This is a genomic window from Pirellulaceae bacterium (assembly GCA_029243025.1).
Taxonomy (GTDB): Bacteria; Planctomycetota; Planctomycetia; order Pirellulales; family Pirellulaceae.
This window is the reverse complement of sequence record JAQWSU010000018.1, coordinates 115343-173013: the sequence shown is the minus strand read 5'-3', so window position 1 is coordinate 173013 and position 57671 is coordinate 115343. Positions and strand designations below refer to the sequence as shown.

General features: G+C 54.0%; 43 protein-coding genes (2 of these 43 running past the window's edge). 24 read left to right on the top strand and 19 right to left on the bottom strand.

All coding sequences use genetic code 11. The features are described 5' to 3' along the window. From P8N76_08290 to P8N76_08280, 3 genes are all read left to right on the top strand, one after another. Positions 1–29, top strand: the 3' portion of a protein-coding gene (locus P8N76_08290; GenBank protein MDG2381660.1) for a HEAT repeat domain-containing protein. Its footprint begins 1579 nt before the window's first position; only the last 29 of its 1608 coding nucleotides appear in the window; its start codon lies off the left edge, out of view; its stop codon occupies positions 27–29. A 671-nt stretch (positions 30–700) separates the two neighbouring features. After that, positions 701–1885, top strand: coding sequence for a tyrosine-type recombinase/integrase (locus tag P8N76_08285; protein ID MDG2381659.1), 1185 nt, complete (start codon positions 701–703; stop codon positions 1883–1885). A gap of 358 nt (positions 1886–2243) precedes the next feature. After that, positions 2244–2621: a hypothetical protein gene (locus tag P8N76_08280; protein ID MDG2381658.1), complete on the top strand. Its 378-nt coding sequence runs from the start codon at positions 2244–2246 to the stop codon at positions 2619–2621. Between the two features lie 31 nt (positions 2622–2652). On the opposite strand, the gene P8N76_08275 is transcribed toward P8N76_08280, so the two are convergent. The 3 genes from P8N76_08275 to P8N76_08265 form a co-directional block, all read right to left on the bottom strand. Beyond that, a complete protein-coding gene (locus tag P8N76_08275; GenBank protein ID MDG2381657.1) occupies positions 2653–3642 on the bottom strand; it encodes an NAD-dependent epimerase/dehydratase family protein in 990 nt (329 codons plus the stop codon). A gap of 128 nt (positions 3643–3770) precedes the next feature. Continuing rightward, a complete protein-coding gene (locus P8N76_08270) occupies positions 3771–5234 on the bottom strand; it encodes a DUF1501 domain-containing protein (GenBank protein ID MDG2381656.1) in 1464 nt (487 codons plus the stop codon). A 78-nt stretch (positions 5235–5312) separates the two neighbouring features. Further along, positions 5313–10856, bottom strand: a complete 5544-nt coding sequence (locus P8N76_08265; GenBank protein ID MDG2381655.1) for a DUF1549 domain-containing protein — start codon at positions 10854–10856, stop codon at positions 5313–5315. 409 nt (positions 10857–11265) lie between these two features. Between P8N76_08265 and P8N76_08260 the strand changes: the two genes are divergently transcribed. From P8N76_08260 to P8N76_08240, 5 genes are all read left to right on the top strand, one after another. Continuing rightward, positions 11266–12096, top strand: coding sequence for a hypothetical protein (locus P8N76_08260; GenBank protein ID MDG2381654.1), 831 nt, complete (start codon positions 11266–11268; stop codon positions 12094–12096). A gap of 174 nt (positions 12097–12270) precedes the next feature. Further along, a complete protein-coding gene (locus tag P8N76_08255; protein MDG2381653.1) occupies positions 12271–12648 on the top strand; it encodes a BlaI/MecI/CopY family transcriptional regulator in 378 nt (125 codons plus the stop codon). A gap of 13 nt (positions 12649–12661) precedes the next feature. Next, the gene (locus P8N76_08250; GenBank protein ID MDG2381652.1) at positions 12662–14320 is read left to right on the top strand and encodes a M56 family metallopeptidase; all 1659 of its coding nucleotides are present in this window, start codon (positions 12662–12664) and stop codon (positions 14318–14320) included. 140 nt (positions 14321–14460) lie between these two features. Next, complete coding sequence (locus P8N76_08245; GenBank protein ID MDG2381651.1) at positions 14461–17058, top strand: hypothetical protein; 2598 nt, start codon at positions 14461–14463, stop codon at positions 17056–17058. 97 nt (positions 17059–17155) lie between these two features. Continuing rightward, positions 17156–17287: a hypothetical protein gene (locus P8N76_08240; GenBank protein MDG2381650.1), complete on the top strand. Its 132-nt coding sequence runs from the start codon at positions 17156–17158 to the stop codon at positions 17285–17287. A 451-nt stretch (positions 17288–17738) separates the two neighbouring features. On the opposite strand, the gene P8N76_08235 is transcribed toward P8N76_08240, so the two are convergent. Then, positions 17739–21440: a glycoside hydrolase family 32 protein gene (locus P8N76_08235; protein MDG2381649.1), complete on the bottom strand. Its 3702-nt coding sequence runs from the start codon at positions 21438–21440 to the stop codon at positions 17739–17741. Between the two features lie 1153 nt (positions 21441–22593). Here P8N76_08235 and P8N76_08230 point away from each other — a divergent pair. The 5 genes from P8N76_08230 to P8N76_08210 all read left to right on the top strand — a co-directional run bounded on the left by P8N76_08230 (position 22594) and on the right by P8N76_08210 (position 27856). Further along, positions 22594–24156, top strand: a complete 1563-nt coding sequence (locus P8N76_08230) for a sulfatase (GenBank protein MDG2381648.1) — start codon at positions 22594–22596, stop codon at positions 24154–24156. A 786-nt stretch (positions 24157–24942) separates the two neighbouring features. Beyond that, positions 24943–25680 carry a hypothetical protein gene (locus P8N76_08225; GenBank protein ID MDG2381647.1) on the top strand — a complete coding sequence of 246 codons (738 nt, stop codon included), beginning with the start codon at positions 24943–24945 and terminating at the stop codon, positions 25678–25680. A 500-nt stretch (positions 25681–26180) separates the two neighbouring features. Further along, positions 26181–27008, top strand: coding sequence for a PEP-CTERM sorting domain-containing protein (locus P8N76_08220; GenBank protein MDG2381646.1), 828 nt, complete (start codon positions 26181–26183; stop codon positions 27006–27008). Positions 27009–27104: 96 nt separating this feature from the next. Further along, positions 27105–27302 (top strand): hypothetical protein, encoded by a 198-nt coding sequence (locus tag P8N76_08215; GenBank protein ID MDG2381645.1) that lies wholly within the window; start codon positions 27105–27107, stop codon positions 27300–27302. Continuing rightward, entirely contained in the window at positions 27299–27856 is a 558-nt protein-coding gene (locus P8N76_08210; protein MDG2381644.1) for a hypothetical protein, read from the top strand. The genes P8N76_08215 and P8N76_08210 overlap by 4 nt, the downstream gene beginning before the upstream one ends. Positions 27857–27923: 67 nt before the next feature. Here P8N76_08210 and P8N76_08205 read toward each other — a convergent pair whose 3' ends face one another. After that, on the bottom strand, positions 27924–29885 hold the full coding sequence (locus tag P8N76_08205) for a leucine-rich repeat protein (protein MDG2381643.1): 1962 nt from the start codon (positions 29883–29885) through the stop codon (positions 27924–27926). Between the two features lie 369 nt (positions 29886–30254). Here P8N76_08205 and P8N76_08200 point away from each other — a divergent pair, with 369 nt between their 5' ends. Next, on the top strand, positions 30255–31430 hold the full coding sequence (locus P8N76_08200) for a hypothetical protein (GenBank protein ID MDG2381642.1): 1176 nt from the start codon (positions 30255–30257) through the stop codon (positions 31428–31430). A 95-nt stretch (positions 31431–31525) separates the two neighbouring features. Here P8N76_08200 and P8N76_08195 read toward each other — a convergent pair whose 3' ends face one another. The 4 genes from P8N76_08195 to P8N76_08180 form a co-directional block, all read right to left on the bottom strand. Further along, entirely contained in the window at positions 31526–31891 is a 366-nt protein-coding gene (locus P8N76_08195; GenBank protein MDG2381641.1) for a hypothetical protein, read from the bottom strand. Positions 31892–32231: 340 nt separating this feature from the next. Next, complete coding sequence (locus P8N76_08190; GenBank protein MDG2381640.1) at positions 32232–33671, bottom strand: alanine/glycine:cation symporter family protein; 1440 nt, start codon at positions 33669–33671, stop codon at positions 32232–32234. 155 nt (positions 33672–33826) lie between these two features. After that, positions 33827–34150, bottom strand: coding sequence for a hypothetical protein (locus P8N76_08185; GenBank protein ID MDG2381639.1), 324 nt, complete (start codon positions 34148–34150; stop codon positions 33827–33829). A 286-nt stretch (positions 34151–34436) separates the two neighbouring features. Beyond that, positions 34437–35957 carry a calcineurin-like phosphoesterase family protein gene (locus tag P8N76_08180; GenBank protein ID MDG2381638.1) on the bottom strand — a complete coding sequence of 507 codons (1521 nt, stop codon included), beginning with the start codon at positions 35955–35957 and terminating at the stop codon, positions 34437–34439. Between the two features lie 266 nt (positions 35958–36223). Here P8N76_08180 and P8N76_08175 point away from each other — a divergent pair, with 266 nt between their 5' ends. Continuing rightward, entirely contained in the window at positions 36224–36517 is a 294-nt protein-coding gene (locus tag P8N76_08175) for a transposase (GenBank protein ID MDG2381637.1), read from the top strand. Positions 36518–36837: 320 nt separating this feature from the next. Here P8N76_08175 and P8N76_08170 read toward each other — a convergent pair whose 3' ends face one another. The 4 genes from P8N76_08170 to P8N76_08155 form a co-directional block, all read right to left on the bottom strand. Then, positions 36838–37368 carry a PEP-CTERM sorting domain-containing protein gene (locus P8N76_08170; protein ID MDG2381636.1) on the bottom strand — a complete coding sequence of 177 codons (531 nt, stop codon included), beginning with the start codon at positions 37366–37368 and terminating at the stop codon, positions 36838–36840. After that, the gene (locus P8N76_08165; GenBank protein MDG2381635.1) at positions 37358–37690 is read right to left on the bottom strand and encodes a hypothetical protein; all 333 of its coding nucleotides are present in this window, start codon (positions 37688–37690) and stop codon (positions 37358–37360) included. Before P8N76_08165 ends, P8N76_08170 begins: the two co-directional genes overlap by 11 nt. 94 nt (positions 37691–37784) lie before the next feature. Next, positions 37785–39647: a metallophosphoesterase gene (locus tag P8N76_08160; GenBank protein MDG2381634.1), complete on the bottom strand. Its 1863-nt coding sequence runs from the start codon at positions 39645–39647 to the stop codon at positions 37785–37787. A 49-nt stretch (positions 39648–39696) separates the two neighbouring features. After that, entirely contained in the window at positions 39697–40911 is a 1215-nt protein-coding gene (locus P8N76_08155; GenBank protein ID MDG2381633.1) for a hypothetical protein, read from the bottom strand. Positions 40912–42216: 1305 nt separating this feature from the next. On the opposite strand from P8N76_08155, the gene P8N76_08150 reads away from it, so the two are divergent. Then, the gene (locus tag P8N76_08150) at positions 42217–42447 is read left to right on the top strand and encodes a hypothetical protein (protein ID MDG2381632.1); all 231 of its coding nucleotides are present in this window, start codon (positions 42217–42219) and stop codon (positions 42445–42447) included. A gap of 36 nt (positions 42448–42483) precedes the next feature. Continuing rightward, positions 42484–43428 (top strand): metallophosphoesterase, encoded by a 945-nt coding sequence (locus P8N76_08145; protein ID MDG2381631.1) that lies wholly within the window; start codon positions 42484–42486, stop codon positions 43426–43428. A 197-nt stretch (positions 43429–43625) separates the two neighbouring features. Here P8N76_08145 and P8N76_08140 read toward each other — a convergent pair whose 3' ends face one another. The 3 genes from P8N76_08140 to P8N76_08130 form a co-directional block, all read right to left on the bottom strand. Next, the gene (locus P8N76_08140; GenBank protein ID MDG2381630.1) at positions 43626–44447 is read right to left on the bottom strand and encodes a hypothetical protein; all 822 of its coding nucleotides are present in this window, start codon (positions 44445–44447) and stop codon (positions 43626–43628) included. 989 nt (positions 44448–45436) lie between these two features. Beyond that, entirely contained in the window at positions 45437–45763 is a 327-nt protein-coding gene (locus tag P8N76_08135) for a cupin-like domain-containing protein (protein ID MDG2381629.1), read from the bottom strand. 897 nt (positions 45764–46660) lie between these two features. Next, entirely contained in the window at positions 46661–46879 is a 219-nt protein-coding gene (locus tag P8N76_08130) for a hypothetical protein (GenBank protein ID MDG2381628.1), read from the bottom strand. Positions 46880–47217: 338 nt separating this feature from the next. Between P8N76_08130 and P8N76_08125 the strand changes: the two genes are divergently transcribed. Further along, on the top strand, positions 47218–47364 hold the full coding sequence (locus P8N76_08125) for a hypothetical protein (GenBank protein ID MDG2381627.1): 147 nt from the start codon (positions 47218–47220) through the stop codon (positions 47362–47364). Positions 47365–47468: 104 nt separating this feature from the next. On the opposite strand, the gene P8N76_08120 is transcribed toward P8N76_08125, so the two are convergent. Then, complete coding sequence (locus tag P8N76_08120; protein ID MDG2381626.1) at positions 47469–47648, bottom strand: hypothetical protein; 180 nt, start codon at positions 47646–47648, stop codon at positions 47469–47471. Positions 47649–48179: 531 nt separating this feature from the next. Between P8N76_08120 and P8N76_08115 the strand changes: the two genes are divergently transcribed. Genes P8N76_08115 through P8N76_08095 form a run of 5 tightly spaced genes read left to right on the top strand, consistent with a single transcriptional unit; the run spans position 48180 to position 53659 of the window. Then, positions 48180–49355: a hypothetical protein gene (locus tag P8N76_08115; GenBank protein ID MDG2381625.1), complete on the top strand. Its 1176-nt coding sequence runs from the start codon at positions 48180–48182 to the stop codon at positions 49353–49355. A gap of 36 nt (positions 49356–49391) precedes the next feature. Further along, positions 49392–49835, top strand: a complete 444-nt coding sequence (locus tag P8N76_08110; GenBank protein MDG2381624.1) for a hypothetical protein — start codon at positions 49392–49394, stop codon at positions 49833–49835. A gap of 2 nt (positions 49836–49837) precedes the next feature. Further along, positions 49838–50551 (top strand): cysteine peptidase family C39 domain-containing protein, encoded by a 714-nt coding sequence (locus tag P8N76_08105; protein MDG2381623.1) that lies wholly within the window; start codon positions 49838–49840, stop codon positions 50549–50551. Beyond that, positions 50535–52466: a hypothetical protein gene (locus P8N76_08100; protein MDG2381622.1), complete on the top strand. Its 1932-nt coding sequence runs from the start codon at positions 50535–50537 to the stop codon at positions 52464–52466. Before P8N76_08105 ends, P8N76_08100 begins: the two co-directional genes overlap by 17 nt. A 23-nt stretch (positions 52467–52489) precedes the next feature. Next, positions 52490–53659, top strand: a complete 1170-nt coding sequence (locus P8N76_08095; GenBank protein MDG2381621.1) for a hypothetical protein — start codon at positions 52490–52492, stop codon at positions 53657–53659. Positions 53660–54021: 362 nt separating this feature from the next. Here P8N76_08095 and P8N76_08090 read toward each other — a convergent pair whose 3' ends face one another. Next, positions 54022–55974, bottom strand: a complete 1953-nt coding sequence (locus tag P8N76_08090; GenBank protein MDG2381620.1) for an alpha-galactosidase — start codon at positions 55972–55974, stop codon at positions 54022–54024. Positions 55975–56257: 283 nt separating this feature from the next. Further along, on the bottom strand, positions 56258–56815 hold the full coding sequence (locus tag P8N76_08085) for a helix-turn-helix transcriptional regulator (protein ID MDG2381619.1): 558 nt from the start codon (positions 56813–56815) through the stop codon (positions 56258–56260). Between the two features lie 778 nt (positions 56816–57593). Here P8N76_08085 and P8N76_08080 point away from each other — a divergent pair. Continuing rightward, on the top strand, positions 57594–57671 hold the 5' portion of the coding sequence (locus P8N76_08080; GenBank protein MDG2381618.1) for a DUF2238 domain-containing protein. Its footprint extends 471 nt past the window's final position; 78 of the gene's 549 nt are visible here — the first part of the coding sequence; it begins with the start codon at positions 57594–57596; its stop codon lies off the right edge, out of view.

The following is a 57671-nucleotide window of genomic DNA, read 5'->3' as shown; positions in this document are numbered from 1 at the left end:
TGGAATCCCTCAAGAGGATTTCCCCTTGAGTCCATTCCCAATTAATCAGTAGGCGATGCGGCAAGCAATCTGATCGCAAGTTCTTTCACCTAGTACATCACATCGTGACCGGTCGGCTTACTCCGTCGCTTCCAGGCGATTCCTCACACGTCGCTGAGGCAGCCGCTCAGCCACCTTCGCCTACCAAGCGGCTAACCAAGCAGCAGTATTCAACGATTGACCGAGCGACGCTCAGAGGCAACGCAGACTTACGATTTATGGACTGATTCGTGCTACAGTTCTCACCACGATGACAGCATTCAACTTTGGGATTGCTGAGTAAATCCGCGCTGCTAGGACGCAAGTGTTGTGCCATTACTCGGCAGGGGCCCCAAGTCAGTGCTTGCTCCAAAACGGTATTACTGTTTTGGCTTCTGTGGCTAGTGAGTAATACCGCTAATTACCGCACAAGCATGCGTACACTTGCAACGGATTTACAAGGCCGTTCATCACCGTGAGATGCTATATAGACAGAGGAAAACGTAGTTTTCGCTGCACAAGAGCGCTGCGTTCGGGACGCAGAGGTCGCTGGTTCAAATCCAGTCGCCCCGACTTAACCTAAATCCTGTCTGGCACATTCTTTGTGCAACCTGCCCGCTGCCGGGCAGTGCGACTCTGGAGCTCGTAAATTCCGTAGCACTACGGAAAAGGAGTCGCATTTATGTCCGGCAAGTCTCGAAAAGTTCCGTCTTATTGCAAGCATTCTGCAACGGGCCAGGCATACGTCACGATCGACGGCCGCGAAAAATATCTCGGTAAGTACGGCACGCCCGAGAGCCGCGAAAAGTACGCTCGGATTATCGCGGAGAAGTACCAAGGACCTCGTCAAGTCTCTGGCGTAGCCGTTCCAAAGAACAACGCGCTGACGATTGACGAATTGGTCCTTCGTTATTGGACCGAACGCGTTGATAAATATTACGTCGATAAGGAAGGAAATCCTTCCGAGCGACAATACCACATTCGAATCGCGTTGCGGCCGCTCCGAAAACTCTATGGAAGTACGTGTGCCGTGGGCTTTGGACCAAAGAAGCTCAAGATAGTTCGAGACGAGATGATTTTGGCTCGAGTGGCCGACGGTAGGCGTCCTAATCGTCGTTACATCAACGACCACATCGGTATCATTAAGCGGATGTTTCGTTGGGCCGTGTCCGAGGAACTCGTAAACGTAGAAGTTCATCAGGCGCTTCTCACGGTGGAAAGCGTTCACAAGGGAAGAGATGCTCGCCTCAAAGAAGCGGTAAAAGTCCGTCCGGTTTCTGACGAGCGCGTGAAAGCCGTCATCGATGCGGCATCGCCCCAAATAGCAGCCATGGTATCGCTGCAGTCCCTTACGGGCATGCGTCCAGACGAAGTTACCATCATGCGGCCCTCCGATATCGACAAAACCGGAATCGATTCAGGCCTCAAGCTCAATGGGACGTGGGTATACCTACCATATCATCACAAGACTGAGATTCTTGGGATTGTCCGGTTGATTCCCCTTGGTCCAAAGTGCCAATCGATTCTGTCGCCATGGCTTGATCGCCCAGAAGATTGCTACCTCTTCTCTCCAAGAGAGGTCGTCGCTGCTCGACGACGAGACGAAAAATCCGTGAGCCGAACGCAGATTCGCGCACACTACGACGACGAAAGCTATTGCCAGGCTGTTCAACGAGTATGTGACCGACTCGGAATTCCCCGCTGGACTCCCAACCAGCTCCGCCATTCAGCTGCCACGCGAATTCGAGCACAATTCGGAATTGAAACGGCTCGAATCCTGTTGGGGCACAATTCAAGCGTGACAACCGAGATTTATGCCGAGCAGGACCTCAACTCGGCTCTAAAGGTGATGAAGCAAGTGGGCTGACGCATTCGTCCGCTCGCTGACTTCTGGCATGTTCGGAGCGAGTTTCGTGCACAAATGGACGGCCCGCTCTATACTTCGATGAAAAATGCGCCGCACTGGGCGCGCGATTCGACGATGCAAGACGGCCACCTCCTCGCCAACCGAGGATCTCCCCACCACCGGTACAGCTTGTTTGCGTCCTCAGTGTGTTGCGACGTGCGTACTCACACGAGACAATTCGTTGATGCGCCATGATCGCAGTATGGACGGCAAAATGCGTTGCGGGCTACCGGTTGCGGGCCCAAGTTCACCTCCCAATAGGCGCTCTCGCACTGCACGTGACGACGTAAGTTGACTTTTGATTTCTAAGGAGAGTCGAATGTCCAAAGAAGAATCACCAAAGCCGGACACCGATGGCCAATCGGATAATGACGGTAACCCAAGTCTGGTCGATGAAGTCCGTTGTCACCTCTATCGCCTCGCAGCAACTACGGCCCGCCGGGAACGACTTAATATAGAGAAGCTAGCGGGCAAGTTCACCGTCGGTAGACCCAAGATTGACGCTGTCTTAATTGAGCTTGCCGCGCAGGGTGTTGGACTGATCGAAAAGAGAGTTGGAGGTGGTTATTACCTTCGCGAACCCCAATTGTCACCAGTCTTTGAGAGCCGTCTGATTCTCGAAAACCTCAGTGGAGTCGGCGCAACAGGTCGCTGCGGAAACAAAGAACACGATAGCGAGAATTCGCAACCTTGCTAGATGCACAAGTTCGGTCCCTTGCGGTAGACGGTTATCTAAGAGTCTGCTTCATGTCGCCCCGTTGCGATGCCGATCCGTGGGGTCGATTGACACTCGTTGCATGCGCGGCGTCAACTTGGCCTACAACGATTCCGTCAACCGGATCGTATCCCAGCCAGTCACGAGCCTCTTCTAAGCTCCACGGCATCTCCTTGTTGTCACTCATACCGTTCACGACGACGCACAGCTCGGGCCAGAGGGCGCTGTCTGCGAAGATTGCCTTCTCGTGTAGCTGATTGAAGTCACTGTTTGACAACCACATCATTTTGAACCAGCGGTCGCTCTTTGCCAAATCCAGGTCGGACGTGGCTTCGTTCGACGATTCCTTCGTCGGTGTTCCGGCGCCCGAGAGCGTGGTTGGAGAGTTCTCTCCTGGCTGACACCAACCGATGCGCGTGCAGACAAACGTCGTTTTTCCTTTCGAGCGGATCGCGAGGGAACGACACAGTCGTTCGCCGGCGCTTTTAACTGCCGCGTAGACGGTCGAGTCCAGGGGCGTTATGCCTGTATGCCAAACCGTACCGACACCGTGCTCTAACCGCGTTGTCAGCTGGCCCGGTCCAATCGTGTCAGCTAACGGTGCATCCTTGTACCGACCCATCACATGATTCGACGATGTAAACACGAATCGTCTCACACCTGCATCAACGGCTGCAAGGGCAACGTTCAGTGTCATGTCAAATGATTGGGTTGCGTCATCCCAAGTCGCCTCCGGAAAGGGATTTTGCGCGGCCAAGTGGACGACCGCGTCGGACTGCTCGATCGCCTGCCGCCAGCGAACGTCGTCGAAGTCGGTCAAGTCACACTGGCCGAACTCGGCTTTATCGCTGCCTTTGAGTGAGCGCAATTCGCTGAGTTGTGCATCAGTCGGCAGTCCTCGGCTAAGGCCAAATACTTTTGTCACGTCGGGGAGTTCCACGAAATGACATAGCAGCTTCCAACCAAGATTGCCGCGCGCACCCGTGATGGTTATGCAAGCCATTGAGTTCCTCTTTCTGTGGAGAGTGATTACCTGAATCACTTGTCTTTGCGTTGTACTTGGTCAAATGCTTGAGGTCGGCTTGAATCTAAGCAGAGACCAACGCGGCACCGGAATACCGCACTCGAAAATCATGAAAACAATGCTGTGATCGGATTGGCCTTAACGAGTTCGCGTGGTTGATTCAGATGATTCATGACCATCGTTTCGGGACTGATGCCAACCGCGTGATAAATGGTTGCCAGTAGTTCGCTGGGATGTACTGCGTCCTCCAGTGGCGCCGATGCCGTGCGGTCGCTCTTGCCATAGACGAATCCACGTTTAATACCAGCACCTGCGATGATCGAGGTGTAGCAATACGGCCAATGGTCTCGCCCGTCAGCGCTGTTGTTGTTGCCCGAGGTGCTAACCCCCTTCTGCGGGCTGCGACCGAACTCGCCGACGACGATCACGAGCGTGTCTTCCAGCATGCCGCGCTCGTCCATATCAGCGATCAGCGATGCCAAACCAGTATCCAACATCGGGCCGGATTCGTTTTTCATTCTCTTAGTAAGGTCCTGGTGATGGTCCCATGAATGCTCTCCAGAGTTTGCGACCTTGGGCCAGATCACCTCGACAACGCGCGTTCCCGCTTCGAGTAATCGCCGCGCCAGCAGGCAGCTCTGACCGAACGTCGTCTTACCGTACTTCTCACGCAGCTTCGTGGGCTCTTGCGACAAGTCAAACGCATCCCGAGCTCGACCAGAGATGATTAGGTTCAGCGCGCGGTCGTAGTACTGGTCAAGCTTTTCGCCGGCTACCGCCTTTTCGATCTTTGGCATCTGCCGCTTGACGACGTCCAACAGCCGAGCGCGTCGTTCTAGGCGCGCGGAAAAGATATCGGGGCGCATCGAGAGATCGTCAATCTTGATGCGATCCATCTTGTTCATGTCCAAATCGTCGCCTTCGGGATAAAGTGTGTAGGGATCGAACGTCTTGCCCAGAAAACCGGCGGTGCCTCCTTTACCGACGACATTGCTTTCTTGCAGCGGCCGAGGCAACATTACGAACGGCAGCATCGGGTCATCGGTCGGTTGCAGTCGGACGATGTTCGAGCCGAAGTTCGGAAAGTCTTTGGGGCTCGGCGGCTCTAGCTGGCCGGACGGACTGACTTTGTCAGTCGTGTAGCCCGTCATCATTTGGTAGATCGCCGCCGTGTGATTGAACAGTCCGTTCGGCGTGTAGCCCATCGACCGAATCATGGTAAACCGGTCGTTCAAGTCGGCCAACTTTGGCAAAATCTCCGTGTATTTGACACCGGGCAGTTTGGTAGAGATTGGATTGAACGCACTGCGAACGTTGTCCGGCACGTTTTCTTTCGGGTCCCACAGATCCAAGTGGCTAGGGCCTCCCTGCAGATACACCATCAAAACTCGTTTTGCTTTGCCCCATCCAGGTCCACCGCCAGCCGTGTTCGCTTGCGCTTGGAGCTGGAGCAAGTTTGGCAGCGAGAGTCCCAGCATGCCAGCGCCGCCGACGCGAATCACGTCGCGGCGTGACGGACGTAGATGCGGATCGCAAAGGTCTTTCGCAATGGGTCCTGTGATGCGAAACATGGTTTACCTCGTTTTGAGAGTTAAGGTTGTTTCTGCTAACCGCTAATGAACTCTAATGGCGTCGATCAGCGGTTTTTTTCAATGGTTGTACAAAAACGCGGGGCTGTTCATCAGCGCCCACGCAAGATCTTGTGCTGCTGTTAGCCGTCGGCTGGCGAGCTGTTTTTCGCTGAGCTCGACCGCCCGACGCAATCGCGTTAGCTTCGCATCTGGCGGTACTGGTTCGCTGAGTTGGGCGACTTCGGACTTTAATATCTCGAATCGTTCGTCTGGCGGAAGCGGCTTTTTTGCTTCCTCGAGTAAATCTTGCTTTTCTCGCAGGCGATCGTCTTGGAGATGTACGTATGCCATCAGTTGCTTGCGTTGTTGGTCGGTTCTTTGTTCCGGCAACACGTCCACGATGCGTCCGATGTCTGTCGGCAGTCCGAAGGAAATGGGACGCGTGTCGCTTGTCACCGACAGACGGAACAACCCGATTTGATGTTCCTTGCTCTTGTAGAAGTGCTTCATCGTAATTTGCAAAAGACCGTGGCCGTCGCCAATTGGCTGGTCCGTGGCGAAGATCGCAGCATGATCTCGATTCACCTGCGGCGCGATGCCCCAACCGTTGGCAACGTTGGGCGTTTTGCCGTCGATCGCTGAACTGACGTGGTAACCGTCCTCACTGAAGTCAGCTTGAGCAGTGCGGAACCCGAAGCCCGCAAAGACAGGAGCCTCAAGTTGTACCAGTGCCATCGAATCGATACGCATCGTACTGTCGCGATCGTCGGCGTCGATGCGTAAGCCCGTAATCGGCGAAGCGGCTTCGAAATAGATCACATAACGCCGAAACTTCTTGCCCCCCTCGACAACACGCAGTTTGGCCTTTCGGTCGTGACTGAAATCGGTATTCTTTTCGGTCCTCCAAAGGACCTCGATCGTCGCGTACTGGTCCACGTCGGCAACAAGCTCGAGCGCAAGCTTACCGGCCGGAGCATCGACGTCAGCCAACATCGACGGTGTGTCCGATTTGGACGTAACCGTCAAAACGCCGTCGTCATGACTAAGTTCGCAATCAACCAGTGAAGTCCAGCCGTTAGAATCCGAAGCGAAGTCCCACGCCTGGAAGCGAACCGGAGGAGCGATGACTTGAGCGGCATAGGCGGCCTCGAATTCTGTCAGAATGTAGTTGCCATCGAAGCCGTTTCCGGGACCTCCCTTACGAAGGCGCTTTTTGTCGGCAATTGCGTCAATGCGAATTCCAGTGATGTTCGGCAGCGGTGCCTTAGCGACGATGTTGTATGTCGCATCGTTGCCGCGTGGGGCGCCGTAGATTCTCAGATCTGCTTCTCGCGTTAACGGAGAATTGTTGCTGGACACCATGTTGACTGGATCAACCGGAGTCCAGCGGCTGCCGCTGCGCCGTTCGTCCTCCCAGTTGGCCAGATCGGTTTCTAGTTGCTCAAGACGGTCAGCAATCTCCGCATCCAATCGAGATACCATTTCGGACCGCTCGTCCTCCCGTTTGGCCAGTTTCGGAGCCAGGTTCTTTTCGTAGTCGGCAAGTGCATGCTTGGCTTCGGCAAGTTGCGCCGCGCGTGCCTGTTTTTGTTTTTCTAGCCGCGGGGCAGACTCGGCTTCGTACTTCCGCAATGCCGCAGTCACTTGATCATGGTCGTCGGTGACATCGACAAAAATGGCTTGCGACGCTTCGATTTCCGAAGCTGATGCGGGCCGGTTAAGTAAACGCAGATAGAGCTGGCCGATTAAATCGGAGTTTTCAGCAGTTTCGTTGGCGAGCCGAACAATTTCATTCTTTTCGTCGCTGATCGCATCGCCGAGCGTTGGTCCGCTGATCAGTGCAATCACAGGGCCCAATTGCATGCCACTGCTTCGCTCGCATTCACAGGCACTTTCTCGGGCGGGTCGACCGAACTTCCCTAAGAATCCGTCAGGCAATTTGATTCCGGCGTCAGGCAGCGCGGCGGCGCGCGTGCCCTCGGGCAAGTCCGGGAACTTTGATCTCGCACCGGTGGTCACGTGGATCGCGTCGTACAGCGTTTCCGCGGGCAACCGTCGGGGAATGGCATGAGAATAGTTAATCGTGTCGTCTACGTTCCACCGATTCGATTCGACGGACAGCTGGTAAGTCCGGGAATTGGAGATCAATCGCAAAATGTGTCGCGTGTCAAAGTTGGATTCGATAAACTCGCGCGTCAAATAATCGAGCAATTCTGGGTTGGAAGGTGGGTTTCCGGCTCGAATATCGTCAATGGGTTCGATGATACCGCGTCCTGTCAAATAGCCCCACAGCCGGTTGACGTAGCTTCGCGCGAAGTAGACGTTGTCGGGTGATGTGGTCCATGCGGCGAGACGAGATCGGCGTGACTGATCCGCCGGCTCTTCGAAGTCGCATTCGAACGGGAACTCGGGTGGCGTCAACTCGCCCGTGCGATCATGTTGCAGCTCGCCTTCGGTCAGGTCGTAGACGATTTCGTGTAACGGCTTGCCGGCTTCGACCTGCGTACTGCCAATCTGTTTGTCTCCCACTCGAGGATCGGCTTTGCGCCCAACCTGTGCAAAAAATGCCCCCAGCTGGTAGTACTGATCCTGTGTCCAACGTTCGAAAGGATGATCGTGGCATTTGTTGCAATTGAACCGCGTGGCCAAAAACAGGTGCGTCGTGTTTTCGAGTGACTCCTGCGGGCTGCGAAGAATCTTAAAGTAAGCGGCGGCCGGATTGTCTTGAGTCGATCCTTGGGCAGTGAGAATCTCACGCACAAATTGATCGTAGGGTGTATTGGCGTCCACGTGCTGGCGAATCCAACTTCGCACGGCCACTGCACCGTCGCGACCAAGAAACTTTCCATTCACCTGCAGTAAATCGGCCCATTTGTTGGTCCAATGTTCGACGAATTCGTCGCTGCCGATCAGGTCATCGATCAATTCGGCGCGTTTCGCCCGATCGACTGTCGTATTCGAGTTGTCACCGACGAATCCTCGAATCACATCGGGGGTGGGAGGCAGTCCGGTCAGGTCAAGATAAGTGCGACGCAGGAAGGTGTAGTCATCGCACGTAGGTGCGGCAAGCGTCTTTGTACGCCGCAGCTTGCTCGACACGAACTCATCAATTTGGTTATAGCTCTCAGGTTCCTGCCAAACAAAGCCATCACGATCACCCATCACGGTCAATATCGTGGACGCGTAGGCGCCTTCGTATCGAATCAGCAAGGCCGCCTCACCCCGTCGCAATGCATGCATCAACCCATTGTGGTGCGAGTCCGTTTGAATAATATCCGTGTCGTTGCTATCGACAAATGCTTCGCGAGTCACATCACGCGTGTTGCCGTCTTCGTACGTCGCGATGACCCGCACCTGCTGCGTTGCTCCAATTCTTTCGACGACCGGATTGACCGGAAAAACGCTGAGCGACTTCACTCTTGCCGATTCGCGATCGAGCTTTGCGCCGCCGGCGATCCAGTCACGAACAAGCTTGTAATAGGGACTGCCCGGCTTAATTACCTGACCGCCCTCGTGCGGAATAGCGGCGGTCGACTTTTGCAGCATCATGCTCTCGGCCGGGGCAGCAAGGTTGACTCGGCGTGATGCCAAATCGTCGGTCAACGCTCTTACGTCAAACAGCGGATCATACCCGCGGAGTGACAGTTTGAAACCGTTCTTGCCGTCCTGAGCTCCGTGACAGGTGCCCCCGTTGCAACCGACTTTCGACAAGATGGGGTTTACGTCACGAATGTAGTCTGGCGGCATTGTTGCATGTAGTCCGGCAACTTCGACTCTACATTCAGCAACGAGGTCGCCCAACTTGGCTGTCAGCGTTACCTTGCCGTCTTCGGCAGGCTCGATTAGCCCCGACGGCGACACGATCACGCTCGGGTTACTCGATTCCCAGGCCAGATTGCGCGTGACGTCAATCGACTGGCCAGAACGCAACTTAGCCGTTACGACCGCCTGAGCGCATTCGCTCGGATTCGAAAACGTGAGCGACCTAGGGATTATCTCCAACGATTCGATTTCAGATTCGTTGACGACATTGGCCTTCGCGATTTGGGAATCGTTTTCGACAGCTGACTCAGCGGAAACCAACGATTCCGACTGGACCTGTTCGACTGTAATCTCGACGGGCGAGAACGCCCGCTGGATCTTACCGCTGCTGCCGTCGATCTGCCTTACAATCCCGTCCGTGCCACCGGCAACGACTTGCGTGCCATCGGATGATATCGCAACGGCGTAAATGGCCGAATCGATTCGCAGTTTTGCAATCGTTGTGACGCCGGTCGCAAAATGATTCTGTAGTTGCGTTCGTTCCGATTCAGTTCGCTTATGAGTGGGCTTCCTGAGGATATCTCTGATGCTGTTGCCGATAGTGGGCGACGGCTCCATATCGTAAATCTGAATGTGCCCGACACCATTGAGGCTACTTCCGGCAACGATCCGCCGGCCATCCACGCTCACGTCCACGGCAAAGATTCGTCCCGGCAACGGCGGCAGCTCCCACAGTTGATTCGCATCGTCGCCGATCTGGCGCTTGGTAGTGCGATGCATTTGGTAAATCTTGGGAACGCCATCCGCGCCCCCGAAAATTACTTCATCGCGCAGCGGGTGTCGGACGATGGCTTGGATGCCGCCTTTCAATGCCTTAGGCGTAATTGATGTGACATTATCAATGAACCGTTGTGTCGCAAGCTCGGTCAACTTGGCCGTCATATCGCGACCGACGGAAACTAAATGGCTGCCATCCATCGAAAACGTCGTATCGAGAACCCAGTCGTCGTGAATGCCCTGAAACAAGACTTCTTCCCCAGTCTCGGCGTTGATTGCTCGCACCGATGTGTCCGCACAGCCAAATCCGACCAAATTGCCATCTGGCGACCAGGAGACTCCGTAAACCGAGTCATAGGTGACTGGCTTGGAAAGCAGCAATCGCCCTGTCGGTTTAGCCTCGACCGTGTCGTCGACATCCCAGATCTGCACTTCTCCCATTTGCCCAGGAAGCCCGCCTGAAACAGCGAGACGCTTACCGTCAGGAGAGAAGCGAACGGACTCGATGCGCTCCGACTGTCCAATCAATCGAGTCACCGTGTCAGATCCATCCAGGCTGTGAAGCAGCACTTCGTGAAAACCCGAAACTGCCAACAGATTTCCGTTCGGCGAAACATCCAACGCGGTTATCACGGGCGGGCGACTATATTCAGGGGGGTGATCTTGGTCGACCGCGCGTCGCAGGCTGGCGGGTGAATCATTCAAGGCGCCGTCCGCGATCCACTTCGTGATTAGCTGGATGTGGGCCTCCGTTAAGTGAGGTGCGTTCTTAGGCATCGCCGCTTCGCCGTCGTGAGCAGTGATCTGGTCGATCAGGTAGCTATCTATCGGGCTGCCCGGGACAATCGACGGTTGCTCACTTTCGCCGCCTTGCAGAAGCTCCTCAAACGACGTCATGACAAATTCGCCACCGGCTTTTGCCGGCTGATGACAGCCGAGACAATGAGCTTGAAAAATCGGCCGAACCTGTCGATCGTAGCTAACGGTTTGTGAACCATCCGTGTCGCTCGTTTCCGCGGATGGAGCGCAGATCGGAGTCGCAAACAGCAGAATGACAGTAGCTAGTAGTGAATGTTTCATCATCACCTTATGATGCCGTAATTTTGTTCGACAACTGACTATCGATTCATTCAGCGGCCGTAACCCAAGTCCAATTCGCTTGGAAGATTCAAGGATCGTCAGCTACTTGGGTGATTGCAAATGGTAGAGATATGTGAGCCAGCGGTCGGTGGTGTAGATACAACAGTTATTGTCTCAACGACTTCAACGGAGCGTCAATCGGGGATTGCGTCAAATGGCATCAGTAATTGCGACAAATAGCATCAGCAATTGCGACGGGGTTGCGCGTTGCCGCCACTGAATTGCAGGAGGGATTGCCATCAGGTAATCTGGCGCGCAAAGCGAGAACGTCGCGACAGGATAATCTGGATCGCAAGATCTAGCGCTCCTGCTGTCCCTCTGAATAAAACGTGGCAAACAAGGCGCTGAATAAATGATCCGAAACATTGGCCTGGCAGTCGTCCTGGCGTCCTGGTCCGTCGTTGCCAATTCTGCTGAGACACTTATCGAGAATCAAAGCATTCGGGTCTTCTCAGTTGAGCACGGCGCCTCGGTCGGCCTAAGATTTGACGTCCTGGACGGCGCGCGGTGGCGAACCGTGCTTTCCAATATGGCCATTGCCAAAAGAGCACCCTGGGAGAAGGCGCAACAGACACATCTCGAATCGTTGGACATAGAGACTGTCGACGGCGGGATTCCCCAGTCGAACGCGGCCGCATTTACGATGATCAAAAAAGTAAGTGACGACCATCTGATGTTAATGGGCAGTCACGGCGGTCGCGCAATTCAAATGTCGGTTCAACTGACGGGCCCCGATCAAGTTTCAGTTCGCGTGTCGGCTTCCGCGCGACCCGGCAGCGGCGATGTCCAGCTTAGTCACATGTGGTCGCACTACTATTTCGTGCCCGATGATCGAGCGATGGGGTACGCGTTGCCGCTCGATTTTGCCTGGCTTCCGAACCTACATAAGAACGCGGAGGATGTTTGCGGAGACCACTTTTTCCGTTCGCCCGCGGTCATCACGCAGGGACGTGGGCTATACGCCGCCTTAGCAACAGAGGTCGGATTCACCGACGCGAATTGCGGTCAACTGCAACCTGCTGAGGTCGATGCAGCCGCTGCGTCTTGGAAAGCGGCGCAACTCGCATCGGTGTGCTGCAAGACAAATCGATACGTTTCACGTATGAGCGTCGCGTTTCCGACTAAAGGCACGCCTTCCTTATGCCGTTCGGGACCGGCAAGTCGCGTCTACCGTGTCAGGTGACTGAAACTGCAATTGATGGAACCGACGCTGGTCGTGGCGACCATTCTTCGCTACGGACGTGGTAGCGGCAGCCAAATCGCGATCAGCCCGGCCCGAAAGCAACTACTTGACATCTAAGATGTCACATCTTAGGATTCAAAGATGTGACATCTTTGTTTGTATTAGGAGACGCAGATGGCTCGACCGAGCGCGATTGTTACCAATGCCGAACTTTCGGTGTTGAACCACCTCTGGGAGCACGGGCCGTCCGTCGTTCGCGAGATTGCGTCCGCGCTGTACTCGGAGAACACCCCGGCTTACCACGCCACCGTGAACACACTGCTCGATCAGCTGGAGCAGAAGGGCTATGTCGCTCGCGATCGGAGCGGTTTCGCCCACAGCTTCACGGCGACAATTGACCGTCCAACACTTGTTGGCACACAGCTGGAGCAAATCGCCGACAGCTATTTCGATGGGGCTTTGACCCCCATTCTCTTGCCATTAGTCGACAAGATCAAACTGAGTAAGCGGGATCGAGAAACAATCCGCAAAATTATCGACAAGGCCCGTTAGTCGGAGGTGAACCATGTCTCACATTATCAGTGGGCTGCTATGGAATACAGTTCTAGCGGGCGGTCTGGCCATCGTGATCTTCCTCGCGCAGCAAACTCGGTACCTGCGACTCCGGCCACATGTATGCCATGCTTTGTGGCTGCTGGTGTTGGTTAAGCTCATAAGTCCAACGTTTGTTGCAGTTCCCGTGTCTATCGGTGTAGCCCGATCCGGACAGGACCAGAATGAACAATTGGCCGTCACGGCGCCTGCGATAGGGAACTTGAATTCGGGAATCACGGGGCCGATACGATCTAATGTTCGAGGCGATGAGACGATACGCGCGCAGTCGGTGGATGTGATGCTGACTCCTCAGTTTATCGTCGGGGTGTCAGCCATCGGCAGCTTGGCGTTGTTTCTCATTAGCCTCTCCCGTGTGCGTCTAATCGGGCAACTCGTGCGACACGCCGGGCCAGCCTCGCAGTTGATTCAGAACCAAGTGGCCGTGGCGTCTCGGCAATTCGGGCTCAAGCATTTGCCGTCGGTTCGCATCGTTCATGGAACGATATCGCCATTCCTGTGGGGGACTTGGCGAGGGCCGCGAATCATCATGCCGAGCGGACTGATCTCGACGATGGAGCCCGAGAGCGTCGAACTTATCATCCAACACGAGTTGGCGCACTACGCGCGGCGAGACCATTGGACAAACTACTTCGCGACAACTCTCGCCATTTTGTTTTGGTGGAATCCGGTCGTCTGGTGGGCACGGAGGGAACTTCGGATTCAACAAGAGTGGTCCTGCGATCGGATGGTTCTCGCGCAGAACCACAGCCGACGCGTGCGATACGCGGAAACACTGCTTGCGTCAGTAGATTTCGTCGCGTCCAACGCCGCGACTTGCCCTTCCCCGGCAACGGCCTTCGGCAGTTGCAACACGCTCAAGAGGAGAGTCGAGATGATTGTTTCACAGCACTCGCTTCCATTCAAATCAAATTGGGTGTCTGTATTCCTGTTCGCATTGATTGTGCTTCCACTCGGAATAGCCAACGCCGAAGAAGAAAAGAAGGATTGGTCGGCCGAGCGCCGAGAGTATGTCGAAAGGATCGAGGAGCTCACGCAGGAGATCGAAGAGCTTCGCTACGATGAGAACGATAACTGGGCGAAGCACGTTGTCGGCCAACGAGACTATCTCAAGGGCATCCTACCCATGTTGGATGAAATTCAGAAACTAGAGCAATCGCTCGAAAAGGCCCAGGCAGGGCAAGACTTCGATCAGGCCGAACAGCTCGAAGACAAGCTCGAAGCGTTGGGGGATAAGTTCTGGCGAGCCGAACGCATTGGTGAAATGGAAGGTAGGTTGTCCGAGCTGAAGATCGAGAAGGAAGAACTCGCTGAACAAGGTGAGGACAAAGCGCGGCAGCGAGTTGAGGCATTTGTCGCGGACCAGGAGAAGCTGCTGAAGCTACTCCGAGACCTTCACAAAATCGTAGAGACCGATGATGACAAAAGGATTGAGAAGCTCGAAAAGCAGGTTGACCAACGCGAAGAATCTCTGCTGCTACGCATCGAGGAGTTCCACCTTGAACGTCACATGATCGAGGCTCGTCAGGAAGGTGAAGATGTGCGGGAATTGGAGGCCGAATTGAAGAAGGTCCGCAAATCCCTGCGAGAGCTCAATGGCGGGTCGAAGTGATCGATCAGCAACAGCCTAACCATCCTTGGACACTTCGTCGCGGTTCGGGCGGCATGCTCTTTGCCCGCTGTGGTCGCCGTGGAGCGATGTCTAGCGATCGAGCCGGACCGGATCCAAGCAGGTGTCTTTCGGAAAGAACCATGAAGCATTTACACGCATTATTGTTGACGCTGTTGTTCTTGACCGCGTCGTTTTCTGGTGTGCACGCTGAGACGATCTCATCGGCCGCCACCACGATCGTCTATCCGGTGAACGGGACTCTGAACGAGCTGCTGGCCGCGAAAGAAGTGCGGCGCTACGTCTACCTTCGCAGCGGCGAGTTACTGGAGGCAAAACCCGTCGCGTCGCTGCCCGCTTCCGGCGGCCTGATCGTCGTTGCAGCAAACGGCAGCACGCTGCTGAAGTCGCTGCGCGACCCGATCGGGTACGAACCCAAGGAAGGGCAGACGCTGCTGAAGTCGGTCGCCGCGGATGGTCGCAACGTCCTGGTCGTCTCCGGCGCCGATGCGGACGGCACGCTATTGGCCGCTTACCGCTACGCCGAAAAGATAGGCGTCGGCTTCGACCTCGCCGGGGACGCGATCCCCGACGCCCGGGCCGAGCTCTCGTTGTCCGGCTTCGACGAGGTGGGGCGGCCACTCTTTGAGACGCGCGGCATTCAGCCCTTCCACGACTTCTTTCAAGGTCCCGACTTTTGGAACACACGCGACTACAAGTCAGTGATCTCGCAACTGCCAAAGCTGGGAATGAACTTCATCGGCCTCAAGACCTACCCGCAATACTCGATCTACGAGGAACGCGTGGAAGAATCTGGCCCGACGGGGCCCGAGCTGACGGTCTGGATCGGCCTGCCCGGAGACGTGAACCCCGACGGCACCGTGAAGTGGTCTTACCCCGCCTACTTCGCCCACACGAAGCGGCCCAACCGGATCTGGGGCTCCGCGACGCTCGACACCGACCGGTTCAGCTCTCCGGCGCGGCACATCTTCGACCGCAACGACTACGGCCCCGACGTGATGGGCACGCAGATTTACACCGACCTGGCAGGCCAGAACGAGGCGTTCAACAAGACGGGCGCCATGTTCAAGAACGCCTTCGCCCACGCCAAGCGGCTGGGCGTGAAGACCGCCATCGGCACGGAGCTGCCGATGGGTGTCGAGAAGAAGGGCGCCGAGGCCGAGGCCGACTGGGTGCGTGGCATCCCGCCGGCGCTTCAGGCGCACCTGAAGGAGCAGGGGCTCGACCCTAAAGACCCCAAGGTCGTCAAGGATATCTACAAGGGTATCTTCACTCGCATTACGAAGACCCACGACCTCGACTACTACTGGCTCTGGACCTGGGAGGTGTGGCAGCACTACGACATGACTCCGGCCCAGATTGACGCGCTGAAGCAAGACATCCTCCTGGCGCGTGAGGCACTGGCGGAACTGGGCAACCCGTTCCAGATCGCCATGGCGGGCTGGAAAATCGGCAGCGCCGACAACCCCGCCGAGTTCGACGATCCTAAACTCCTGCCCTACGAGGCGCCGATCATGGGCCTCTGGGATGAGGCCGAGTCGTTCGAAGACCTCAGCCGCCAGCGCAAAAAATGGCCGTGCACCTGGTTCGAAGAAGACTGGGGCCTGGCTCAGCCGCAGCTGGACATCGGCCGCATCTGGTCCGACGCGCGCGCCGCGCTGAAGAAAGGCGGCCACGGCCTGATCGCCAAGCATTGGCGCACTCGGATCCTAAGCCCCAACGCCGGGGCGATGCGTGACCTGACTTGGGCCTACGGGACGACGTCGGCGCCGCCCCAGCGCATCATCCCCAAGGACAAGAACAGTTGGTGGGGCGATTACTACAAGCGGTGGGCGATCACCCAGTTCGGCCCCGACGCTGGGCCCGAAGCCGGGGCGATCTTCGCTTCCCTCGACAAGTGCGGGATCAACAAACGCGGTGGTCTGCCAGGCATCAACCACTGGGAGACGGAAAGCGAAGTCGACGGCTCCTCGCCCGCGGCGATCCGTCCCAACGAGGAGGAGTCTTGGGAGACGGCCAAAAAGGACTACGCGTTTGTGGAAAAGCTCGAGGCCCTCCGGCCGATGGTTGTCGGTAAGGGAAACCAAGAGCGGTTCGACTATTTTTTGAAGACGTTTCAGGTGATGCGGCTGATGGGCGAGTTCGGCGTCGTTCGCCATCAGTTCGAGCTCTCCATGCGTGAGGATTGGTACGCCCAGGCGCTGGCCGCCCGCACGAAGATGGCGAGGCTCTTCGAAAAAATGATGCGGCTACATCTCGAGAAGGCGACGAACGCCAGCGACTTGGGTGAGATCGTCAACCTCGAGATCCTCAACTGGCACCAGCTGTTGGTGTTGAAGTGGGACAAGCAACTCGAGCAGGGGCTGGGCAAGCCAATCCCCGACAGCGCCAACCCGTCGACCGTTTACGACGGGGCACCGCTGATCCGTGTACTCGGCACTGAGACGCAGATCAACAAAGGCCAGCCGCTGGAGTTGAGCCTGATCGTGTTGGGTACCGGCGACACGCCGCCGGTCTTGAAGGTCCGACCGTTAGGGCGCGGCGCGTGGCAGGACGTTCCCGTGGACCACAAGGCGCGCTGCGTTTACTCGGCTGTGATCCCCCCGCAGTCCGACGACTTCGAGTACTACCTCGAATCGGGCGACACCAAGTTCCCGGTTACCGCTGGCTCGGCTTCGCCGAACTACCAGACCGTGGTGGTGGCGGGCGAGGCCGAGTAGCGGCCGGCATGCATCTAACGGTGGCATGCACGGACCTGCCCCTCTTTTACCCCCGGGGAAATCCGGCCGCTGAGACCCGAAGCAAGGGAGACGCGTGATGCCCCATTCCAATCCGCTTACTGGATTGGCTGTGCCGAATATTATCGCCGCACTTATCTGCGGCAGCCTCGCTATTTCTGTCGACGTTCCCTGGCAGTTCAAACGGATGTCGAAATCGCGCCGTCTTTGAATCTCATCTTCCGTAGATCATTGTTTCGACACCGTTTAGCGAGTTCAAATCCCGTCGCCACTTTCAAGAGACTCGGTCGGTGCATCTCCCAGCTCGGCGATCGGTGTCCATCGACGGGTCGCGCGGCGGGTTCATAACTACAGAGGATGGATTCACCGACGCGAGTTACGGTCGAATGCAAGCTGCCGAAGTTGATGCAACCTCTGTCGAAAGTCAAGCAGCGCAAGTCGCGCCGGGCATGCACACCGACTGCAGTTAAGAAACTTCGATCAGAGATAGTGACTACACAGCTCCTCATTGAAAACAGCGTCGATGCCTTCATTCTGTTTGAGCTCAACCGTCGCGGCTTGAAGCCCTCGCCCGCCGCATCACGGCGAATCCTCATGCGACGACTCTCCCTGAACTTTCTCGGCCGTCCGCCCACTTCGGACGGCATGGTTCAAGCCGACCCTCAATTCTCTGTTTTCAGAGGGTTGTCGTAAATGGACCGCATTTTCCAGCCTTTCACCTCCCTCACCAGAATGGCACTTTCCCCGCAGAACAGAAAAACTCCCAGGTTTTTCGGGTCGTACTTGCAGGGGGCGAGAGCCGCCTGTCGGTCGTTGGCGAAGACCTCGATAATGTTCTTGTCGAGGAAGATTCGCAGATCGAGATTCTCTGCAGCTTTCAACTCGAAGGGCACTCGCGTTTCGCCCAGGCTCATGGATTTCTTTCCGGGCTCGATGGTGATGGGAAAGCCATGCTTGCCTTTCTGGTCACAGTAAAGGCGGACCCCGAATTGCTGCGCGGCCCCGGGTTGGACAACGACCCGGATCTCAAGGACATCGCCAGAGATTTCCCGGAGCCGGTAGGACGTGCCACTTTCCAGCTTCAGATTGGATTCGCTCCTCTCGTCGAAGCGCAAGGTCTCCAGTTCGCGGAGCGGTCGGATGCGCAGGACGCCGTCCTTGGGAAGGCTGAGTTCGCGGGGAAGAGATTGAACGCTGCTCTGGATGGGGACGCCCTTGAGCCGTTCTTTCACGCGCGACCAGGCCCACATGACGCGGCGGCCATCCGGCGTGAGGACGCTCTCGGGAGCGAATACATCCACATCTTCATGACCCTTGTCGAACTCGCTGAACCAGTTCATGAGGCCGTGGGATTCCGGCACATACTTTTCATCCTTGAAGTGGCCCAGGTAATAGCGGCAACCGAGCCAGTGACTCAGGCAGAGCAGCATCGACTTGTCGCCGAGGCGGAACATGTTGGGACAGGAGATGTCCTCGTTGCGAGGCACGCCGACGTCCGGTATCTCGTCGTGCAGCAGGCGGCCGAGATACTCCCATTTCTTCAGGTCGGAGGATTTCATGAGATGAGGATCTCTTCCGCCGGACACGGCATAGTAGGTCTTCCCGTCGAGCCAGCAGTCGGGGTCCCAGTGGCGCATTTCCGGAATCGCTCCGGATTTTGTTTTCGGATCGACGGGCACGGGCTTGGACCATTTTTCCAGGAGATCGTCCTCGGCGTAGGCGATTTGATTCCTTCCTGACCCCTGGCCGTGATAGATGATGGCGGGCTTTCCATCTCTGGTCAGAAATCCGGTGCCGCTGAGCATTTGGTGGCCCATGTTGGCAGGCGTGAGGGTGGTGGGATGCCACTTCCAGTGAACCATGTCCGTGCTGGAGACATGGGCATAGGAGGCGCCACCTTTATCTTCGATGATGTAGTGAAAGTGATACCGGCCTTTCCAGAAGAAGATGCAATTAGGATCGCCCGGAGCGGTTTTGGCCGGATGGGCGAGATGGTAGGTGAGCCAGCTTGCAGGCGGCTTTGCCGGCATCGCCGGGGTGTCCGGCGCTGGGGTTGGGGGAGGCGCTGGTTTCGCCGCCTTGGGAGCTGATGCTGCGGGAGGCTCTGGATTCGTCGCCTCGTTCGCTTTCTCAATGTTAGCGTCCGGCAACATGCGTCCACGCCACTTTTTGAAATGGCCAGGGATGCCGCTGGCGGCGGTGTATTCCCACAACGAGGTATTCATCTGGCGCAGGGCGAGCACCGAGAGCACTTCGCCCTGGATCCAGCCCGTTTCCATGCTGTAGAGACTCCAGCCGATATCGGCATCGCTGCCCCAGTATTCCCAGCGCCGGTAGTCAAAGCCGCGAAACCAGCCGCCGTCGAACTGGGGCAGGGAATCACTCTTCACCTGCACGCGGCAAAAGAAGCGCACCAGTTTGTTCTCGGCGTCGCGGTAGAACGCCTCACCGGTTGCGGCCGCGGCTTCGTGCAGACCAGCGAGGGCGAAGTTGGCCGTGTAGAAGAGGTCGGTGTTGGGGTCTCCGTTGGCTTGAATGAGAGTGGTTTCGCCCGTGCCATATGCCTCGTTGCTGGCAGGACCCCGTTTGATCTTGGTGAGAATGGCACCGGAAGCGTCCATGTCGCGGGTAAGATCGGTAGCCACTCTCCGCAACCACTCACGATGCTTGGGGGTGTCGTCAAGGCGGACCAGCCATGCCAGTGGCAGCAGCATGCGGGCACGTTCCTGGTTGAACTGATCGTTGGTCGCCGACCAGCCCTGCGGGTAGGCCTCCATCATCCGCGCGATTGCTTTGGTCGCCCGCTCCCGGAGCAGGGGAAATCCCGTGGCACGCGCGGCCCAGAGAAAACAAGCCTGCACGTAGGCCTGGTAATGCGGTGCGAGGTGCTCGTGATCGCCGAGGAAGCTTCCTTCCCATCCATTCCGCGCCAGCGAGGGAACATCCAGATGGGTCACCATAAATCCCTTTTTTCCTGTCAGGCGCATCATCGCGAGCAGTTGCTGGGCGAGGCGTTCGTCGTAGTGTTGGGAGCGCAGGGCGGTGGCGGCGCGAAGGAGGCCGAGCCATGCCCGCGCGTTGTCATCGCCCCAAACTTGATCGAATCCGTTCGCGCCGCCGTAGTAGCGAGGCACGTCGTTCCACCCGCAAAGTCCGAAGGCGGGATGCTTTGGATCTGCAAACACGCCATTGTAGAGAACGGACTTGCCGGTCAGCCAATCGGCGAGGTTTGATCCTGTGCGGGAAAACTCCGGTTGCTGGAGGACCGAGCCGGCCAGCGCCAGCGCTCCCGCCGATTCGCCGTGATTGTCGGCACGCCGCCACCAGAGCACCGCCTGCGATCCATCGTGATAGATATTCGAGCGGAAGCCCTCCAGCAGACCTAGGCTGCCGTCGCCGCTGGCGGCATTGCGCCCCGGTCCTGGTCCGGCACGATGGCCGTCCGGCCAGTCGGCAGTGGGCGGTCCGGTATTGGCCGGGCGGTCATAGAACGCCTGCCATGAGGGATGCACCAAGAGGCCCGATTTGCGATACCATTCGGCACCGCGCCGAAGAGCGCTGCGCTCCGCATCCGCCGGCAATGCCGCATCGCGCGCGTAGGAGGGCCGCAGTGGTGGCGTCCAGCGCAGTGCCGGGAGATCGGCGTCGGGCTGAGCCCACTTCAAGATGATGCGCCACACCGGTTCCCAAGCATCCAGTGGCGCGTAGCGCGCGGTTACAAACTGGCTGAGTTTCGTCGTCGCCACCAGCACCTCGCCAGCCGGATGCTCGAAAAGAATCGGGTGGACGTTTTCGTTCGGGAGCCCGTAGATCGCCTGGTCATAACCGGCGACCCGCGCCACGACGAGGTGCGGATTCCGCGCTTCGGCCGGCAGGTAATGGCAGCCGTGGATCATGAGGATGCGCGACTTCTTCAAGGCATCGCCAAAGGCATCGCTGGCCACCACGGTGCGCTCCAGAACATTGCCCCAACGGCCGGTCTTCAGGGTTTGCGGCGTGCCGCATTTCTGGTCCGGGAGGAACGAAGGGTACTCCACATAGAGGCGAATTTTCTTCGCCCGGGCCTCTTTAAAAAGCGCGGGAGTCAGAGGCGTGGTCTTTTCCGGATAGGCATCGGCCAGGACCAACACTCCGTCGCCGGTTGCCGCACTGGCCACCGCAACTGCAGCGCTGTCAAAACGCGCTGCTGTCACCCCGGATGCTTTCAACACCTGTACGAGATCGTTGTCCGCAGCTGCCGCGATGACCCAGGCTGCCGGCGCGGGTTCGGCGCTTACAAGCCACACCATCACACCGGTGGCCATCAGGAAAAATTGTCGGCATTTCAGCGCGATCGGCGAGCGGATTGGCTGGGATTCATGCATAAGATTATGTTCAGCCCCAACAACCGTCACGAAGAGCTTTTCTTTTTGAGCTGATTGCTAGGAAATCGCTTTTCTGCCCCCGGCGTCCCCCGGTGCCTGTCGGGCACAGGGTTGGAGGGGGTGCATCTCCGCCGCGGCGAGCGTCTCCGAAAGGGCCTCGCGGATCGGCAGTGAGTCCTCGATACCTAAAGCAGTTTACGGAATCCAGTGGATGTCGTCGCTTCGATCGGTTAGTGATCTGAGGGTATTATATCCTCTGCGAACATCCGTGGACCACATTGACAATATAGGCGAAGCAACTGAAGCGTGCCAAAACGTCAGCATTGTTTTCATTCGGCTTTTCCACATGGCCTTACCCCCAAAACCGACGATATCAGCGGTGTTAAATCTCAATGAGGCGTCGACCCAAGTGCTTCTGTGATAGCGATTAAGGGGCCAGGCATACCGCGGACGCCTCGCCCAAAAAGTTCAATAGGCGTCTTGTCACCTCGACTTGAAATCAAAACAGCTCGTCGCGTTCAATTGCGCCGAGCTGTTTCTCGTTTGTCACCAGTGAGTTACGGAATCCATGAAGCCAAACACTGTCGGTTCAAACGGGTGATACATTTCGGGTCACGCAAAAGGACAACTGCTGTAACCTGCTGTCACATAGAAAGTTACCGAGTTCAAATTCAGTCGCCACTTTCGGTGTCCGTCAGCTTGGTTCGAGTCCTGATCGGGGAGCCGTAGAGGACTCGAACCAAATGGAGCTTCGGTTAACAGTCACGCAGCGTCGAACATTGACTGCATAATCTTGGCTGGCCAGCCGTCGAATTCATCCTGAAAAAGTTCTAACCGTGTCTGGTTGCCCCGACTGCCTGCTGTAAGATCAAATCCCGTCGATGGTTGCAGCTTCGACTGTTGACGGGATTTGAACTTTACTTGGCCACGTTGATCGTATCTCGCGTCGAACGTGAGGCTCGTTAGTAAGACTGGATGCCGTTTGAACGTACTCCGCCTCGATCTTTCGCACTGTCCAAATGGCAGAGGTCTTTTTCACCGACGCGAGTTGGAATTCAACGCAACACGCCGAAGTTGATGCAAGGGATGCGATTTTGACCAATGCACCCGCATTTCATTTTCGCCGGAAAGGTAGATTCGTGGTGGCCAATTCATGAAACGCTATCCCATCCTCATCGTCCTCATGATATCCGGGTTCGCTTCTTCGCGTCTTGGCGCGGAGGTGCGCCGCCCGATTAATGTTCTGCACATCATCAGCGATGATCTGCGACCGGCGCTGGGCTGTTATGACGATCCCGTCGCGAAGACGCCCGCGATTGATCGACTCGCGGCGAAAGGCGTTCAGTTTGACCGCGCGTATGTGCAGTATCCGATTTGCGGGCCATCGCGTGCATCGTTTCTTTCCGGCCTGCGTCCGCAAACCACGGACTATTTTGGTTGGGGAATTCCGCCCGGCGTCACACTCATGCCGACGTGGTTTCGAAAGAACGGTTACTTCACCGCTCAGTTCGGCAAGGTCTTTCATCAGACTCATATTCTCGGTCGATCGGAGTCGAGCATCCGAGTCCAGGCTCCACCCGGCGCGTGGGATGTGGCCGAGCTTTGCGCAACGAAAGACGATCCGTGCGGATACGGTTATCTCTATTCCGTGGCGCTCCGCAAGAAAGATTCGCGAGCGGCCCGGCATGTTCTCGCACGAGGCAGCTTGCGACCCGAGGGATTCAAAGGCGGCTGGTTTTGGCAAGAGTGGGCCGAAACCGATTTGCCTGATGAACGAACAACCGACGGCATCGTGGTCCGCCGCGCGGCTGAAGCCATCGAGCAAGCAGTCCGCGAAGGAAAGCCGTTCTACGTCGCGGCTGGCCTTCGACGCCCTCACCAAGTCCTCGCCGCGCCGCAGCGATACTTTGACCTCTACCCACTCGAATCGATTCCGAAGCCACCGCGGGAACCGATTGAGCATCTGAAAAAAGTGCCCCCGCTCGCTCTCAATTTTGACAAGTCACACGCCTACAAAATCTACAGCGACGAGGACCGACGCCAACTCTGGCGAGCTTACTATGCGAATATTTCGTTCGTCGATGCGCAGGTTGGCCACTTGCTGAAGACGCTCGATCGGCTCGACCTATGGAAAAACACCATTGTCGTTTTCCACAGCGACCACGGCTGGCAACTTGGTGAACATGGCGGAATTGGAAACAAGGACGTCCTCTTTAACGAATCCACGCACACGCCATTGATCATCGCCGCGTCTGGCTTTGGCGTCTCCGGTGTCAACTGCCCGCATCCCGTCGAACTCGTCGACTTGTTCCCGACGCTGGCCGGCCTTTGTGGACTTGAGCCGCCCGCGAAACTCGACGGCGTCAATCTGCAAGCCTCATTGAAAAACCCACGAGGCCCCGCGCCACGAGCCGGCGCAATTTCCGTCGTCAAACGAAATGTGAACGGCCGGATCGGCAAAGGCTTCAGCGGCCGCCCCATGACACTTGAAAAAGACGCGGGCCTCGCACGCCGAATTCTCGGCCGGTCTGTCCGCACAGAAAGATGGTGCTATGTGGAGTGGGACGACGGCAATTTGGGTGTCGAGCTATATGATCAGAAGAACGACCCACGCGAGTTGAACAATCTGGCTCATGTCGCGGAGTTGAAAGCAACGCGAGCAAAGTTGAAAAGCCTGCTTCGCCAGCTTGATCCCACGGTGGCGAAGCCGCATTAGCAGCGGGCCGCTAAAGCTGAGCAGGCGGATCACCGGGTTTGGGAGGTTGGCCAGGGTTGTTTACGTCGAAATTCGCCCGCTGATTGACTGCATTTGATTTAAACGACCTCGCCTCCACCGACATGGTGTTGCTCGGCAGAGTTGACCTTAATGAGATTCAATTCGTGCGTGTCACCGACATACCCAGACCAGCAAACAGCGGCATCAAGCGGAAATCCTAGTCGGTTTTCGCTTTTCTTTTTGGGGGACTGACTTCTAGGCTGTGCTGCATGCTGCGGCAACTTTCTGCGTCGCTTTGGCGAAATCCTCATCCGTGGGTCGTCGGGAGAACTTTGTAGCGATCGCTTCAATGTGACCCACTCAGGCTGCCACGACGTGCTGGGGGGGGCTCCTTGTTCCAGTCGATTGCTGGATTGCTCCCAAGGTTCTGGAAGGGGCAAGGATACTGATTTGACCAAATCGTTGACAAAATAAAAGAACCATGACACGTTTTGAGTCGATGGTATTGTGATTGGTTTCGTAACAGAGTTGGCCTGAGTTGGTGGTTTGACATCGCGAACCACGTTGACGAACGTTTGTTGGTATTCTTCCCGACAATGAAGTAGGGGGCTCCCTGTTACTCTGATCTTTTTACAGAAAATTTTTTTTTTGGTTTTGGGGGAAATCATGAGGGAAATACAAACACTAAATCACCACGCCGGCGAGTGCCCGGGCCGAGTCACATTTCCTGTCGCTCAGGGGGGCACTTTGACGAGATCTGGCATACACGCAGTGGCGATGGTTGCGATGTTTTGCGTTGCGCAAGTCGCTCACGGTTCGATAACACTCCTGGATTTCGAAAACAGCACCGTGATGTCAACGCTTGCCCAGGATGGTACGGGCGAAATCCGCTGGGCTGACATCGTCACGGTCGACGACGTATCGGTCGATCTCGTTGCGAAGGTCTCGGGGTCGTTGACAGACTACAATTCGTACAATCTAAGTGGAAACGGCAAGAATGGTTCGGGTAAATTTGGCAGATTGAATCTGGCAAACGACCACAGTGCAGAGTTTACTTTTGCGCTTGTTGATGCCCTTAACGCCGATGCACCAGTAGCTACCAGCTTTTTATTCTCCGTCATGGACATCGATTCCGGACCAGACATTACTTCTGGTGACCCTCGCGGCGAAATTGAAAGCGTTCACCTTATCGACCCGGATTTTGGTTTCAGCTACACGGTTTCTGCCTCGACCGAGCTGATTATCAACTCGCCTATTGAAAATACGCCACGGCAAGCATGGTGGCCGCATCCTCCGTTCGGTCCTTCGAGTCCGCTCTTCACTGCCGGCACTCCGGGAACCGGTGCCGACAATCCCAGCGATCCGCTGGTCCTGACGAACCAGCAAGAAGACAGGACGGTGCTGTTCAATTTCACGGATACTGATTCCTTCAAGTTGAGATTCAGTATTGGAGAGACCATCGTCCCTGACGGCACGGAACCTTCGGGCCGCAATTTCCTTTTTTTTCGGGAACGCGATATTTGATCAGGATACGACGACCGTTCCCGAACCCGCCTCGGTGATCTCGTGGACGTTGTTAGGCGTCGTCGGCTGTATCGCTACGTGGTGGAAGCGTCGTCGCAAGGCAGGTTGATCAGCAGATCTATCTCGTAGGTGATCAAGGGAGCCTTTGCTAAGGCTCTCTTTCTTCCCAGAGATCAGCTGAGTCGAGGGTTTCCTCCACACACGACCGGAATTCATGCAAGACAAGATTGGATCGCCGCTTTCGATTGTGCGGTGGTGTGCCTACGGAGGAGTGATACGGCGATTGTCAGAAAAAAAATGGCACGAAGGTTACGCGTGACAGCTCCAAGAGGAAGTATTTCGACCGTTTGATTTTCGATTTCGAAGTATGTGTTAGCCTCGTAGTTCGTTTAACGGCAACTGGGGGTGTGATACAACTGGGGGGATTTCGTATGTCTGCGCGCCAATCTCGAACTATTGGTTCTTCTGGCCATGATGGGATCAGCCGGAAGAAATTGCACATGATCTGGCAATTCTGCAGGTTTCTGGTGGTTTCTGTCGTTGGGGTTGGCTTCAGTGCCAGTAACCCATCGGTTCAAGCGGATCTCATCCTTGACGAGTTTGGGATGGAAGCGCTGGTCGATTTTCAAGACTATGCGGGAGCCGGATTGGAACCCGGTGGGGCGAACGGCAGGCTGGATTCTGACAGCTGGACGGTGTTTCTGGGTTCCGATGGAGAGACGCAAGAGACTGCACTTGGTGCTTCCGTGGGAGCTGGTTTATTCGGACGCGGCATTTCTAGTGGCGGCTTATCAGAGGCTGGCACTTACGCTTTTGAAACGGGTGACGGTAATCGAGCGCTGGGTTTTCAGATGGGTGGAATCGAATTCTCAAACTCGGTCCTTTCGCTGCGAATACGTAATGAGACTGACGAGATTGTCGATCAACTGCGAGTGACCTATGACGTATGGGTCTTGAATGACAGTGATGGTACCGATTACTTCGATCTCGAGTTTTCTGACGGAACCAACTGGTTCGATCCTGTTTTATTTGAAACAGCAGCAGAGGCTGATGATCCAGCTGAATGGAAGAAATACGAACAGGAATATGACCTGTTCCTGCCAAAGTTTAGCCCTTATACGGAAGGGTTTATCGATGCACTCAATCCAGGAGATGATCTGTTGATTCAGTGGTCGATTGGCGGCAGTTATGAAGAGCCAAATGGCTATGACAAAGTCGCATTGGACAACGTTCGGGTGACGGCAGTTCCCGAGCCAGCAAGCCTGAGCCTCTTGTTGATCGTTCTTGCGTTTGGATTTGCTTCGAGGAGAAAACGGGATGGGAGCTGATTTTTTCGCATACTGATCATTCAAGTTGATCTCAGCGGAGCTTCCAAGGTTCTGTACAGGCTTTGGCCATGTCGTCACGCCAGCAAGGTCCAAGTCATGGGACGTTATGGTCATAACGCCTCAGAGGGTTTCGAGTTCATCAAGAACGGCAAGGAACTGCTGGTCCAGCATGAACCCGCAAAAGGTGGAAAGGGTCCGTGCATCTTCTTGGAAATGGAGGGCCACAAGACTGACAAAAAAGCATCCAAGGCAGAAAAAGCAGCGCACAAGGAAGCCTGGAAAAAAAGAATATGACTGGCGAAGGGAAGACGTTCAACCAAGCCTTACACGATTTTGTTATCAGCGATGACAATCACGGACAGTACGGCCAGCTCATTACAGAACGGGCCGCTGAGAATTTCTCCCAAGGATGGTTAATCGTAATGGAAAAGGCGAGCATTCGGCCGAGGTTGCAAGGCATAGTCAACAGATTCAAACCGGGGGCAGCGCCGGACTTACCGACGAACTCGTGGTTCAGGAGAACCACGATTCAGGATGTGCTGGACAAGTTAAATAAGAAGTGTCACTTTCCTTCTTGTAAAAGAGTCAACTTCCACAAGTTACCGAACGCCATGATAGCCATGTACGTCTACGGAATTATTGAACATCTAAGGCAAAGCCCCGACTTCTTCGGGACGAACACGGGACCTCCCCTCAAAGGGGACGCGGATCCTTACTACGCTTTGGAACTGGTTGCCAAAAAATTCGAGAGTGATGGACAAACGCACATCGAGGAGACTTATCTCGAGAACAGGATGAAACCAATGGACATCGATCGTTCTTTCTGTACTTTCTTCGGGTCGTCGTGACTCACAAGCGACGAGTGTGGTGACCGAGGGGCAGAGACGCTTGATTGTGAAACGCTTGTTTCATCGATCAACCGCGTCGCCTTCGTTGTGTTAAAAGAGCCATCGCACCGAGCAGCAGGAAGACAGACGAGGGTTCAGGTGCCGCAACAGCTGCAGCCTCTGCTTCATACTGACCTGCTTGAAACGCAATCACGAAATCCGAAGCATCGAAATCTCCGTCGCTATTCCAGTCACCGGTCGTCCAGTACGAGTTCCCCACGATGCCGTCTTCGTACTCACCGGCCTGGAAGACTTGCACCAGGTCAGTGCTGTTGAAAAATCCGTCCGCGTTGGCATCTCCGTAACCGATGATGGTTAGCCTGTTGCAGCACTCCGAATCAAACCACTCCATCTCATCGCTGGATGCGTTGTAGAGATGTTGGTCGACAGTCAGATAGTTAAGTCGGTGAGAGCCATGAAGAAGGCGGGTAGGTTTGCCGTCAGGGAATCGCAAGCCGATTAGCGACGCATTGATCGGTGCAACCTGACTAAAAAACATCAGTAATCCGGATTCGCTCAATTCAGCGTCATTGAGAATCAAATCGTTGTGGTAGTCGATTTCTAGAACGCGGAGGCTGTTGAATTTCCCACGGCTTAAGTTGGCTTTCTCTAGTGGGTTTTTCCGCAGCACAAGAATTTCCAGATTGGTGAGCCCTTCAAAGGCTCCGTTCTCAATCGTCGTGATGTGGTTGTCGATCAGGTAGAGCGCTTGCAGATTATCGAGTCCGTCAAAGTCACCGCTTTCAAGACTCGTGATCCCGTTGCCGTTCAGGTAAAGCCACTCCAGGTTGGTGAGCCCCTGGAAGGCACCCTGCTCAAGGTTCGCGATTTGGCTTTCGTACAGGTCAAGCTTTTCCAGATTGGTGAGCCCCTGAAAGGCACCCTGCTTAAGGCTTGTGATTGGGTTGTTCCCCAGGTGAAGCGCCTGCAGGTTGGTGAGCCCCTGAAAGGCACCCGGCTCAATCCCAAAGATCTGGCTGTCGTGCAGTTGAAGCGTCTGTAAGTTGGTGAGTCCCTGGAAAGCGCCCTGCTTCAGGCTCGTGATTCGGTTGCCTGCCAGGTGAAGCAGCTGCACATTGGGGAGCCCCTGGAAGTCACCTTGCTCAAGGCTCGTGATCTGGTTGAGGTGTAGGTAAAGCTCTTGCAGGTTGGTGAGCCCCTGGAAGGTACCCTGCTCAAGGCTCGCGATTCGGTTGTCGTGCAGGTCAAGCAGCTCCAGGTTGGTGAGCCCCTGGAAGGCAGCAGTCTCAAGGCTTTTGATTTGGTTGTCTTGCAGGTGAAGCGCCTGCAGATTGGTGAGCCCTTGGAAGGCTCCACTCCCGAGGTTTCTGATTGGGTTATCCTGCAGGTAAAGCGTCTGGAGATTGGTAAGTCCCTGAAAGGCTCCCTGCTCAAGGTTTTCGAGCCGAGTGGCCTTCAGGTAAAGTTTCCGCAGGTTGGTGAGTCCCTGGAAGTCATCTTGCTTAAGACTTGTGATCCGGTTGCGCGACAGGTCAAGCCACTGCAGGTTGGTGAGCCCCTGGAAGGTACGCTGCTCAAGGCTTGTGAGCTCGTTGTCGTACAGTTCAAGCTTCCGCAGGTTGGTGAGCCTCAGGAAGGCACGCTGCTCAAGGCTTATGATCTCATTTTCGTACAAGTAAAGCTCTTGCAGGTTGGTGAGCCCCTCAAAGTCACCGCTTTCGATGTTTGTGATTAGGTTGTCGTGCAGGTAAAGCGTCTGCAGGTTGGTGAGCCCCTGGAAGTCACCTTGCTCAAGGCTCGTGATTTGGTTACTCCATAGGTCAAGCCTCCGCAGGTTTTCGAACTGGTTGAGGCCGTCTAAGTCCTGAATACTCTCCAGGGCGTAATCCCCCTTATCTCCGGAAATATGAAACCCAGCCACATCCATTAGATCCAGCAGTCCATCGCCGTCGGTATCTGTTTGAGCTGCGACAGGTGACAAGCGTACGAGGAGTACGGCTAAGATCAGAACTATTTGAGCTAGTTTCATGGCAATCCCTGGAGACCCAGTAATTCAAAGGGCGAGGGTCTGATGCTAACTTCCCAACAGAACGGATTCAATAGACAGCAGATTGGAAGGACGGGTGGCTTGAAGCGAGAAAAGGGGACGGGAGCCGATTTTGTCGCATGCGAGGCAGGATCGCTAAACTCCCTGAGCCAGTCCGGTTAGCAACGGTTCGCATCATTTCATTGACGCCAGCGACCGACCGCGATTTACGAGTCGACTATTCGTTGCTTCTAATCCGCTTGTGCTCGAACCACAGCGCTTGTTCAACTGCGTTGATGGCACCGTCGCCAACTGGTAGGATTTTGGCACTCATTGGCAAGGTCCAGCCAGTTCGCAAGCTCTTAACCGTCCATGCAATCCTCTGATTACAATCGTTTCGAATCTCTGCTGTTGCCAGCCATTGTGGCTCAATCCATGATTATTGGCGGAGGCTACTCGACGGGCCGTGAAATCGTTCAATACACAGGAAGATTCGGTCCCCGAGCTTGGGTCGGCGTCGTCATTATTCTGGTCTTGTTCTGTGGTCTTTCCGCGCTTGCCTTTGAACTTGCAAGGATTGGCAAAGCATACGACTACAAAAGTTGGATTCGATTACTAATTGGGCCGTTGTGGCCCCTGTTCGACTTGCTGATCCTGGTCGCCATGCTGTTGACCATTGCGGTCATGTCGGCGGGAATGGGCAGTGTGTTGGAAAGCACGACCGGCTTACCCTATGCCGTCGGGCTGGGTATCGTTTTTGTTGCCGTCGGACTGCTGGCTTGGAAGGGTACGCAATTCATCGAGCGTTTCAAGACCTTCGGCAGTGTCATTCTCTACTTGGCATATATCTCCTATTCCGCGCTCATCCTGTTGAGTGGTGCCGGTGACTCAGCAACGACAGCCGAGGTCGAGCCGAGCAGCATGGGAACCATCGTCGTGTCAGCAATCCAATATGTGGGCTACAACGTCGGAGTCTTTCCCCTTGTTCTGTTCTGCCTTTATCGGCAACGTAGTCGGCGACAAACCATGTTGTCGGGCCTGTTTGCCGGACTCCTCATGACCGTTCCTTTGGCTCTCACATTTTTGTGCTTGATGAGGTTCTGGCCTGACAAGGCGGTCATCGATGCGGATGTTCCCTGGTTACCGATGCTGGAAGCAGCCGCGGGCCGGTTTTCGGATTACTGGATTTTTGCCTTTGGGATTGTCGCCGGTTGGACATTGCTGGAAACGGCTGTGGGATCCATCCATGGCCTGATCGACCGCATCGAGCAGAATATCGGAGACCTACCCGTTCGTTTGCGTCCTAAATCTGGCAAGTTCCTCCCGTGGCACCGTGCTGCCTTGTCCGTCAGCATTCTTCTTTTGGCAACCCTTTTGGCAAATTTCGGTATCGTCGCATTGGTCGCTCAAGGCTATGGCGCCCTGGCCTGGGGATTTATCGTGCTACTGGCAATTCCCCTGCTGACGGTTGGCGTCAAACGGATCTTCTTCGAAAAGCAGGAAAGGGGACGGGAGCCGATTTTGCCGCAAGCCAGGCAGGACAGCTAAACTGCCTGAGCCAATCCAAGTGGCATCAATTCCCATCATTTAATTGATGCCAGCTACCCACCGCGATTGATGAGCCAGCGATCGGTCCATTTTTCTCAGTCGCGAGTCAGGCCATTGGAGTGCGGGAAATACTGAATGGGTTCCGGGAACGAAGCGAGAGCTTGTTGTAGCTCGGCGGATGGATTGCCGAATGTTTTGAATCCGGTCAGGGTCGACAAGTCCCAAAGCGGTCCAAGAAAGTCACTCACGTTTTTCAGGTGGACGATGAATGCATCCGAGTCCTTGAAAGTTTCAAGCAAGTGACACTCGCGACCATCTTCGCTGATATACCATTCATAGACCAATGCGTTGGGTTCTTTCGCATCGGTATTTTGGATCATTTTGTTGATTAACGCTTTGAAATCATCAAGCATTCCTTCCTTGATGGAAATCTCCACATCAGTTCGAATATAGTTAGACATATCCTATTTCTCTTTCTCTTGTGGGAAATGAATCCGTTGATCTACTGAAGACGGAGCGGTTTCACTTTAATCAACGGCGGTACTAGATGCTCCTGCTTCGCTACTTGGCGAATCGTCTTTTCGTCTCCGCTTATCTCGATGATTTCGTGATCGTTCTTGGGTATCGATGGTCGCGCCAAAAGAATCTCAAAGGAGTTATCGCCTTGATGCAAAAGGGAGGGCCGTCACGTGGTCCAGTCTCAAGAAACTCACTCTTTGCCCAAGCTGAGATCGAAGTAGCATAGATTCTCAATATCAAGATTGCAAACTCGGCCGCCGAATACTTGTAGGTCGGACCGGATTAGGAGGAGGGGGGGGTGTTTTGGCTGAGGTACTCCTCGAGCAAAGCACGTATTTCGGGTGCCATGATGTAGAGACCGATGACGTTAGGCAGCGCTACGATGAAGATCAGTGTATCGGAGAGGCTCAGGACCGCATCGAGTTCGAGCAGGCAGCCCAACACGATAAAGAAACAGAAGACGATTTGAAAGCCACGTACCGCGACGGGATGCTCGCCAACGAGATAGGTCCATCCCTTGAGACCGTAATAAGACCAACTGATTATCGTCGTGAAGGCGAAAAGCAATGCGGCGATCGCGACGACAAGCGGCGATCCAGTGATCGTGCTTCCGAAGGCGGCCGATGTGATTTCGACTCCTTCTAGACCGCGGTCTGCCAGTCCAGGTTCGTAGATCGTGGTCAAGATTACTAGGGCCGTGACGGTACAGATCACCACGGTGTCGATGAACGGTTCGAGTAGGGCGACCAAGCCTTCGGTCGCTGGATGGTGGGTGCGCACTGCGGAGTGGGCGATCGCCGCCGAGCCGAGCCCCGCTTCGTTGGAGAAGGCGGCGCGTTGGAAACCGATGATCATCGCACCTACCACACCGCCGCTGATGCCTTCGGGAGAGAAGGCGCCGCGCACGATGGCGGCTAACGCTCCCGGTAGGGCGGGCGCATTGAGAGCGATGATCGCGAGGCCGCCCAATAGATAGAGTGCGGCCATCGCCGGGACCAGACGTTCGGCGACGCGAGCAATGCTTCGGATGCCTCCCAGAATCACCAGTGCCACCGCGAGTGCCAGCAGGATTCCGAAAAGTCCCGCTTGGTCTTCGAAGAAGCTCGCATCTCCTCCGGTCACGACGACAAATTGCTGATAGGCTTGGTTGGACTGAAACATATTGCCGATCCCCAGGCAGCCGAAGACCATCGCCAGGGCGTAGAAACTGCCCAGTCCCCGTCCCAGACCGTGGTAGCCACGAAGAGCCAGACCGCGTGAAAGCGAATACATGGGCCCGCCCGAAACGCTGCCGTCTTCGTTTTCGGAACGGTAACGCACGCTGAGCACGCACTCCGCGCATTTCGTGGCCATCCCCAGCAAGCCAGCGACGATCATCCAAAAGGTCGCCCCGGGACCGCCCACCGAGAGCGCGATGGCTACACCGCCGATATTACCGATGCCAACTGTACCCGAGATCGCGGTCGATAGTGCTGCATAGGGACTTATTTCACCTTTTTGCGTATCTTGCTTTCCCTTGCCTCCGACGATCCGCAACCCCTCGGCGAAGCCGCGGAAATTGATGCCACCCAGATAGAACGTAAAGAAAAGACCGGCTGCGATGAGCCAGAGTACGATTAGGGGTACGCGGGCGCCGCCGATTTCCAACGCAAAGAAGACGACCGCGGCAAGTCTCTCTGCGATCGGCCCCAATGCATCATCTACCCATTGATCCAGGTCCACGTCTGCTCCTTATCTCCTGCGGTCAGTGAATAACAAACTACGGCCAACCCCGGGTGCGACCCGCATGGTCCGCTGGGCTGCGATCAAAATTTTCGACGATTTGACAACCCAAGAACGCCGAAAGGGCAAGTTAGAAACGTCAGCGAACGTTGGACTCATTCGCTTACCTGACATCGATGTGAAGTCATAGGCGTCCTCGAAATCAGCAAAGTTGGCATTGGTTCGCGCATCGACGAACGGTGCGCCGTTTGCTCCAACTGAAAGGAAAAAAACTTGCCAATGCCTGCTTGATTAGGAGCACCTGCTTTCCCCGCCGCACCTTGAAAACCCCATTTGAAATGAAGAGCATCTTGGAGGTTGATCTCCATGATACCGAGATTTGCCGCATTGCCGATGTCTTCACTGGTTGCAGGCAGGAAATGAGTGCCGGCAACTGTAGAAGCAACTGGCCAAAAGGAAAAATAGGTTGAAGATGGCATGTGCTTCTTTCTGTCAAATGCTGTGCACAGCATGCTTGGACTGTGTCGCTTTGTTCATGGTTCAGGGTTTTCAGAAATGGGTCTGAGGCACTGTTCGGTGGCAATCGCGATGGGGTGCCTTTAAGTTTCGTCAATCCATGGTGGGATGCTACCCCATCGTTTTCCTTTGCCTTCGCAAACGGTTTGTTCGTACCCTTGGATTTGCGGGGATGATTACCCATCAGCTGCGACTCGCTGGCAATCCGTTCTCATTGCGTCTCGTTCCCTAAAAGCATAACACCAGACGTTACTTGTCTTCGTCCGTTACTCGTAGCACGCGGGCGGCGGTAAAGGTTTGGCCAAACATGTCTGTCGTTCGCACATGGATGGTATGACCACCCAGTGCCAATTCGGACGGCAGATCTCCCACCCACATATGTGTGACCTGTGACAAGGGATGGCCTACTGTGATGACATTGGCCAGATAAGGATCTTCACGCCGTTCGCGTTTCAGTTTGCGCCAAGGTCCGTCGTCCAAACGCATTTCGGTCTTGCTTTTGGCGGAACCAAAATAGACGTTAACCAGCACTTCTGGCTTGTTCGATTCCTTTACGGAAATTTCCGAAGGTGTATAGATGTGCATTTGGTCACTGTCTGGCCGGCGTGGGGCTTTGAACTGCATCTTGTACTTGTTGCCGTTAAATGTAATGACCGTGTACCCGTTGGGCGATCCACAGTGCGTCATGGCATGCGGAATCCCATATTCGTCCGGATCTCCGAGCCAATGGATTCCGGACAGCGCCCCATTAATCACGTGATGATGTGTATTGCCTTTTTGATCCATGGGGATGAATTTGTGCTCGATGTCGTGTGTGTGACCAGAGAGCGAAACCGCAGGTCGTCCCTTCAATAAGTTCAGAAGTGAGTCGTGATTGGAGGCTGTTAGCGGGATGTGCATTGTCACCACGACCAGCTGGTCCGACGACACAAATCGCAGATCGTTCTCGATAAATGTAAGGACCTGTTCGGTGAATTCGCCGTGGTATCCGCGATCGCCACGGTAGTAGACATTGTCGGTGACAATGAAGTGGACGGGGCCCCAGTCAAAACTGAAAGTGGGCGGTCCAAAGGTGCGCTCCCAAGTTTCATCCGAATGCTTATCGTCGGAAACGTCGAAATTGATGTCGTGGTTTCCAATTGTGTTGTAAAGCGGAATGTCAATTTGGCTCATGACTTCATTGTAAGCAGGAAAAAGATCGAGCAAATCTGCCATTACATCGCCAAGACAGATTCCGAAGGCTGCGTCCGTTCCAATCAGCTCAGGGACGATGTCGTGTGATAAGTGATAAATGTCTTGCAGGTTGTTCGGTTGCGGATCACCAAACGCGACGACTTTGAAACAATCGGGTTCGTCTTGCTTGATCAAGGGGAAATCGATCGCAGAAGGCAAGGGTCCGGTCGGTTTCACGCCTGGATACGCAAGCCCCTGCGGTGATCCATTTGGCTTGTGGATGAAATAAAATCGCGGAACTTGGTTCTTGTCAGTTGGGACCATCCATCCGCGAGGTTTGATTACGAACACAATGGTGTCGTTGTCCACAGGTAGCTGATAGCGGCCTGTTGGGTCCGTCTCGACCACCGTTCGACCATTCGAGACGCGCACTTGCGGCAACCCCGGTTCGTTTGCGTCGCGTGTGCCGTTGGCATTTTGATCATCGTAGACGTATCCGCTCGCCTGCTGAGACTCGGCCATGAGTCGCGAGGGGGAATCGGCACACGCCAGCGCGACTAATACGAGCAGCATCAACTGTTGGAACCAGAATTTCATGGCGAGTTCTCTCCTTTCGTGTACACGAAACATAAGAATACGAAAAAATTGACAGGCTTGCGGAAAATCGATGAGACAGCCATGATCAAATCGTACTTCGCGAGCATGCCACCTACTCATACAGTTTGCGTTGACAAGATAACGAGTTTACAGCGCCGGGCGGAAACAAAACTACCGCTGACGGGCCAAACTGCGAAAGAAGAGTTTCGATATACACGGTATGGTACGGTCTGCGTGATGGACAATTCGCATGTGGTAAAAGGCAAATGACCTGCCCAACGATTGAAGAAACTCGCAACAATGAGGACTTTGCCAAGCACATCAAGCAAAGCATCGCAACCGCCCCAGAAGCAGGCTGGCTGTTCGTCGTAGACAATCTAAACACGCACTGTGGCGAACCATTCGTTCGAATGGTCGCCGATCAATTGAACATTGATGGACCAGCATTGAAAAAGGCTGAAAAGCACGGCTTTCTGAAAACGATGTTCGGGCCGCCGTGGCGGCGATTGACCAACGAACGAACTGGCTACGATCGAAGAATTCAAAAAATTCTCTCTTGATTGTTTTGACTCGTTGATTGTTAGCGCCAATCGTTTCGCGTCATTAATGTTATGGAACACGAACCAAATCTGCACAGTTCTCCAAAATTGAATCGAAATTTCGAGAAATGTGCGAGTTGGTTCGGCAGCTTATCTGCATCGGTTGATGCAACCGCCAGCACGAATGAATCTGTCGAACTGCGAGCGGAAATTTGGACCGACGCAGGTAACCAGCTAGAGCCAAGGGTCGCGAGCCGGAAAAGTTTCTTTCCGATCTCGCCATAGAAAATGCCTGACCCCTGGCCTTTTTGCTGGATCAAGTTGAGAGGCGACCGCAACACTCAAGTGCGTTGGCGCCTAAAAAACAACAACAGGCTGCCAAGCACAAGCAGTGTCAGGGATCCGGGTTCGGGAACACTGGTGACCATGACATTGTCGAACGCGATGTCTTCGGGAGCCGAATTGTTGGCGATGGCGAAGCTAATATTGAGGATCTGGCCATCATATGCCGAGATATCGATATTTTCTGGCGTGAACGCGTTGATGTAGGGCGCGTCGAGGTCATCAAGACCGCCAACCGCGTCTCCAACGTCGTAATCGCCTGCACCATCGACTTTGAAGACGGATTCCCCGTTTACGGTGACTTCGATGAAATCGCTCTCTTCGAAGTTAGAGCCAGCTGTGCTGCCGCCGCCATCATTATCGATGGCCCAGGTGAAATTGAGCAACAAGTCGGTGAAGCCGGTCGCGTCGACGGGATCGAAAGCTACGGTCCAGGTGCTATCGGAATCCTCGACGACATAGAAGTTACCGGTTTGCCCGGTGGCTCCGGCGAGCCCGTTTGAGGTCCCATAGTCTCTGCTATTGTCCATGAATACACCAATGACGTCTCCGGCATCGCTGCCTTTGGTAACCCCCTTCGGGAGTGGCCGCGTCGGTGGAGTGAGCCCAGCCCAGGCCCGTGCCACTATCGAAACCTAAGCCAGGCATGGTGTAAACGCCTGTCGTATCATTATAGAAGCCCATCGAGACAGCCGTAGCTTCGTCAGGTATGCCGCGAGACAAAGTGTTCCCCTCGAAATCTTGATAGGCGACTATGATTTGGGCCGATGCCGGAGAGCCTGCGATTGCCAGCACACCAACCGCCAGTGAAAAAACTACGATGGTTCCGCAGCGATGCTTGTTCAGGTACATTTCATTCTCCTTCGAGTTCTCGGGGGTACGTTCAACAGTGCGAGCATTCGATTAAATAAGCCGGGAACGGATTCCGACTCAGTGCGTATTTGAACTACGGCCGACTCAAGTCGCGACCGCGTGATATATTTTTTGGGTTTTCGTTAAGCGTTTTAAGCCAAGTTCTTATGCTGCCTAAGCTGATCAACCCAATTAGGGCCAAACATCGAGTCGATGGTTCCGGTATGGTGTGGATGGTCAACTCGGCGGTTTGAGCGTCAATCCCGAACCAACTAAATGGTGCGAGCGGCGGTGTCTTTGCACGAACTGCGATCACTGCATATTCGCCGGCGACGTAGTTGTCACTGAGCCAGTCATTCAAGGCGGCCACATCATTACCCGTCTCTAACAAAGCGCCCTCGTCATAACTATCCACGAGCTCCCAAGGATGGAGGATCTCTCCCAACAGTGTCGTTCCACTCGCCTGATGGTCGTCCGCAGTAACGACGTTAGATGCCGACACGCGAATTCCGACCAAGTCTGATAAGGGAGCATCGCCATGGATCGAGTCCCCGTTCCAAAGATTGAATTTTAGATCCGCAGAGAGAAACTTCTTGTCACCTAAATCGGGAAGCTTAAACGTGAGGACGGCGTCCGTCAGATTTCCGGAAGCGTTTGTACCGTCGAGTATTAATGTTTTGAAAGGCGCATTGCCGCTGCTCACACTGTAACCACCCTCGGTGGCGTCATCGGTGCCCGTAGCATGGATCTTAATCAACGTCGTGTTCGGCGGCTCCGGGATCCATGGATCTCGGAGCTCTATCTCAGGGATGTCGTCAAAATGGGAGTTCCAGTCGATGGGGATGCTAAACCGGCTCGTCCACTCAGTGCGGTATTGAGGATCGGGACTCTGGGGAATGCCCGGCGAAAACGTTTCGACTCGAAGCTCACCCACCTCCTCATCCAGTTCGATGAGGCGCATGAAGCCGCCGCCTCCGAATCTCTGCATTGAGTAGTCAGTAACCATTTGCAGTACCGGAAGCCCAGCGTTATTCAATCTCACTCGATGCGTGTCCTGGGTCGTATGACCGCTGAGCACCATGAAGACCTGTGAGTTGTTCGTTACCAGCTTGTCAAAAATCTCAGCTTGGCTGTTGCGCCCCGGACCCGGCCAGTCCGGCGAGAAAGGTGGCCCCTCACGCGTCCCTTCGAACACGTGCGTGCTGATGATCGTCGGCTTGCCGGGATGGGCGTCCATGACGTCCTGTGCCCAGTCGATCGCATCGAATGCCGGGATATCCCCTGCCGGTGGCGACGAACCGGCCGGGTGCCCTGGCACGTCGAACTCGAGGTTGAGCAGCACGTATTCACGCGCATCGGGTGCCTGAGAAGACTTGATCAAATGGTACGTATTCAACTCGTTGGAGCTGACACTGCCAAAGCCGACCTGACCGGTGTAACGATGGTTTTGGATGTCGGCGCCGCCGAAGTATTGTCGGTACCCGTCTGCCAACGAGCCGGCGGGATCCTCGGACGGATCGAAAACCAGCGCCTCGTGGTTACCATAGCCAACACTCCACGGAATTCCTATGCCTCCATCGGCATTCACGGCGGTGTCCAACGTCGCCATGGCTGCAGCCGCTCGCTCGAATTCGTTCACCTCGGAACCGTTGTTCACGATATCTCCAACCTGCGCCACAAAGCGAATGTTGTTGGTCTGAGCGTTGGCAGCCAGCCAATCTGTCTGGTTTGTGAACGACGCGTAATTGTCAAGATGGCGATCGCGGTCGACGGCGTTTTGCTGATCGCCAATCACCGCCAAGATAAACGGTTCAACGGCGGCTGCATGTCTCGCGGTGACGAGAAAATCGAGGTGCCCAGCTAATAGTAGCAGAGTGAACAATCGCGATACGCGACGATTCCAGAGACGTTGTGTTTCAGTGTTCACGATGATTCGAGTTGCTAAACCAATATACATGACTTGGACCGCCTCTCAATCTAGCGCAGGCTTTTTGTTCGCTATTGAGCTAAACTTGCCGACGCCCTACTATCAACAAGCCCAACACAAGCAGCAGGCATCCACCTGGCTCGGGCACCGCTTGTACTGCAGCACTCGGGTCATACGTTCCGGCTTGGAAGGCGGCGACCAGATCGCCCGTATCGAAGCGGCCGTCACAGTTGAACTCACCTTCGTGCCAACCGGCCGAGACGTCTTGCTCGTATTTGCCCTCGGTGAACACCGCGATCAGATCACTGGTCCCGAACGAGCCATTCAGATCGGCATCTCCAGCACTCGTCCCAAGGATGTTTTGAATCAAGTGAGCGTGATCATTCAGATCAACCGAGCCATCGGCATTGACGTCGAAGACCGAATCGCCGGACGTATAGTTGCCGCAGAATTGATTGATGTCATTGACGTCTACGACGTTGTCACCGTCGAAGTCGCCGGGCAATTCGGCGGCCATGCCGGAGACCATAACGTTGTCGAACGCGATGTCTTCGGCAGCAGCATTATTAGCGATGGCGAAGCTGATGTTGAGTATCTGGCCATCCAATGCCGAGATATCAATGTTTTCCGGTGTGAAGGCGTTGATGTAGTCCGCGTCAAGGTCGTCGAGACCACCAGTCGCGTCGTCTAGGTGGAAATCGCCGACACCATCCACTTTGAAAACGGAGTCCCCGTTCACGGTGACGTCGATGAAATCGCTCCCTTCGAAGTTAGAGCCAGCCGTGCTGCCGCCGCCATCATTGTCGATGCCCCAAGTGAAACTGAGCATCAAGTCCGTGAAGCCGGTCGTGTCGACGGGATCGAAGGCTACAGTCCAGGTGCTATCGGCATCCTCGACGAGGTAGAAGGCCCCGGTTTGTCCGGGGGCGCCGGCGAGCCCGTTTGTGGTCCCAAAGTCTTTGCTATCGTCGATGAAGACGCCGATGACGTCGCCGTTGTCGTTGCCACGGGTAACCCCTTCGGGAGTGGCCGCGTCAGTGGAATAAGTCCATCCAAGGCCCACGCCACTATCGAAACCCAGGCCGGGCATGGTGTAAACGCCCGTCGTATCATCATAGATGTCGAGAGCGACGGCCGTAGCTTCGGCAGGAATGCCGCGAGACAAGGAATTGTCCTCAAAATCCTGAGAAGCGATTATGGTTTGCGCCGATGCCGGAGAGTCGGCAATTGCCAACACACCAGCCGCCAGGGCCAGAATTACGACGGTCTCGATTCGATGGCGGTTGATGTTCATAACTATACGCCTTCCATCTCAAACAGGTCTCGGCGGTGAGTCAACAGCGCTGTCAGGCGAAGCTTTGAAACGATGTTTCATCCGGCGGACCGGGTGTCTCTTAGATGATAGATGAATGAATTTGGAAATTCCTCCAGCTTCCGCCCGATCGCATCCTAATGGTTGCGCTCAGTGCGGACCCGTTTTGTGTCCAGATTTTCCAAAGAAAAAGCATATTTTATTGAAGCCTGCTTAGCATCGAGTATGTAGCATTGGTGGCGCTAGGCCAATCCGACCATTTATTGATCGAACGCGAAATGAAATTGCCTGAAAAAGGTGCTACCTCCCGCCGTCGTGTTTACGATTGCATCACCATCGAGAATGGTGGCGACGAAACTGTCGCCTGCTCCACCCACATTGCCGAATAATTCCGTCCAGTGACACTTGCTGCTGCGAACGCCCCGAAGAATCCATCCAATGCATTGTCAGTTGAGGTCGCATTCTCACAGAGCGGATCGATCCTGGTGGCAAATCCCATCATCGGAGCGACGCGGACGTTTCGTGTTGAGTTTTCATGGTGGGAATGACGAGGAGGTGAGTGAGCCGATCTCAGAGTTGGCGGGTCGCACGTAGCCGACTGTCGCTAGGACGACGACAATTTGTGTTCGGACAGCACGCACTTACTGGTCACAAATACTTTTACGTCGGCCTGAATAGCGAAAGGGTTGGATAAGTACCGAGGTCATCTCACCGCCTGCAATTCAGAATCGGTCAAATCTGCAGCCGTTGGACAATCCGACCCAGATGCGAATGAATCTCCACTTCCTTGACCGACAAGGATCGGACGGGCTCAGGAAGGGTCCGAATCGGTGGAAGACAATCACGACTTGAATGCGACCGCGCGTGATTGTAGTACGTCAAAAACTCCTTTACCAAATAGTCGAGATGCGGTTTGCTGAAGATGAGAAACCGGTGCAAGCATTCGCCTTTCAGAGTGCCGATGAAGCGTTCACAACGACCGTTTAGGTGGGGGATTTCACCGGCAGGGCGATCACCTTCGCACCGGATGCCTTAGCCGACTTGGTTGACTCTCGTTGCCACAAGCTGACTTCTCTTGGCAGCCGTCTGGGCAACTATCAGGGCAACGCAATTCTCGAGAGTGTTCTAACTCGGTGCGAGCTATAGGGGTTACGTTTTCCGGGTCGCAGTCTCCGGAACCGAAGGGCGTAAAACATCGATGCTTGTGCCGGTGTGGTCCTCGCCGCACCGTGGACCAAATTCACCGGTCAAAGAAGAATTGCCGTCGCCGACCAGCATGAACCTTGGATGGTCAAGCCCGATCCACTGACGGCATCACGCGAAAAAATGCAGCTTGAAAGTAACCAACGTTCGGAACGAGTTGCTCGTTTGCTGGTTGGTGAAGTCTGGCTCTCGCCTGTTCAAAGCTGTTACGTGGGCGCACGCCAGGGTGTGGTCACAAGCGGTGTCATTTTATCCATCGAATACCAACACCTTCATTGCGTGCTTCCCTTATTTTACCACAATGAGCAACGTTGATTAAGGAGTTGTTGCTAAAACCCCGGAGTTAACCCAATGCCAATTCACCTTCCCGCAATATCACGTCGCCAATTCATCTCAGGTACCGCGGGCGTGATCGGTAGCTGCGTCCTGGTACAAAAGGGGTATCCTCGGGACGTCGACGTCGACTCCAACCGATTTGCGCTGGTTTCCGATACGCATATCATGGCCGACCCAGCGGCGACCGCGCGAGGAATCAACATGACCGATCACCTTCGGCAAGTGGTGGGCAAGATCACGCGACTCGACACTCAACCGGCGCATGTGATCGTCAACGGAGATCTCGCGACGGACGGATCACCGCCGACGCCAGAAGCCTACAAACAATTTGGCCGGCTGATTTCCCCGATGCGCAACTCGGGTATTCGAGTTCATTTGACCATGGGGAATTGTGATCGTCGCGGACTATGCATTCAGGCATTAGCTGACTTGAGTCCCGAACATCCGCCCGTGGAAGGCAGATGGGTGGATATCATCGAGACCGAACACGCTAACTGGTTCTTGCTCGATTCACTCTACAATACAAAAAGCACCGTTACGGAAGGCAATCTCGGCGCGCCGCAAGTCCGATGGCTGGCCAACGCGATCGACCAACACGCCGACAAACCGGCAATCGTGGTTGGTCACCATCACGTGGAGATGAATTCGAAGCGGGACCCGATTTGGTCCAAGTTGTCAGGCCTGCTAGATAATGACGCCGTTGTCGACATTCTGCGAACGCGCCGGCACGTCAAGGCGTACATCTGCGGACATACGCACGTATGGAAACTTGGCGAGGTTGACGGATTGCACTTAATCAATCTTCCCACCACCGCTTATATCTTCGATCCCAAACAACCTCAAGGGTGGGTGGAGGGATGCCTGGCGGCCGACGGAATACGTTTAACACTTCACACAATTGCCGCAAACCATCCGCTCGGTGGTCAACAGATTCGCCTCACTTGGCGAAACGGTTCATAGAGGCCGTAATGTGAAAAAACTGAAACGACGCATTTGCTCTTTGAAAACTTGCTCGAGGCGCGGCTGGGCGGATCGGATTAGGCCGAGGTTGCAGAGCGAGTCGGGCAGTGCGCGGGGCTAGCAGGTGAAAATGGCGAGTTTTTTTATCGTCGGTGCGCATGTTGAGCACGGACTGGCAAGACGCTTTCGCCTTGGCGCTACGCTGCTTTGCGATGGTAGTAATGCAGCAGTCCGCCGAGTCGTTCGCGACAGACGACATCGCCATCGGGCCGACCGACTCCGTCGTCAGGTTCGAGGAGATCGTTAGTCGGCTCGAATTGGGAAAACGCGGACTCAGAGACCGTAGCGGTACCGGTTTCAAGTAGCTTCATGTGCAGCTGCATACTACGTAGCATGGGTTCGTACAAAGCTCGCTCTCGTTCCGGGCTTTCTCGAATCCACCAAATCCTACTGTCGAGCCAACCGCGGTAATAAACGGCAGCGCTTTCCCAGAGCATTCTTCTTGTTGGGAGCGGAGCCTCTATTTCCAAACGAAAAACTGCATCTACCGAATGAAATGTGAGGCTCTTAAGAGGATAAACAGAGTACCACAAGTTCCAGAGTTTCGGTGTAAGGACTAGCGGAAAGCCAGTAGCACGATTGAAATGCTGCGGGTCATTGCCCACCGCACGCGCGAAGAAATCGTAGTGCTGGGTGCAAAACTCACGAATGAAACGAAAGAGTGGGGCATCGCGGATAGATAGCAACTCGGGAGGCACAAGGATCGCAAGATAGAACAAGGACGAGCGTGTGGGATCGGGAAAGGTCGCCACTCGAATTTCAGATGAGAATTCACGCGCGAGCTCACCATAGCGCTTCGCAACCAGGCTCTCTTGCTCTCCGAGTTCAAATTCAATTCCACGCAAACTGAGCGCCGACGACGACAGCTCTTCATTGAAGAGACACGTAGAATCAAAGTCTACAATGACCTTGGCCACAAGCGATTCTAGCGCAACAGGGTCACCATTGAACTTGGGCAAATCGAGTCTCCAGCGAATTTTTTTGTAGCATGCCGAATTCGCTCAGCCCACCAGGTTTCATGCCCGAAAACAAGCGGCCGGAGCGTACTATTATAGCGCACCAGAGCATTCCGGGCCCGACTCCAGCGAGAAGCTGCTGGCGCCTGCCCGAGGCGATCGGCAGGCTTATTTGTAGCCAGCAGCACACAATTCTTGTGAGAATCGATCACGCCGGCGGTAAACCGCTGCGAGCGCTCAAATTGCACCGAAGTTAAAAGACTAAGCTCCCCAAGCACTGGCACCCAGCGCTTAACACGATCATCGTGTTCCCATAAGTCCAGATCCTCAGGCGAGGAACTTATTGAAGGAGAAACGATAAGGGTTACGTCGATGTCACTTAAGCCTGGTGAAGCCTCTGCGGCAATGCTAGCTCGCTCAAGAACTAGAAGTACGTCTTTGTGTCGGAGCAAAAGGACTGAGGCCAATGCGCGAAACCCAACACAACAATAATTGTACATGCTCTTCAGTAAAGATATCTGGACTGTGCCTAGAACAATCTTTTGGACTACCTGGCGCATGAGTTCACCCCAAAAAGGATCTAAGCCCAACGACATTGGAATCAGTCGTCGAGAGCATGTGCTCAACCACTTGACGGTAGCAGACATCAAGGCCCTTTTCGACCCAATCGCCTTCTAGCCCCCAACTCCAGACCTCCCCCGGCCGGGAGCCTCCCGTCCCGCTGTTCGCCCGCAGCGAAGTCGCTGCGCGTGGCCGCTTAGGTCAAGCAGCTCGTATTGGTTCGAAGTGTCAAAGTTCAACCGGGGGCTTTTGTCTGCTCAAATTGATAATGAGGGCATTGCGATGCCCATTCCCATAAACCATCGGATTGAATTCTATTCAAAATGTCTTGCTTGTAACTCTGAATAGACTCTTTTCAATTTCGACAGTGCAATCGCCTCTTTACCGTGTGAGATATGTTTACTCAGTAGCTCTGCCACAATCTGTGAAGCCTATTGCCTGATCATTAAACCGTTTACATTGATCTCACTGATGCGCACATTGATGGCAAGGTTGAAATCATCAAGGATTTGAACATTGTGCAACCAGAAAGGTGGCCAGTAAATGACTTCACGCGGCTCCCAAACGGTTTCATAAACGGTTCCGTCATCGTCATCAAACGTGGCTGGGCTTTCGTTGAACAAATCTGTTTTCGTCGAGGCTAGATTCAGCTCAGAAAGAATGGGGTTTAGCCCTACACGGCGGCCATCTTTAGGTGCGACAAAGTAGATTTTCTTGCGCCCTGAAACTTGGAATAAAACTTGCCTTCGCCTCCCCAATCATCATGTAGATTGGTTGAGTTTCGTCTACTGACAAGAATGATTTGAACGTAAACTAGATTGTCCAACCGCGTGGAAGGCCGGCGCTTCGAAATCATCGACAAGTGCATCTAATTCAGGGTTTTTAGCGGCGCCCAGTGCTGGGTTGGACCCAAAGTTACCACGGTCGGCAATCTTGAACCCGTCGAGTGTTTTTTTCACTATTCGGCCTTGATAACGTCGTCAGGTATTCAGACACCGTCATCTTTTTTTCTACAGCATTATCATAGTCGCCATTACTCTCTGGGGACTCCAGAACTGTGATATTAGCACTGCCGATCTTCACATCAAGATACTCTGCATTCCATTCTGAAAGTGCAGGTATATCATGAAACGCGCCTTTCACCTTTCCTGGTTTTGGCCTCCAAATGATTCGTAAAATTTCAGCTTTAACCCCGAATCAAAATCAGAACTCTGTACTTGTTCTGTTTTCATGATTTTTGAAACTTGTCAATATTCGCTTCTTCAGCATCTGATGCCGGCGACTGCTCTCGCCCTGCGTCGGCGGATGGTAAGGTGCGCCGCATCCACGGCTCACGCCGTCGTCGCTGAGTCAGTGATCGAGGTCAGTAAGCGCGGTCCGTAAGCGAGGTCACTCACGATGCAGGTCGGGCCAATGTTGGACAGCCTCCTGGATTTTTAAACGACCCCGGTTCACGATCTGAAGTCTGAGGTACGAGCTTCAGTGTTTCGGTCTCATCGCAGGCCGCTCATACTGGCACACAGTTTCCCGACAGCCACATGTCGTGAGAAGCTTTCCAATATTGTGGATCGGTGCAGCCAGCCCTAGGCGATAATCGACAGATCCGTCAATTCCGTTTGCCGTTGCTAATTGATGCCGTGATTTTATCTTAAGAACTAAGTACCGGCGTTCATACGATATAACAACTCTAAATCATTTCGATTTAATGGTTCTGCTAAGTTATCTGTTACATCTGCGATGAATGCAGCAAAATCCTGTCCGTCCTCTAAATTAGATGCATGAGCAGCATGTTCCCAGATCCCAAAACCTTCAATAACATTTCTAGAGGCGTCTCCAATGATAACGACGTCATGAAGATCATTGTTATGTGCCATTACGGTTTCGGCAAATAGGCGATAACGCTCGCATACTTTGTGGTAGCTGCCTGGTTTTGTTTTAAGCCAGATGTGGCCAATAGGTCACATGTGGGTCTCCCATGATAGGATTACATGATTTTATAGGTCATAGCGGACAAGGTATTCTTTCTCATAAATCTCTCACAGTTCACAGAACTTAATCCCAAGGATAAAAAAATTGTCCCCTCTAACATATCGAGGATTGAGGGCGTACGCCGCAGCACCTAATGGGACAGAAATCGATCTGGTCTCAGGGAGAGGCTGGCAGACACCAACGATCCACACCTTTTCGGTCGCAAACAGGCTACGTAATCTTAATGAATAAGACTTGTTTATTATTTGTGAATGGCCTGTTCGGAGAAAAAAACGAGTGGCGAGCACGGCGACCATTTCCTATCGACGAGACGACCGGAATCAACAACGTGATCACCCTGATCGTCGCCGGCATCACTCGCTGCCTATGAATGCCGACGAGGCATCCCAAATGGCGGCTTTCGCGCTTGAGTGGGGCTTGGATATTTGTAACACGCCTCCTTTATCTCGTTAAACGCAGAATATCGATTTCCAGTTATACCCCGCTTTTACTTGAAACAACCGGCCCTTCGACTTGGGTGTTTTGGGGAAATAGCGACTCTGCTTTTGCTTGTTCACAGCCAGCCTTACCGACTCGAATATCTCCCGATTGAGCAATATCTTCGCCCAACTTAAATGCAACGTTTACTCGGTCACCGAATGCATCGTTACTCATCGGTTGGGAATCAAAAGTTCTATCAGTTCAACGAACGTGCCGCCAAAAAATCGGCTCATGAAATTCAGCCGTTTTAAACACCGTATCTGTGTCAAATTCGTAATTGGAAAACACAACCTATGCTGCGCGCCAGGCATGGCCAACCTTTATCCGCTGTTTCCGTCCTGTGAGGCCCTTAAGTTGGTAGGTGGCAAAGTAGCACGCGTTCGAATCCGATTTCGTTAAGTAATGGCGACCGGCCACATTACGTCGCGGTTTCAGCTTTGGAAAGCGAGGGCGCTTCCAACGCAGGGAAGAAATTTCTATTTAATTTATTTTTTGTTGGCGGACGCCGTCACGAGAATTGACTTCTTCGTGCAACGCACTTGTTCTCTCGTCCCTTTTTCCGGGGCCTTGGTAAGAGAGGAAGCTTAGTTGTCCAAAGTGGGTGCGCAGAACATTAGTTCGGTGCGTCAAAAGTTTTCCTCACCGTGATGCATTTGGCAGCTTTGATTTTCCAGCTGATCCCAACTCGATGTTGAGGTGGAAGTGGTGTTGGTAAGAAACGCGTCAATTCTAGGGTTCGTATTCTTAGCAGCGTGGTGGAGTTGGCGTTTTTGTTGCGTCGACGGAGCCTTGCTGACGTCCCCGGATTCCCCGCCAAAAACGTCCTCGGATGCCACGCTGAATTTGACGGACGACGCGAGAGAAACACCCGTATTGTTCGACGTCGTGAACCGAGTTCACTTGCCTCAACCGTCCTCCGATTTGGCGTTGCTCGCTCGAGGCGAGGCGAGTTTTGTCTTACCGCCGGACAGTTTTCCAGATCCTTCCCTCTGTTTGCATTTACTGAAGCTACTTGGCTGGGACGGCACCATCGTGATCGTCAAGGCGGAGGAACGACAGGAGGTGTTGCTGCGAGAACTAATCTTTAATGGGGATCTGACCAAAAGGTATTTAGGCGACGCGAGTTTTACACCCACGCGTTACGGCTTGCGATTTCCCACGAAAGAGGGAGCGATCGGGCATGCTGCCGATGAGTCTCACCGCGATCAATGCCTGGCCATGTTGGCTGAACTCGGGGCGGAACTTTCGCAACCTCTTGTTCTTGATGACAAAACCTATTCTCTGCGAGACGTATTACGAGATTCCCTGGCAAATTTTCATTTGGATCAACAAGAGCTTGCTTGGACGACCGTTGCTTACACCTCCTATCTCCCGCCCAGGAAGCGGTGGGAAAATCGATATGGAATGGAATTCTCTTTTGACGATCTAGCTAAGGCCATGATGGATCGCCCGCTTGATCAGCTGAGCTGTGGCGGAACCCATGTGTTTTACGCGTTAACCCTGCTGCTTCGGGCTGACCGAGTGACACCTGTGTTAAGTGAGAAAACACGCCAGAGGTTGGTCGAATACATTCAGAATGCTGTAAGAGTTGCCTGTAAAAATCAGAAACTGGAAGGTACTTGGAATCTTGATTGGTGGCGTGATCGCCCGGCTGATGACAGACAGCTAATCTCAGTTAGCAGTCAAGTGTTGATTACGGGCCATATGGCCGAATGGCTGATGTATTTACCGGAAGATCTCTTGGCTTCCGATTATCAATTACGTCGTGCTGGAACCTGGCTTTCGGCACATCTCGCAACCGCAACCGAACAAACTTTTTGGGAGGAGGTCTGCCCGTACACTCACATGATTTTTGTCGTTCAGTCTTCACTGTCGCAATGACGTCTTTTTTCAAATCTCATTGGTAAGGAGTTTCAGGTGTTTAAAACAAATCGTTACTTCGTTGTTTCAATTCTATCGTTCGCCGTCTTCGGGCTGTCCTATGCGGTAATTCATGCCAGTGCAGTCAGTAGCTCCTTGGCGAATCAGGTGTTAGACGAAGACGCCGATCAACTGGTGGGTGGTGACCTCTGTGTCAGATTAAGAAAGGGACGGTGCTCTGCCTACTTCGCCAAGCCCGGTGGGAAATGGGGCCGTCAAGTTTGTCCCAACGCGCAACGGGCTAACATAATGACGGGCATCAACTGTGGCACAAGATACTTTGCCGGAGTAACGGCCTGCGGCGGAGCCATTCCTGACAATTGCCGTGTTGCCGGAGCCCGCTATGCTTTCGGCGGACGTTGCATCAAGATCGCCACAACTCCGGGTTGCGTCGGCGATATTAACGTCGTCCCGGTCCGGCCTGTCCCGACATGCCCATAACCATGATAAGTTCTTTCTCGTTGCACCGTTTCATTTGGACTCTCACTGGAGTGACCCTCACTTTAGTGACTCTCCTCGCGCTTCCATGTTTGGGAAGCGCGAGCTCCACTTTGCAGGGCAGCCAAGCGTCTGGTGAAACAAAAACCGCCAATTCAACTGAGGCTGCTGCTCAATTAGCGCGCCGTCGGGCTGCATGCGGCTTTAATTGTCTTTACCTTCTATTGCGGTTATCCCACAAAGAGATTGACACCGAACAGTTAGAGCACTCTTTGACTATTTCCGACACAGGTAACAGCTTTCTGAGTCTGAAGCAGGCTAGCCAGGAATTCGGAGTGCCAGGAACGATTGTTCGAGCCAGTGCTTCGGAGCTGCAGCAATTTGAAATGCCGCTGATTCTCCTCGTCGATTCCCAGGTGATTGACGAATTAGGCGACGTTGAGATGGGACGAGCGGCTCCTGATTTCAGCCAAGTCGGGCATTACTACTTGTTGACCCGTGCCTCTTCCGAAAATATCGAACTGATCGATGGAACGACAGGGGAATGCGTGCTTTTGTCGACAGCTGACATTAATCCGAATTGGATTCAAGCCGTGTTTGTGCCAAGTCGCCCGTTCTCGACGGGGAGGTGGCTATTAATCGCGTTGACGGTTTCTTTGACACTTCTGACGGTCGCCGTTTATTGGAGGTATCAATCGGTAAATGTATGGATCGAATGAAAAAGAAAAGCTTGGGTCTGAGCGAGATCAGCATCCGTCGATCGTCCGAATTCGAACCTTGAGAATTCGCGCGCAGCGATTTGTCGTTTTTAGCTGCGCCTTCATCGGTAGCGTGTTCTTTGGGAAAGGTCATTACGACGAAAGTGGATCATTTGCGAACGCCGATGAACACAGAAGCCACGTCTCCTCAGACGACCGATCCGCGTGGCGTTCACCTCAACACGATGGCGTCAACAGTTTGTTTTTATTTTGGAAATTGCATGGTGTCTCGGCTGACTACCAGGTCTTACGAGATTCTCTGAAAGAAAAGCCAAGCCTCACAGATCTAAAAAAACGGTCGATCGCCAAAGGCTTACCTTGTGCCATTGTAAAGCCAGTGATGACATCGGTGGAATCGATTAAGGAGCTCCAACTTCCAGCAATCGTATTGCTTGACAATGGCCGTGGACGACAGAGTGGGTTCCACGTTGTCTATTGCATCACCGAACAACAACAGGTTCGCATGGCAAGCGGAAGCGAGATGACATGGAACGAAGTCAGCCTCGACGACTTCTTGCGACACTGGACTGGGCATATGTTGGTAATAGACTCGTCTTATTCGTCGCCTGCAATGACTTACCTGGCCGTCGCCCTTAGCGGTTTCATTTTTGCACTTTACCTTGGATTTCGTTTTCGAAGGTTTTCGGGGAAACGTGCCGCCACGCTCCCAAACGGCTTGATTGCCGAGAGGAAACCGCTCGTTACCATACTTTTCTTGAGCGGGTTCCTGTTGATCGACCCCGCCGACGGATTTTGTAATGAGCTACCGAGCACTGTAGGTCATCAATTGAGACACAACGCCAAACAGCTTGACGTTTTTCAAGTGAAGTGGAGCTGCCAACGAGAACTCCTCACTAATCAGTCCGACTTGCAACAGTCGATCAAGCAGCAGGTCGATCCCGGTTTCTGGCTGGAAAGTTTTTTTGAGTATCGCTTTGCAGAAGGCTGTTATCATTTATCCGCCTTTTTCCACGAATCAAAACTCCAGCAAGATACTTGGCAGTTCGGCAAACCCGAAAGACGGTTTCGGGAATCTGCGTTTGACGGATTCTGTTTATTTACAGCCAAAGCAAGGGCGGTAGGAAGCCCGCCCAAATTCCTGCACATTCGTCCGCTTGAACGGATGGATCCGAGAGAAACCATTTCAGAGATCGAAGTCAGCTTTCCGAGGGCGGCCGGTTTTCGAATTCCTGAGTTTCAAGCGGATCACGGAATCAGTGGTTGCAGATCTTTGGTTTTGTTGGCGATCGACTCCGAATCAGCTAACACCGATTGCCAATCCATTCAACTCGGTGGCCAAACGTACCTTCACGTTTCCGTTGAGGATTTCGAGTCTCAATCCAGCTTTTACCTGGATCCTGAAATGGGATACGCTCTCGTGCGTCATGAGGAGCGAGACCGAGGTCATCGCCTGCAAAGAGTCACGTTCGCGACAGATTTCAGGAAGGTTGGCGGCACCGACCTTTGGTTGCCTCAACGGGCTAGAATTATCCATCATTCGCCGCCATGGCCGATCACCCGTAACAGTCATGCCGAACCTGTTTACATCGAGCGAATCACTCTCGCTGAGTTCGCGCTAGAGCGTACCGAGGAAACCTTTCGACTCAATGATTCACAATGCGGCTTGTGCATTGCCGACGAACGCCTTTATCCAAACGTCTCTGCAGATGTACCTATCCCCTATTACGTGGTTTCGATGCAAGAGCAAGAGCTCGACCAACTGGTTGATCGTTTCGAGGGGGAATTTGCGAATCCGTCTTCAGCGGCGTCAAGCCTCTGGGGTGGAGCGATGGTGATTTTGGTGATCGCCAATCTACTCTTGTTGGTCCGCCTGGGACGGCAACGTTTGACCCAAAAAACAAGCCTGCATTTTTGATTCGCACCAACGAGGTGATTTTCATGATAGCCCAAAACGTCCTGTTTGCCGGATTTGTCTCGCTGTTGTTTGTCGCGTGCTGCACTGATCAAGTGGCCGGTCAAGGGCGGTCGCCGACAGAAGACCAGCCAATCTCTAACAGACCTTCTGCAACGGAAACCGTTGAGTCACTGAAGAGAAAGATTCTGGAAACGACTCAAAAACTCGAATCGATCCGCGTCTGTTGCCTTGGCGAATATGCACACCGTGCCCTCGCCGATGCCAACGCGTTTTATCGTGTTGCGCTCTGTGCGAAAGCACCGCACTTTCTTTTTTACGATTCGGCGCACGGCCATGACTCAATGAACTGGAAACTCGACCCTCACCGACAGCGGGCTTACGTCCAAAAAGGTCAGGTTTACAACGAATATCCGTTGGATCGCATGTTCTTTCGCCAACCGCTTAAACCGCAGGATCCACTGCCAGGTAGTCTGCAGACGGCATTTTTCTTTTTAGCGACAGGACATTGGCCAATGACAGACCGGGAAGCTCCTCGGTACGCAGATTTGCCATATGTGTTGAGAGACGTTGCCTTGTCAAAACAAACACATCTTCATTTGCGATTAAAGCTGGAGCAGGTCGATGGCCGCTGGTGTCATGTGCTGGAACAGCCCGGTGTCGACTGTTTGTGGATCGACACCGAACGAGCCGGTTGCTTGGTGCAACGAGAATTGTCGGATGCACAAACAGGACAGCGACTTCAGCGCTATCGGCTTTTGGAACAAGAGAAATTTTCAGATCAGATTTGGGTTCCAGGGGTGATTGAAAACACGGTTTTTAGGTCAAACGATCCAGCTGGAAATAGCGGCAGCGAGGAAATTACTTCTCGGACCCGAGTCGTGGAATGCGCCGTTAACCAGGTTGACGACACGGTCTTCGATTATCACATTCCAGCCGGTGCGTTAGAGTTTAATGAGACCAACTTGAACGAACCTCCGCGTCAGGTAGCCGCAGGTGGGCTCGATCAATTTGACCAGATGACCGAGTGGATCCAAGGCGATCTTATTTCCACAATTACCGTTGCTCCTGCCAGGCCGACTCTCTCAGGGACCGCGATGGTCCCTTTTTCAACTCTCGCTTTACTTGTCGTTTTGGTTTTGGCACTGATTTTTGTCTGCGAACTCTATTTGCGATTTTTCTCCTGTTCGGATTGAAGACAGCAGAATTACTGCACCATTTTTTTGATGATTGGTTTGGGAGCCGTGCCTTTTGGGAATCAACGGCTGTCTAACTTGCAGCGAGGTTGTTGAAATGTACTTCTGCCCAAAGATTTGGGGCAGGGGCGCGTTGGCTCTCCAGCGACAGGTTTACGGCGCGCTCCTTGAGGGGCACACGCTCAGCATGTCGTGTCGTCAGGCACTGTATCGCTCTATTTAGCCGTTGGGAAGGTATGGGAAGGCAGCTTTCGTTTCGGTGATCGCCGGATTTCGAAGTGTCTCCGTGACTTCGAGGCGAATTGTTTGAAATCGTACGACTTCAAAAAACATTGCCTCGGAAATTCTGTTGCGGCAGAGGATTACTTCGCGGTGCGAGTGTGGGATCTGTAATGGAGGACAATGGCTTGATTGACATCACGGCCGCTGAATCGTATTCCCGATCGGCTTAGTTGATCGCCACTCAAGTTAATTACCGCGTTCGGGCTGTCCCAGTTGGTGATTGTATAATTCTTGTTTGCATTGAGCGCTTGGGGTTTGAGCTCATAGGTTTGCTGGGTCGGATTCGGTCCACAAAAAAGTTGGATGATACCTTCTTCTTTGGCCGAGTCGTGAAACTGAAATCCGAGCCAGTCTGTGGGGTCATCGCTCCACTTGGTCAATGGATAGAAGTCGGCAGAAAAGAGTGCACGTACTTTCAGGTAGCGTTTCAGGTGTCTGCGCAGAGCTGTCACTGCGTCCGGATTATGAAAGTTCACGGGAAAGGATCCACACGTTCCCATTCCGCTTCGCAACGCGATCTGATCGGTTGTATGTGCTCCAAGGCCGTGAAGTGGTAGCCAATGGGACAAGCCATGCGTCATGGCCTGGACGTTGCGAGGGAACGAGTTGTCACCCCAACAACTGTCACTCCGCCACAAGACGACGGATCGACGCATCAGTTCGAAATCCAGGCGTCTACCTCCAGATGCGCAATTGTCGATGATTAATTCTGGATGTCGTCGCGCCAACGTGTCCAAGAAATCATAGAGTCCGTTCACATAGCGAATTTCGCGAAGACCGACTTCATTTGGGCGTTCGTCGGTGTGCCAGAAGAACGCTGGATATTGATTGAAGTCTTGGCGATAAATCGAAATGTCTGCCTCACGGAGCTGTTGGGAAATATGATCGATGGCCCATCGGCGTGCAGCGGGATTGCCGAGATCGAGCAGGCGAAACCCGTCTTTTTCCATATAACGCAGTTCGGCAGGAGTATTGCTCGGGGAGAGTAACCAATCGGGGTGTTCGCGGTCGAGCCAACTGCCTCGCATGACGCGTTCTGGCTCGAACCAGGCGAGGAATTTCATGCCCTTCTCTCGGACTGCTTTGCCCACGGGCGTTAAGCCACGCGGGAATCGTATGGGATCGGCATTTGGGTTACCTTGTCCGCCTGGAAAGCCGCCCTCATTCCATCCGGCATCCAACCAGAATGTATTGATTGGAAGTTTTAATGTGGCAATGTGATCAGCGAGTAAGGTGAGATTTTTCTCGGTGGTAAGGTTGAAGCCAAGCAGGCCGTGGACGCTTGCTGCCACCGGCATCAAGGTCATCGGGGCTCGGCCCAGTGGTGTGAAATGGTTTAACATGAGGCGGCGGAATTGATTTTGTCCGTCGATCCAAGATCCTCGGTAACTCATTGCGAGTACCGAGGGCAACCTCACGTGTTCCTCACGATCCAGTTTGAATCGCGAACGTTTGAGTCCTGCTGTAATCTGAATTTTTCCATTGGGCTGCAGCGTGAAAGATGCTCTCCAGTCGCCGGACCATCCCACAGCAAAGATGAGTCCACCCTCGTCAGTGGCGAGGTTGAAATAAGGCATGACACCATCCGAGGACCGTCCGCCGAAAGACTCCAGCAGGAATGGCTCGCTGACGGCTAGAGCTTTCGATTGCGGCTGGAAATCTGTCGTTTGAGAATGGCTTCCCAGGTTCCAGTGAATGATTACTCCTTTCGTTGACGGGAATCTTACGCTGAAATTGGCGGAGTTAACATTCTGGTAGAGTGGCGATTCTTGGCCGGCAGGAGCTTGCAGTTGTACCTGCCATTCGAAGGCCTTCTTCTCAAGGTGATTTGTTTGTTGGAACTGTAAGCCAGGATGCGAATCGGGGCCCGGCATATTGTGAAGTGCACTGACCTGGAATTCACGCGAGAGTACCAGTTCGGACGCAGCATGGGATGCGGTGAGTGGAGTTAGTAGGAATGCGACACAAGCGAAAAGGAAGGGAGCGGTTAATTTGAAAATGGGTCGCGATTCGTTCAGGGGTGTCCCCGGCATGCGATTGATCCTTGGTTCAGCTGTTGTACCGATCCGTTGATTATACTGCTGGTGAACAGCCGACGACACTCTTGGAATTGTTTGGCTTATGCCGTTAGAGTGCCACAACCAGAATCCTTGAGTTACCAGGGGCTTGGCTCAAAACTAAAAAGTTGTCACGTGCCTTATTGTTGACATTTGGCAGTCTGAGCGTGCAGTACTCTGCCTTTTGTTTGTGAATCGAGCGATATTCGCAAAGAAAGTAGCTGACAGGTTTTTTACTCAAAACAGTCGAACTGTACGATCACTCGTCAGGGAAAGGTAAGGAGAAGTCGTCGCAGAGTCTGCGCTCAAAGATTCGACCATATTCATTGCGACTTCGTTGTTGGCCAACCGAATGCCAGCCGCCGACTTCCGATAACTCAGGCATTATGTTGACCAACTGGTCGGTGAGCATCTTCGCCAGTCGTTTAACGCCGTTAGACTTAGCTTGTTCAGGTTGCTCGGCGATGGAAACAGCCGTTTTCATAAGCTTGATCATTTGAGCGCGTTCCATCACCGGACGTGAAAGGGGTAAGTCGATGTCTTGCAGCAGGTCGACAAGGGGTACCTCAAGGATGTTCTGCCATCGTAATAAGTCGCTCAACTTCAGATCTGAGTCAGGTTTTTCTTGTTCTCTGACCTTTGACATGGTGAGCTTCATCTGTTTTGCCACGGTTCGCAACGAAACTCCCTGTTGTTGCCGCACCTCTCGGATGCGATGAAGTGTTCCGTGCTTCATGTCATTCTCCGGCAATTCCGGGGTGCGCGGGTAATCAGAAACAATGGGCGTGACTGACAAGTTATCTGGGGCGATCGACATAGTTCATCTCCAGATGCACGTTCGAGGTTCCAGGAAATACCCCTACGAACAATTCCCAATTGGGGAACGGCGTCTCAGGGGATCTAAACACCCGTATTGGCAGAGTCGAACGAGCAAGGCTCGTGGATGTCGTTCAGTGCCCGCTGATTTGACGGGGCATCAGACTAAGAATCGTTCGTTAGGCCGTTCCACGACATGCTGTTCCCTAGGTTCCACTGCCAATACTGCTTCAACGACAACCGTTGCTTTACCGGTCGCAGTCTTCCTGGATTTTTTCAATGTGGGCGTTAACAGCCTCAGCATCGTGCCTTCGATAGTACGTTTGCGTTGTCGAGATAGAATAATCAGGAACTTTTAAATTTTCGAACGTAGTTGCAAACGTTCTTCGCAAATCATGACCGCTGGCGAAGCGGCCTGAAGTGCAAAAAGGGCGAGAGGGTAGATTCTCGTGTGCGAGGTGGCAGATATTACTTGCCAGAGCTTTCGTGCCAGCCTGTTCGATAAACCTACAATATCGCTTGTCCACATACATCATCCACCACCGTAGGGTGTTTTGCACTACGGGTGGTGGATGTGGGACAGTGTCCTGATTCCCACATTTCCGCACGTTTCCACGAAACGGGGCCGTATTCTCACAGGTGGAGGGTGGCATCAAAGCCACCAATATCGCTGTCTGTGGAAAGAGATTCAAATTGATGTGGGTATTCGCTACGCTAACAAGATGAAATATTGATGGGATGAATATCGCTGGCTGATTTCCTTCACGGTTTTCTATCTGTTGGGAGCAGCGTATTTCTATGGAACTCGTGGGAACTGGGAATTCATCGCTTATCTTGGCGTAACGATTGTCATCGGA

Excerpts from the sequence above, each read along its gene's own strand:
- P8N76_08285 (MDG2381659.1), top strand. The coding sequence starts at position 701 with ATGTCCGGCAAGTCTCGAAAAGTTCCGTCTTATTGCAAGCATTCTGCA.
- P8N76_08280 (MDG2381658.1), top strand. The coding sequence starts at position 2,244 with ATGTCCAAAGAAGAATCACCAAAGCCGGACACCGATGGCCAATCGGAT.
- P8N76_08275 (MDG2381657.1), bottom strand. The coding sequence starts at position 3,642 with ATGGCTTGCATAACCATCACGGGTGCGCGCGGCAATCTTGGTTGGAAG.
- P8N76_08270 (MDG2381656.1), bottom strand. The coding sequence starts at position 5,234 with ATGTTTCGCATCACAGGACCCATTGCGAAAGACCTTTGCGATCCGCAT.
- P8N76_08265 (MDG2381655.1), bottom strand. The coding sequence starts at position 10,856 with ATGATGAAACATTCACTACTAGCTACTGTCATTCTGCTGTTTGCGACT.
- P8N76_08260 (MDG2381654.1), top strand. The coding sequence starts at position 11,266 with ATGATCCGAAACATTGGCCTGGCAGTCGTCCTGGCGTCCTGGTCCGTC.
- P8N76_08255 (MDG2381653.1), top strand. The coding sequence starts at position 12,271 with ATGGCTCGACCGAGCGCGATTGTTACCAATGCCGAACTTTCGGTGTTG.
- P8N76_08250 (MDG2381652.1), top strand. The coding sequence starts at position 12,662 with ATGTCTCACATTATCAGTGGGCTGCTATGGAATACAGTTCTAGCGGGC.
- P8N76_08245 (MDG2381651.1), top strand. The coding sequence starts at position 14,461 with ATGAAGCATTTACACGCATTATTGTTGACGCTGTTGTTCTTGACCGCG.
- P8N76_08240 (MDG2381650.1), top strand. The coding sequence starts at position 17,156 with ATGCCCCATTCCAATCCGCTTACTGGATTGGCTGTGCCGAATATTATC.
- P8N76_08235 (MDG2381649.1), bottom strand. The coding sequence starts at position 21,440 with ATGCATGAATCCCAGCCAATCCGCTCGCCGATCGCGCTGAAATGCCGA.
- P8N76_08230 (MDG2381648.1), top strand. The coding sequence starts at position 22,594 with ATGAAACGCTATCCCATCCTCATCGTCCTCATGATATCCGGGTTCGCT.
- P8N76_08225 (MDG2381647.1), top strand. The coding sequence starts at position 24,943 with ATGTTTTGCGTTGCGCAAGTCGCTCACGGTTCGATAACACTCCTGGAT.
- P8N76_08220 (MDG2381646.1), top strand. The coding sequence starts at position 26,181 with ATGATCTGGCAATTCTGCAGGTTTCTGGTGGTTTCTGTCGTTGGGGTT.
- P8N76_08215 (MDG2381645.1), top strand. The coding sequence starts at position 27,105 with ATGGGACGTTATGGTCATAACGCCTCAGAGGGTTTCGAGTTCATCAAG.
- P8N76_08210 (MDG2381644.1), top strand. The coding sequence starts at position 27,299 with ATGACTGGCGAAGGGAAGACGTTCAACCAAGCCTTACACGATTTTGTT.
- P8N76_08205 (MDG2381643.1), bottom strand. The coding sequence starts at position 29,885 with ATGAAACTAGCTCAAATAGTTCTGATCTTAGCCGTACTCCTCGTACGC.
- P8N76_08200 (MDG2381642.1), top strand. The coding sequence starts at position 30,255 with ATGCAATCCTCTGATTACAATCGTTTCGAATCTCTGCTGTTGCCAGCC.
- P8N76_08195 (MDG2381641.1), bottom strand. The coding sequence starts at position 31,891 with ATGTCTAACTATATTCGAACTGATGTGGAGATTTCCATCAAGGAAGGA.
- P8N76_08185 (MDG2381639.1), bottom strand. The coding sequence starts at position 34,150 with ATGCCATCTTCAACCTATTTTTCCTTTTGGCCAGTTGCTTCTACAGTT.
- P8N76_08180 (MDG2381638.1), bottom strand. The coding sequence starts at position 35,957 with ATGAAATTCTGGTTCCAACAGTTGATGCTGCTCGTATTAGTCGCGCTG.
- P8N76_08175 (MDG2381637.1), top strand. The coding sequence starts at position 36,224 with ATGACCTGCCCAACGATTGAAGAAACTCGCAACAATGAGGACTTTGCC.
- P8N76_08170 (MDG2381636.1), bottom strand. The coding sequence starts at position 37,368 with ATGGACAATAGCAGAGACTATGGGACCTCAAACGGGCTCGCCGGAGCC.
- P8N76_08165 (MDG2381635.1), bottom strand. The coding sequence starts at position 37,690 with ATGTACCTGAACAAGCATCGCTGCGGAACCATCGTAGTTTTTTCACTG.
- P8N76_08160 (MDG2381634.1), bottom strand. The coding sequence starts at position 39,647 with ATGTATATTGGTTTAGCAACTCGAATCATCGTGAACACTGAAACACAA.
- P8N76_08155 (MDG2381633.1), bottom strand. The coding sequence starts at position 40,911 with ATGAACATCAACCGCCATCGAATCGAGACCGTCGTAATTCTGGCCCTG.
- P8N76_08150 (MDG2381632.1), top strand. The coding sequence starts at position 42,217 with ATGGTCAAGCCCGATCCACTGACGGCATCACGCGAAAAAATGCAGCTT.
- P8N76_08145 (MDG2381631.1), top strand. The coding sequence starts at position 42,484 with ATGCCAATTCACCTTCCCGCAATATCACGTCGCCAATTCATCTCAGGT.
- P8N76_08130 (MDG2381628.1), bottom strand. The coding sequence starts at position 46,879 with ATGGCACATAACAATGATCTTCATGACGTCGTTATCATTGGAGACGCC.
- P8N76_08125 (MDG2381627.1), top strand. The coding sequence starts at position 47,218 with ATGAATAAGACTTGTTTATTATTTGTGAATGGCCTGTTCGGAGAAAAA.
- P8N76_08120 (MDG2381626.1), bottom strand. The coding sequence starts at position 47,648 with ATGAGTAACGATGCATTCGGTGACCGAGTAAACGTTGCATTTAAGTTG.
- P8N76_08105 (MDG2381623.1), top strand. The coding sequence starts at position 49,838 with ATGATAAGTTCTTTCTCGTTGCACCGTTTCATTTGGACTCTCACTGGA.
- P8N76_08100 (MDG2381622.1), top strand. The coding sequence starts at position 50,535 with ATGTATGGATCGAATGAAAAAGAAAAGCTTGGGTCTGAGCGAGATCAG.
- P8N76_08095 (MDG2381621.1), top strand. The coding sequence starts at position 52,490 with ATGATAGCCCAAAACGTCCTGTTTGCCGGATTTGTCTCGCTGTTGTTT.
- P8N76_08090 (MDG2381620.1), bottom strand. The coding sequence starts at position 55,974 with ATGCCGGGGACACCCCTGAACGAATCGCGACCCATTTTCAAATTAACC.
- P8N76_08085 (MDG2381619.1), bottom strand. The coding sequence starts at position 56,815 with ATGTCGATCGCCCCAGATAACTTGTCAGTCACGCCCATTGTTTCTGAT.